Below are 56,771 nucleotides of genomic sequence, written 5' to 3'. Positions count from 1 at the left end.
GTCGCGGCCATCCGCGCCAGCCGCGCGGCCCCCAGCGCCGCGCCGAACGCCCCCGCCTCCGGCACGCGGAGCGGAACGCCCAGCGCCGTGGCCAGCACCTCCAGCCAATAGCGCGACCGCGACCCGCCCCCCAGCGCCAGCGCCCCGTCGATCTTCGTGCCGGTCGCGCCCAGCGCGTCGCGGCAATCGGCGAAGGCGAAGGCCACGCCCTCCATCACCGCGCGCGCGGCGGCGCGGGCATCGGTCGCGTGGTCCAGATGCAGGAACTGCCCCCGGATCCGTGCATCGTTATGCGGCGTCCGCTCCCCGCCCAGATAGGGCAGGAACAGCGCACGGCCCGGCGCGCGCAACGGCTCGAGGTCATGCGTCAGATGCGCCGCCGATTGCCCCGTCAGCCGCGACAGCCATTCCAGTGCATCCGTCGCCGCCAGGATCACGCCCATCTGGTGCCATGTCCCGGGTACCGCGTGACAGAACGTGTGGACCGCCGTGCCCGGATCGGGGCGATAGCGGTCGTTCGCCGCGAACAGCACCCCCGACGTGCCGAGGCTCAGGAACGCCGTGCCGTCGCGTACGACCCCCGCCCCGATCGCCGCCGCCGCATTGTCGCCCGCGCCGCCGGCGACCGGCACGCGCGGCAGCCCGAACTCCGCCGCCAGATCGGCGCGCAGGCGGCCCGAGACCTCCGACCCCTCGACGAGGCGCGGCATGTGATCGCGCGTCAGGTGACAGGCCGCCAGAAGGTCGTCCGACCAGTCCCGCGCGCCGGTGTCGAGCCAGGCCGTGCCGGCGGCATCCGACATCTCGCTCGCATACTCCCCCGTCAGCCACAGCCGCAGGTAGTCCTTGGGCAAGAGCACCTTCGCCGTCCGGTCGAAGATATCCGGCTCGTTCCGGCGGACCCACTCGACCTTGGGCGCGGTGAACCCCGGAAAGACGATGTTGCCGGTGACGTCGCGAAACCGCGCGTCGCCGTCCATCTTGGCGGCCTCGTCCGCCGCGCGCGTGTCGTTCCACAGCAGGCAGGGGCGCAGCGCGTGCCCATCGGCCCCAACCATAGTCGCGCCGTGCATGTGCCCGGCCAGGCCGATCCCCTGCAGCCCCGACAGGTCATGCCCCCCCGCCAGCGCGGCCAGCGCCTGCCGCGTGGCGGCGCACCAGCTCTCGGGCGACTGCTCCGACCAGCCATCTCGCGGCCGCTCGACCGAAAGCGGGACGGCATGTTCCGCCAGCAGCCGCTCCTCGTCGTCGACGAGTATCGCCTTGAGCGAGGACGTCCCCAGATCGAGGCCCAGATACATCGCGTCCGCTCCCTTCTGGTTCAGCCCGCCCGACCCGTGCGAACGGCTGCCGCGCGCATCATGCGGATGACAGGTCCGCAATACGCGGCGCATGCACCCGCATCACGCCGCCACGCGGGGGTTCTTGCCCAGGATGATCATCGACAGGATGTCGTCCTCGGTCACGTCCTCGACCCGCTCGGTGCCGACCATGCGTCCGTTCTTCATCACGCTCACGCGGTCGCACAGTTCCATCATCTCACGCGTGTCGTGGGAGATCAGGAAGATACCGAGCCCCTGCGCCTTCAGCTCCTGGATCAGGTCCGCGACCATCTTGGTCTCGTGCACGCCCAGCGCCGCCGTCGGCTCGTCCATGATCAGGATGCGGGCGTTGAAATAGACCGCGCGGGCGATCGCCACCGATTGCCGCTGCCCGCCCGACAGCGCGCTGACCGGTTCATTTATCTTGCGGAAGTTGGGGTTCAGCCGCGCCATGATCTTGCGCGTCTCCGCCTCCATCGCGGCGTCGTCCACGAGGCCCAGCCCGGTCGTCAATTCGCGCCCCAGGAACAGGTTCGCGGGCGCGTCCAGATTGTCGGCCAGGGCCAGCGTCTGATAGATCGTCTCGATATTGTGGCGCCGGGCATCGGCGGGGCTGCGGATGTCGACCGGCTTGCCGTCGATCCGGATCTCGCCCGAGTCGCGGCTATAGGCCCCCGAGAGGCACTTGATCAGCGTCGACTTGCCCGCGCCGTTATGGCCCAGCAGGCCCACGACCTCGCCCGCGTGAAGGTCCAGCGAGACGTCGTCGACGGCCTGCACCCCCCCGAACGCGATCGAGATGTTGCGAAGTTCGACAAGCGGCGTGCCCGTGCGATCCATGGTCAATCCCTCGCCCCCGTGCGCTTGCGATACCAGATGTCGATCAGGACCGCGGCCACCAGCACCGCGCCGACGACGATGTTCTGCAAGGGCGCGTCCACGCCCACCATCGCCATTCCCGATTGCAGCGACTGCATGATGAGCGCGCCGATGATCGCGCCGTAAATCGTGCCGACCCCGCCCTTTAGCGCGGTCCCCCCGATCACTGCGGCGGCGATCACGCGCAATTCGTCCAGGATGCCGATATCGTTGGAATGGTTCGTCAGCCGCGCCGAGGCCACCACCGCCGAGATGGCGCAGAGCACGCCCATCAGCGCGAAGACCTTGACCGTCAGCATGCGCGTGTCGATGCCCGACAGCTCGGCCGCGTCGGGGTTGCCGCCGGTGGCGAAGATGTAGCGCCCGAACCGTGTGCGCCGGGCGATGACGGTCATCACGATGGCCACCGCGATCAGCAGCACGATCGAGATCGGGATGCCGTAGCCCTGGGTGAACCCCTCGGGCATGACCTCGCCGCGGGCCGCGAATTGCCGCTCCAGCAGGCGCGTGGGCACCGAATAGGCGTTCATCAGCGCCACGAAACCCAGGATGCCGGCGACCACGATCGCGGCCACGACCGCCTCGGCCCAGACCGGCTTGACGGGAAACTCATGCGCGATCTTCGCGCGACGGGCCGCGAGAAGCCCCCAGAGTGCCGCCGCGGCGGCGAGCGCGCCGACGATCCAGCTGGTCGTCTCGCCCAGCGTCCCGTTGATGCCGCCGAAAAGCTGGAAAGTCTCGTCCAGCGGCCCGATGGTCTGACCGCTCGTCAGGTACCAGGCCACGTTTCGCCAGACCAGAAGGCCGCCCAGCGTCACGATGAAGGCGGGGATGGTCAGATAGCCGATCAGCCAGCCGTGGAATGCGCCGATGATCGCGCCGGCAACGACGCCCGCCGCGATGGCCAGCCAGGCCGTCGCCGGATGGCCCAGCCCGAGGCCCATCCAATCGGGCACGAACGCCGTCTGCGTCATCGCCATGACCGCCGAACAGGTCGCCAGGACCGAGCCCACCGACAGGTCGATGTGCCGCATGACGATGATGAAGACCATGCCGGTGGCCATGATGGCGACGCTTGCGGTCTGGATCGTCAGGTTGAACAGGTTGCGCGGCGTGATGAAGCGCCCGTCCGAGGCGAGGTGAAACGCCAGCGCGATCAGGACGAAGGCGCCGATCATGCCCAGCAGGCGGGTGTCCAGCTCCAGCGCGGCAAGTCCCTTGCGCGGGGCAGGCGCGGCCGGCGCGGTGGTCGAACTGTCGGTCATTCCAGGGGCCTCCGGTCGGCATGCGCCCTCCCGTACCGGCGACGGTGGGCGCGGATCCCCGCGCGCGGATACACGGGTGTCATGGGGCCCGCCCCCTTCAACGAGAGGGGGCGGGCCCGGGTTGCGTCAGTTGCAGGGCGCGGGGCCGTTCTCGACGCCCTGGCAGAGCGCCTCGACGGTGATCCAGCCGGCATCCGTTACGGTGGTCAGATTGTCCGCCGTCACCGGGATCGGGTCGAGGAACTTGGCCGTCAGCGTGGTGCCGCCGGGCGAGGTCCATTCCTCCGCGCCCTCGACCTCGGCCATGTCGGTGCCGCCGGCCAGCGCAACGGCGATCTCGCCGGCCTCGCGGCCCAGTTCGCGGGCGTCCTTCCAGACGGACACGGTCTGCGTGCCGCTGGCCACACGGTTCAGCGCGGCGTGATCGCCGTCTTGGCCCGAGACCGGAATGCCGTCCATGCCCTGCGCCGTCAGCGCGGCCACCGCGCCGCCGGCGGTGCCATCGTTCGATGCCACGACCGCGTCGACCTGGTTGTCCTGCGCGGTCAGGATCTGCTCCATGTTGCGCTGGGCGTTGGCGGGCAGCCAGCCATCGGTGTAGGCCTCGCCCACGATGGTGATGGCGCCGCTGTCGATCGCTTCCTGCAACACTTCCTGCTGGCCGCCGCGCAGGAAGTCGGCGTTCGGATCGGTGGGCGAGCCCTTGATCATCACGTAGTTGCCCTCGGGCGCGGCCTCGAGCACGGCGCGGGCCTGCATCCGGCCGACCTCGACATTGTCGAAGGTCAGATAGAACGCGTACGGATCCTCGATCAGGCGGTCATAGCCCACGACCGGAATGCCCTCGTTCTGGGCGGCGGTGATGGCGGGGCCGATGGCCTGGCTGTCCTGCGCCAGGATGATCAGGGCGTCGGCGCCCTGCGCGATCAGGCTTTCGACGTCCGACAACTGCTTGGACGCGGACGATTGCGCATCGGCAGAGATGTAGGACGCGCCGGCCGCCTCCAGAGCCTCCTTGATGGCGGCCTCGTCGGTCTTCCAGCGCTCCTCCTGGAAGTTGGACCACGACACCCCGACGACGGGCGCGTGGGCGTCCGCATGGGCAGCGGCACCCGCGAACGTCATGGAGGCGGCCGCGGCCGCCGTCAGAAACTTCTTCATCTTATCCTCCCATTGGATCAGGCGGCCGGACCGTTGGCCGGGGCCGATGCGGGACAAGGAAGCAAGTTTATCTTCGGTTGTCAAAATTAATTTGACCTCGCACCGGAAGAATCGTTCACTCCAACCCATGAAGGCCCGCCCGAAAGGATCGTGAGGCTAGACCCGGCGGCCATGATTGAGAGTATTAATTGCAGGTTCGAACAAATGGGGCTTGACGCCACGCAAACCGCCGCGACTCAGCTTGCCGATGGCGCCGGGCCCGGCTGCGGGCCACAGCGGGGCGCGCGGCAGTCGGGCAGCCTGCCCCTGAAACAGCTGATCTACGAATCGGTCCGGTCCGCCGGGCGCATCAGCCGCGCCGCCTTGGCGAAGGAACTGGAGGTCTCGCCCGGCTCGGTCACGCCGCTGGTGTCGGATCTGCTGACCTCGGACCTGCTGCGCGAACTGGAGGATGACAGCCAGCCGGTCGGCCGCGGACGCCCCCCGGTCACGCTGGGCGTCAACCCGTCCCGCGGGTTGGTCGCCGGCCTCAAGGTCAGCGATCATGAGTATTCGGCCCTGCTGGTCGATCTGGCCGGACAGCCCGTGGCCCAGGCCGCCCTGCCCCGGCGCGCAGAAATCCGCACCGTCGACGGCCTGCTGGAGGAGATCGACACGCTTTATGTCCGCCTGCTGGACGCCTGCGGCCCCGGCGCGCCGCCCGTGCTGGCCGCGGGGCTGGGCATGCCCGGCATGATCGACCACGCCACCGGCTGGCTGCGCTGGTCCCCCATCCTGTCGGGCCGCGACCTCGATCTGGCGGGGGCGGTATCGGACCGCCTGGGTCTGCCGGTGTCGGTCGACAACGATGCGAACCTTCTGACCATGGCCGAGCTGTGGTTCGGCCGTGGCCGGTCGCTGTCCGATTTCGCGGTCGTGACCATCGAATACGGCGTGGGCCTCGGGCTGGTCGTCGATCACGCACCCTATCGCGGCGCCCATGGCTACGGGATGGAGCTGGGCCACACCAAGGTGCAGCTCGACGGCGCGCTCTGCCGTTGCGGCCAGCGGGGCTGCCTCGAGGCCTATGTCGCCGATTTCGCCCTGGTGCGCGAGGCGGCCGTGGCGCTGGACGGAGAGCTTCCGCCCCGGGGACAGGTGCTGGAGGCCCTGTTCGCCCAGGCCAAGGACGGAAACGAAGCCGCACGCGCGATCTTCGACCGGGCCGGACGCTACCTGGCCGTGGGGCTTGCCAACGTGGCCAACCTGTTCGACCCGCGCCGGATCATCCTGTCGGGCAGCCGCATGCGCTATGACTTCCTCTACGCCGAGGAGATGCTGGCCGAAGTGCCGGGTCTGACGCTCAACACCCCGCCTCCGATCGAGGTCAACGCGTGGGACGACCTGGTCTGGGCCCGCGGCGCGGCGGCGCTCGCGCTGTCGGATGCCACGCCCCGCCTGCTGGCATGAGGTGGCTGTTGCTGCTGCTGGCCGCGCCGGCCACAGCCGACCCTGCCTTCGCCCCCGTCACCGTGCCCGCGCATGCCTATACCGGCGGGTGGGAGCATTTCGTGGGCGGCGGCCTGGCCGCGTTCGACTGCGACGGCGACGCGCTGCCCGAGTTGGTCGCGGCCGGCGGGACCGCACCGATGACGCTGCTGCGCAATCGCGGCGACCTGCGCCTGGAGGTGGGGGAGATGCCCGAAATCACCGGCGCGACCGGGGTCTATGCGCTCGACCTCGACGGCGATGGGGCGCGGGATCTCATCGTGCTGCGGGTCGGGCCGAACGCCACGCTGAAGGGCGACGGGGCCTGCGGCTTCGCGCCGCATGATTTCGGCATTCCCGATGGCGGCGACGCCTGGACGACGGGTTTTTCGGCCACATGGGATGGGGAACAGGATCGCCCGACGGTCGCCTTCGGGAACTATGTCGACCGCGACGATCCCGACGGCCCGTTCGAAGCCTGCGATGACAACTGGATCGCGCGACCGATCGGCAACGAGGAATACGAAACCATCCCGCTCACCCCCGGTTTCTGCGCGCTGTCGATCCTGTTCTCGGACGAGGATCGCGACGGCCTGCCGACCCTGCGCCTGTCGAACGACCGGCACTACTACGTGCGTGGCGGAGCCGAGCAGATGTGGTCGCTGGACGAGGGCCGCTTCCTCGGCCCCGCGGATGGGTTCGACGCGCCGTCGATCTGGGGCATGGGCATAGCCAGCCGCGACATCACCGGCGACGGACGGCCCGACCTGATGCTGACCTCGATGGGGGATCAGCTGACATTGCTGTCGACGCCCGACGGCCACGCGATGGCGCCCTTCGACATCGGCAGTTTCGCGCAGCGCCCGCATGTCGGCGACGACGGGCGGCCCAGCACGGGCTGGCACGCGGAATGGGGCGATATCGACAACGACGGCGATGCCGACCTGTTCATCGCCAAGGGCAATGTCGACCAGATGCCGGGCATGGCAATGCTGGACCCGAACAACCTGCTGCTGAACGAGGGGGGCCGCTTTCGCGAGGTTGCCGTCGGCGCGGGGGTGGCCTCGACCCACCGCGCACGCGGCGCGGCGCTGGTCGATCTGGACGCCGATGGTCGGCTGGACCTGGCCGTGGCGAACCGACGCGCGCCATTGGAGGTCTGGCGCAACATGTCCGAGGCGGGGAACGCCGTTTCGATCGAACTGGCGCAGCCGGGCGGCAACCGCGACGCCGTGGGCGCCTGGGTCGAGGTCCGGGGGAAATCCGGAGTGCAGCTGCAGGAAAGGACGCTGGGCGGCGGCCATGCGGGCGGGGCCGTCCGGCCGCTGCATTTCGGGATTGGCGCCGCATCGACGGTCGACCTCCGCGTGACCTGGCCGGACGGAACCGTCGGTGGCTGGCGCCGCATCCGCCCCGGGTCGCATCTGATCGCGCGCTAGCGGTCGATGGGCAGACCGGAGGGCACCGCGTCGGGAATGCCCAGCCGTCCCCGCAGGGCCGTCTCGTCCCGCAGGCTGCCGAGGAAGGCCATCAGCGCGTCCAGCTCCGCCGCATCCAGCACGATGTCGGGCCCGCGGATGGCGGCGGCAAGGGCGGCCACCTCGACCGGATCGTTCATCAACCGCAGGTCGTCCGCCGCCGCCTCGGGCGCGATCGGCGGAAGCGTCACGTGACGATGGGGGTCGCGCAGGGCGCGACGCGGGGCGGCGTGGTCGCGCAGGAAGGCGCGCAGGTCGTCATAGGCACCGGCATGACCCCAGGGACCGGTTTCGGTCACGTTGCGAAGGCTGGGCGTGCGAAAGGCGAAGCGGTCGGCCGGATCGCCGGTGACGCGCATCCGCCCGTCGTCGCGGGCATGCGTCTCGAACCGGGCGCGCTTGCCGGGGCCGACCTGCGGCTGGCCCATGGCGTGAAAGCCGTGATCGGTCTGGAACGGCCCGGAATGACACGCCGCGCAGCCGGCCGCGCCGTAGAACAGCTCCGCACCCTCCAACGCCGGGCGTGGCAGGTCCCCGGAACTCCGCAGCCACGCATCGAAAGGCGCGGTGTCCGAGCGCCATTCATGTTCCACGAAGGCGGCGATGGCGTCCGATATGTCGGTGAAGTCGAGCGTATCGTCCCCGGGAAAGGCCGCCCGCCACATCCGGACATAGGCGGGGATGTCGCGCACCCGGCCGGCAATCAGGTCCCAGGCGCCACCCTCGCCGGTGATCAGGCCCTGGCGGACGGCACGGCTGACCTCGTTCTCGGAATAGTGGCCCGCCATCTCGTCGGGGGACAGGACGGGAAACATCGTCTGGGCCGACAGCAGCGTGTCGAACCCCACGACCATGTCCGGCCCCATCGGTGTGCGCAGCGCGCCGCCCCTCTCCTCGATCCGGCCATCGTGGAACAGCACGGCAAATTCGCGCGCGCCGAGGTTCCAGAGGCCGGGCGCGTTGCGGGGGATGCGCGCCTCGGGCGGGTTGGACGGGTCGGGAACGCGGTCCGGGCCCAGGCCCCGACCGCCTTCGCCCAGCCCAAGTGCCAACCCGTCGCCGGTGCCGAAGCGCGGATGATGGCATGTCCCGCAGCTGATGTTGCGGTTGCCCGACAGGATCGGATCCCAGAAGAGCAGGCGCCCCATCTCCACCTGCGCGGGATCGGTCGGGCGATAGGAACCGTCATCCACGGGGTCGGGAAACTCCATGGCTGCGGCGGGCAGGGCCAGCAGGATGAAAAGCGCGCGCAACATGGCCGGGACGTAACCACAGCCATCGGGCGCGTGGAAGCCGGGCCCGCGGGTTATTCGCTGGCCTTTCGCCCGGTTTGGCGATAACGCGCCCGCAACCCCCGATTTCAGGACGATTCCAATGGACCTTCGCAATATCGCGATCATCGCGCACGTGGACCACGGCAAGACGACGCTGGTGGACGAGCTGCTCAAGCAATCCGGCAACTTCCGCGCCAACGAGGCCGTGGCCGAGCGCGCCATGGACAGCAACGACCTGGAGCGGGAGCGGGGGATCACGATCCTGGCGAAATGCACCAGCGTCGAGTGGAAGAACACGCGCATCAACATCGTCGACACGCCCGGCCACGCCGATTTCGGCGGCGAGGTGGAGCGGATCCTGTCGATGGTCGACGGCGTCGTCCTGCTGGTCGACGCGGCCGAAGGGCCGATGCCGCAGACGAAGTTCGTCACCTCCAAGGCGCTGGCCCTGGGGTTGCGGCCGATCGTCGTGCTCAACAAGGTCGACAAGCCCGATGCCGAGCCGGACCGCGCGCTCGACGAATGCTTCGACCTCTTTGCCTCTCTCGGGGCCGATGACGATCAGCTCGATTTCCCCGCCATGTATGCGAGCGGTCGAAACGGCTGGGCCGATATGGAGCTGGACGGGCCGCGCAAGGATCTCGACGCGCTGTTCGACCTCGTCGTCAGCCACGTCCCCGCACCGAAGCAGGTCGCCGACCGCGACAAACCGTTCCGCATGCTGGCCACCACGCTGGGCGCCGATCCGTTCATCGGCCGCATCCTGACCGGCCGGGTCGAGTCGGGCACCCTGAAGGCGGGCCAGACCGTGCACGCCCTGTCACGCACCGGCGACCGGATCGAACAGTTCCGCGCCACCAAGATCCTCGCCTTCCGCGGCTTGCAGCAGCAGCCCATCGACCTGGCCGAGGCGGGCGACATCGTCACCATCGCCGGCATGTCGAAGGCCACCGTGGCCGACACGATCTGCGACACCTCGATCGACGTGCCCCTGCCGGCGCAGCCCATCGACCCGCCCACCATCACCGTGACCTTCGGCATCAACGACAGCCCGCTAGCCGGCCGCGACGGCAAGAAAGTGCAGTCCCGCGTCATCCGCGAGCGCCTGATGAAGGAGGCGGAGACCAACGTCGCCATCAAGGTCAGCGACACCCCCGGTGGCGAGGCTTTCGAGGTCGCGGGCCGGGGCGAATTGCAGATGGGCGTGCTGATTGAGAACATGCGCCGCGAAGGATTCGAGCTGTCCGTCAGCCGCCCGCAGGTCCTGTTCCGCGACGTGGACGGCCAGCGGATGGAGCCGGTCGAGGAAGTCACCATCGACGTCGACGACGAATATTCCGGCGCGGTGATCGAGAAGATCACCGGCGCGCGCAAGGGCGACCTGGTCGAAATGAAGCCCGCCGGTGCCGGCAAGACGCGGATCATCGCGCATGTCCCGTCGCGCGGGCTGATCGGCTATCACGGCGAGTTCCTGACCGACACGCGCGGCACCGGCGTGATGAACCGCGTGTTCCAGGAATGGGCGCCCTACAAAGGCACGATCCCGGGCCGCCGTGCGGGCGTCCTGATCTCGATGGAATCGGGGGTGTCGGTCGCCTATGCGCTCTGGAAGCTGGAGGACCGCGGCAAGTTCTTCATCGGCGCGCAGGAGCAGGTATATCAGGGCATGATCATCGGCGAGCACAGCCGCGACAACGACTTGGAAGTGAACCCGCTGAAGGGCAAGCAGCTGACCAACGTGCGCGCGTCGGGCACCGACGAGGCGGTGCGCCTGACGACGCCCGTCACGCTGACGCTGGAACAGGCGATCGCCTATATCGACAACGACGAACTGGTCGAGGTGACGCCGAACGCCATCCGCCTGCGCAAGCGGTTCCTCGACCCGCACGAACGCAAGCGGCAGTCGCGCGCGGCGGGCTGACGGCGCCGGCAGAAACGCATCCGGGGCGGAACGGTCCGCCCCGTCGCGATCGCGTCACCGGCGCGTGGCGGGCCCAGAAGGATTCGAACCCTCGACCTGCCGATTAGAAGTCGGCTGCTCTATCCAGCTGAGCTATGGGCCCGTCCGGCGCGTCCGGCGCCCGCATCTCTTGCCCCGTCGGCGGCCGTATGGCCAGCCCGTTTCGGGCATTTTCCCTGGCGCGCCGATGGACCCGGCCCCGTCAAGAGGCCGGGCAAATCCGTCACGCGAAGACGAAGCCGTCTTCCTGCGGCGTGGTCAGGGTCAGGCCCACGATCAGCGGATCGTGGTCCGAGGCCGCGAACGGATCGTCACCGTTGTAGAAGCCCGGATCGGTGAACTCGCTGCTGTAGCCCATCAGGTCCGGTTCGTTGGCATTGATGTGCCATTCCGCGACGCCGGTGACCTGGCCGGCCAGCGAGTTGCTGGCCATCGCATGGTCGAGCGCGCCCTGCTGGCCGTTGAACACGAAGCTATACGCATTCTCGGCCCCCACGAACTGCTCCAGCAGGTTGGCATAGCCGGCCTCTTCGATGGCCTGGACCGGGTCCTCCTGCGAATAGGCGTTCAGGTCGCCGATGATCAGGTAGTCCGGATCGCCCGAGTCGAACGGATCGCCGGCCAGCCACGCCGTCAGCTGGTTCGCCGCATCGGTCCGGGTCGCGTTCCAGAAGCCCTGGCCGTCGCCCTGATCGCTGTCGGGGTTCGAGGCATCGCCCGCGTCCAGACCGCTCGGCCCCTTCGATTTGAAGTGGTTGACGGCGATGGTGACCGTCCCGCCATCCTCGTCCTCGAAGGTGGCGGCCACGGCGGGGCGGTTACGCTGCTGGCCGCCGTCGTCGAACTCCAGGAAGCCGGATCCGGTGACGCCGACGGCCTCGGTCTTGTAGATCAGGCCCGTGGCGATCGCGTCGGTCCCGATCGGGCCACCATCCTCGGTCGGGTCCACGAAGTCATAGACCTCGGCGCCCAGCCGGTCGTTCAGTGCGGCCACCAGGGTCGCGATCGCCGAGTCGTCGCCGAAGCCGTTGTTCTCGATCTCCTGCAATCCGACCACATCGCCGTCCAGCTCCACCATGGCGTTGACCAGCTTTTCGGTCTGGCGCGCCAGGTCGAAGGCCGAATCCGCGCCGCGCTCGCCCAGGGTGGTGAAGTAGTTCAGGGCGTTGAAGCTCACGACCTTCAGGTCGCCGCCCACCTCGGGCGCCTCGGCATCGCGCGCGCCGTCGTTGGTGGCCGGGTCGATCGGCAGCGTCTCGGTCGGGAACAGGCGGTAGCTGCCGAAGCCGAAACCCAGCACCCCCTCGATGGGGCCGTCCATCTCGGCGCCGATGCGCGGCGCGGGGTTGCCCAGGGCGAAGTCGTCCCCGGCGGACAAGATGCCATCGCCATCGTCGCCGGCCGTGTCGTTGGCGATATAGGCGAAGGAGGTCGGGTTCTGGCTGCTCGATCCGTCGTCGATCCGCAGGCGGTTGGCGGCGTTCTGCGCCTGCAGCGCGTCGATCTCGTCGGCCTGGGTCTGCGCGTCGAAGATCTGCGTGGGCTGGATCTGCTCGCCCGCGCTGACGACGATCTCGCCGAAACGGTCGAAGTTGAAGTTCTCAATCACCGTCAGCGGCGCGGCATCGTCGGCCGACGTCACCGAGACGCGCATCCCCTCGACCGATTCCAGATCGGCCTCCAGCGTGAACGGCAGCGTCAGGTTGGCCGCCGTCGGCAAATCGCCGTTGCCGACGCCCGTAATGGTCGAGGGGGTCAGCTGCGTCTGGCCGAATGCCTCGCCCACGATCCCCTCGGCGAAGACGATCTCGCCCGGCGTCACGGTGGGGGCGCCGCCGGTGAACACGAAGATGCCCTCGGAGGTCGCCGCATCGCCATCGGCATCCGCGTCCTCCTCCTGCAGGTAGAAGCCGTTGGACAGCGTTGCCGTGACCACCGCCGTCACGTTCACGAAGCGGTCCACCAGGGTGGAGCTTTCGCCGCTGCCCTGGATCGTGCTGATCAGGACGGCCTCGCTCTCGCCCGGATCGACCGGGCCGCCATCGTCGTTGGCGGCGTCGCGCGTGGCGTCGGCCGGGCCGGCCCAACTACCGTCGGCCTGCTTCTGCAACGACTGCCCGACCGCGGTGTCGCTGCCTTCGGCCACGCCGATATCGGTGGCGGTCATGCCCGCGGCCGGGCCGTCGGTGGCGGTGACGTCGCCCTCGTAGGCGATGAACTCGGCCACGGTCCCGTCGGGGGTGACCAGCGCGATGGCGTCCGGGCCGTTTTGCAGGCCGGTCGCGTCGACCGAGGCGAACCCGTCATCCGAGAGCGACCCCGATAGCGGGATCGTCCGATAGACCACGCCGCCGTTCCCGTTGTAGAGCGCGATGCTCCACCCCTCGAGGCCGGCGCCCGCGTCGCCCGCGACCTCGATGAATTCGCCCTCGTCCGAGCCCGCGTTGTCGTAGTGGAATTCGTTCAGCGAGAGCGTCTCGGCCACCGGAGGGTTGCCGCCGCCCCCGCCGCTGCCGTCGTTGGCGCCGTCGCGGGTCGCCTCCTGCGGGCCGGCCCAGGTGCCGTCCTCCTGCAGTTGCAGCGACTGGCCGATCGCCGTGTCCGAGCCTTCGGCCACGCCGATATCGGTCGATGTCAGCCCGTCCGCCGGGCCACCCACGGCCGTCAGCGACCCCTCGTAGGACAGGAACTCCGCCACCGTGCCGTCGGGCGCGACGAGCGCGATCCCGTCCGGCGACCCGTTCTGCAGGCCCGCCACGTCGACCGAGGCGTAACCCGTGCCGTCCTCGCCCGAGAGCGACCCGGACAGCGCGACGGTCCGATAGGGCGTTCCGTTGCTGCCGTTGTATAGCACGAGCGTCCAGCCCGAGATGTCCGTGCCGGCCGTGCCCGCGACCTCGATGAACTCGCCGACATCGGCGCCGGCGTTGTCGTAGTGGAATTCGTTGATGCGCAGCGCCGGTCCGGCGGGCGTCTCGTCCTCGTCGGTCACGGTCACCTGCACGTCGCGCGCATCGCTCAGGCCGCCGGCATCGGTCGCGACGACCGTCACGTCATAGACGTTGTCGCCATCGGCATCGCCCGGCGTCTCGAAATCCGGCGCCTCGTCGAAGCGCAGCGTGCCGTCCGGTGCGATGGAGAAGCGCGCGGCATCGGCCCCGTCCAGCGAGAAGGTCACCGCGTCGCCGTCGACATCCGTGGCCGTGGCCCGGCCGACCTCGACACCGTTCTCGGCCACGGTGAAGGAGGTGGCGACATCGATGACCGGCGCGTCGTTCGCCCCCGTCACCGTCACCGTCACGCGCGCCGTGTCCGACCCGCCGCGCCCATCGGCGACGGTGTAGAGAAACGACGTCTGCGCCGTCTCGCCTTCGGCCAGCGCGTCGAACGCACCCTGCGCGTCATAGCTGACCGTCCCGTCGGCATTCAGCGTAGCCATGCCGGTCAGCCCCGCCGTGTCCAGGCCGGTGATCGAGAGCGCATCGCCGTCGAAGTCGAAATCGTTCTCGGTCAGGCCATCCAGCACGAGGGGCGCGTCCGCCGATACGTCGGCCGTGTCGTCGCGCGCCAGGACGGCGTTGTTCCCGCCCGTCAGATCGGCGGTGTAGTCGTCGGCCGCGAAATACAACCGCTCGATCCCGCGCAGGCTGTCGACATCGCCGGCATCGTTCAGGTTCTCGACCTTGAAACGATCGCCGCGCCCTTGGATGACGGCGTAATCCGCGACGCCGCCCGCATAGATCGCGGTGTCGGTTCCCCGGCCGCCGTCCAGCCGGTCGCGGCCGGCGCCGCCCTCCAGCGTGTCGTCGCCGCGACCGCCATACAGACGATCGCGCCCCGCCCCGCCGCGCAGAATGTCGTCGCCCCAGCCGGCGAAGACGATGTCGTTCCCGCCACCCGCGGTGATCGTGTCGTCGCCCCACAGGCCGAACAGCAGATCCCGTCCCCGCGTGCCGGTCAGAAGGTCGTCGTGGAACGTGCCGAAGCGGATGTTGCGGAAAAGGGCCATGGATCACCTGTCTGGTTGGCAGAGTTCGCGAATGGAGTGGGCGAAGTCTGGCTCAGTTTGATCACAGGGGATAGCGCCGATGCGGGGCCGCGGTGTCCCAAGACGCAGCGTTCCGGCGGAATGTCGCCGCACAGACCGGTTGCCGTTGCGTCATCGATCGAACTGAAGCGCGTGCAGATCCGCGAAGAGGCCCCCGCCGGCCAGAAGGTCGGAATGACGCCCGCGTTCCACCACGCGGCCCCGGTCCATGACCAGGATCGCGTCCGCGTCGATGACCGTGGCCAGGCGGTGCGCGATGACCAGGACGGTCCGGCCCCGCGCCAACGTGTTGATCGCGTCCTGCACCTTGGCCTCGACCGCCGCATCCAGCGCCGAGGTCGCCTCGTCCAGCAGCAGGATCGGCGTGTCGCGCAGCAGGGCGCGCGCGATGGCCACCCGCTGCCGCTGGCCGCCCGACAGGTTGGAGCCGCGCGGCCCCGCGGGCGTCTGCAGGCCCTGCGGCATGTCGGCCAGAAAATCCGCGACATGCGCGGCCTCCAGCGCCGCCTGCAGCCGTTCCTCGGACACGTCCTTCTGTCCCAGCAGGATGTTCTCGCGGATCGTCTCGTCGAAGAGCAGGGCGTCCTGGCTGACGACCGAAAACAGCGCCCGCAGGCTGCCCACCTCCATCTCGGCGATGTCGCGGCCGCCGATCGTGACCCGGCCGGCCGACGGCTCGACCAGTCGGGTCAGGACGTTGAAGACGGTGCTCTTGCCACCGCCGGACGGTCCGACCAGCGCCGTGGTCTGCTTGGCTTCCGCCACGAAATCCAGACCGCGCAGCACCTCGGCGGAACCGTAGGACAGTTCCACCCCCTCGAACCGGATCGTGGTATCGGGCAGGTCCGGGATCTTCGCCGCGCGGCGCGGGGCGGGCATCGACGGGCGCATGTCGAACAGCTCATAGACACGCTCCAGGCTGGCCGCCGCCGTCTGCCAGGTTCCGGCGATGCCGCCCAGCCGGCGCAGCGGCTGGAACGCCAGTGCCATCGCGGTGAAGAAGGCCATGAAATCGCCCACCGTCTTCTCGCCGGCGATGATCTCCTGCCCGCCGTAGAGCAGCACGCAGAAGAACCCCAGCCCGACGGCGAAATCGATGAAACCGGGCACCATGGCCGACCCGCCGGCGGCCTTGACCTTGGCGGTGACGAAGGCGTCGGTCAGCGTCGCGAAGCGGCCGTTCTGATATTCCTCCAGCGCGTTCAGCTTGACCGGCGTGACGCCGTGGAAGATCTCGTCCAGCCGCGTGGTGCGGGCGGCGGTGATGTCGCGGAGCATCGCGCTCTTGCGGCGGATGTAGCGTTGCAGGACCAGCGTCGGCAGGATCAGGAGCGGCGTGCCGATCACCGCCACAAGCGCCCAGACGGGATCGACGCTGATGGCCACGACCGAAAGCGAGATCAGCGCCACGACGTCGCGCCCCGCGCCCAGGATCAGCGCCGACCAGATGCCCTGCGTCGCCTGCGCGTCCGACGACACGCGCGAGATCAGCGTGCCCGGCGACATCGTCTGGAAAAAGCTGTTGTCCAGCGTCAGGACGTGCCGCAGCAGGTCCACCTGCATCGCCGCCCCGGTCGCATTTGAGATGCGGGTCATCACCACGCGTTGCAGCACGCCGGTCACCCCGCGCATGGCGAACAGCCCGAAGATGCCCAGGCCGACCCACCAGATCGCGTCGGACTGCCCGGCCACGAAAACCAGGTCGAACATCGGCTTAAGCATCCAGGCCAGGATTCCCAGCGTGCTGCCCTCGATCACCATCAGAAGCGCGGCGACCCCGATCATGGGGGCATGCGCGCGCAGATAGTCGCGCCAGAGCCGCGCGAAGATCGCGCGGTCGCTCATGGAGCGCAAGTCGGGCTTGCCAGTCTTCGCCAAGGGGCGCCTCGTTCGCCGGATGCACCCGGCGACCTAGCGGGTTTGGCACCCCCGGTCCAGCACCCGCACCGGGATCGGGCGCCGGTCAGACGTAGCGCGCCTCGAGTGCGGCCAGGATCGCGCTGCGGTCGCGGTCGGACATGGCATCGAGGCTCTGCACGCAGAAGGAGGCGTAGGCTCCGTCCAGGAACCGCGCCAGCACCGCGTCAAGCGCCGCGCCCGCCGGCCGCCCGGGCCGCACGTAGCCGATGTCGAGCGGCGGCGTCACGCGCGCGCCGGCGGCCAATTCCAGATGGCTCGCCAGCCCCATCGGAGAGACCTGCGCGACCGAGCGGAACCGGTGCCCGGCCTGCGCACGCAGCCCCTGCGCGTCGTCGGCGAAGAACTCCGCCAAGGTCGAACGGCGCATCGGATGCGGTTGATGTTCCGCCAGCAGATAGGTGTCGCGGCGCCCGACGCGGCGCGCGGCCGCCCGCTGTGCCGCCGCATAGCCGGGACGCTCGCCGCGCACGACCCGTTTCAGCCGGGCCAGCCACGGGTTCGGAAAGCGCCGCAGATGCCCGCGCAACACGGGTCGGTCGCCATCGAAATAATCCGCCTCGGACATCGGCCGCCCGACGAAGATGTCGTCGTTGAGATAGAGGAACCGTTCGGCCAGGTCGGGGATCCGGTGGATCATCGTCTCGATGGAGCGGGAGGAGAAGACCGGCAGCAGGTCGGCATGGGCGCCGAAGGCCTCGGCATGGTCGACGACCCGGATCCGGGCCGCACGCGCCGGATCGGCCAGCACCGGATCCAGCGGCACGGGATGCTGGGAATCGGTCACCACATGGATGCGCCGGACGAACGGGCAGAACCGCAGAAGCGACAGGACGGCGAAGCGCAGCTCGCCCGAACTGGCGAAGCGCGTGGCCGCCGCGGCGTCGGGATGCGCGGCCGCGTCGCCATGCGCCGCGCGCCGGGCCCGGTGGGCGGGGTCTTCGCCATCCACCCAGGTGATCACTGCGTCGATCGTCATGCCCGGCCCTCCGCCCCGTCCGCGCGCGACGATGCAGAGCGCGGCGCCCGGACGCAACCGGGCGGCATGTTCGACGGGATCTGCGGGGAAACCGGCGTCGCTGGCCGGCGGGTCGGGGTCGCGGGGCCGGATCGAACCGGCCCCGCGAAGTTCAGGTCACTGTTCCCAAGACTGGATCAGCTCGTCATAGGCGATCGTCTGAGGCTCCTCGTCCTCGTTCTCGATCTTGGCCTTGGGCGCGCCCGGCTGTTCAAGCCAGTAGGACGGATCCTGCTCCTCGTTCAGGACGGGGCCCAGATCGCCCTGCACGCCGGCGCGTTCCAGACGCTCCAGCACCCGCTCCTGATCGGCGCAGAGGCTGTCGAGCGCCTCCTGCGGGGTCTTCGCCCCCGACATCGCGTCGCCGATGTTCTGCCACCAGAGCTGCGCCAGCTTGGGATAGTCCGGCACGTTCGTCCCCGTCGGGGACCACTGGACGCGGGCGGGCGAGCGGTAGAACTCGACCAGGCCGCCCAGCTTGTCGGCGCGTTCGGTGAAGCTCTCGTCCTGGATGGTCGACTCGCGGATGAAGGTCAGGCCCTCATGCGATTTCTTCACGTCGACCGTCTTCGACGTCACGAACTGCGCATAGAGCCAGGCGGCCTGCGCGCGGTCGAGCGGCGTCGATTCCATCAGCGTCCAGGATCCGGCATCCTGATAGCCGACCTTCATGCCCTCCTCCCAGTAGACGCCGTGCGGCGAGGGGGCCATGCGCCACTTGGGGGTGCCGTCCTCGTTCATCACCGGCAGGTCGGGCTTGACCGTGTCGGCGGTGAAGGCCGTGTACCAGAACATCTGCTGGGCCACGTTGCCCTGCGCGGGGATCGGGCCGGCCTCGCCGAAGGTCATGCCGGCGGCGGTGGGCGGGGCGTACTTGTCGAGCCATTCGATCGCCTTGGTCACCGCATAGACCGCCGCGGGCGAGTTCGTCGCCCCGCCCCGCGCCACGCAGGAGCCGACGGGCTGCGAATTCTCGTTCACGCGAATGCCCCATTCGTCGACCGGCAGGCCGTTCGGCTCGCCCACGTCGCCCATGCCGGCCATCGACATCCAGGCATCGGTGTAGCGCCAGCCGAGCGATGGGTCCTTCTTGCCGTAATCCATGTTGCCGAAGACCTCGCCCTCGACGCCCAGATGGCTGAGGTCGCGGCCGGTGAAGAACTCGGCGATGTCCTCGTAGGCGGACCAGTTCACCGGCACGCCCAGCTCGTAGCCATAGGCTTCCTGGAAATCGGCCTTGTTCTTCTCGTCGTTGAACCAGTCGTAGCGGAACCAGTAGAGGTTCGCGAATTGCTGCGTCGGCAACTGATAGAGCTTGCCGTCCGGCCCGGTGGTGAAGCTGGTGCCGATGAAGTCGTCCACGTCCAGCGTCGGGCTGGTGACCTCGGCGCCGTCGCCCGCCATCCAGTCGGTCAGGTTGCGCACCTGCTGATAGCGCCAATGCGTGCCGATCAGGTCGGAATCGTTGACATAGGCGTCGTAGATGTTCTCGCCCGACTGCATCTGGGTCTGCAGCTTCTCGACGACGTCGCCCTCGCCGATCAGGTCGTGATTGACCTTGATGCCGGTGATCGCCTCGAAGGCGGGGGCCAGGACCTGGCTTTCGTATTCATGCGTGGTGATCGTCTCGGAGACGACGTTGATCTCCATCCCCTGATACGGCTCGGCGGCGTCGACGAACCACTGCATCTCGGCCTCCTGCTCCTCGCGGGTCAGGGTCGAGAGGTCGCCGATCTCCTCGTCGAGGAAGGCCTGCGCGGCCTCCATGTCGGCGAAGGCGGGAAGGGCCGTCAGCCCGATCGCGATCGCCGTGGTGGTGGTAAGCAACTTGTTCATGTCATTCCTCCCTGGAAGTGAACGTTGTGGACGGATCTAGACCCAGCGGAACACCGCCGCGGCATAGATCGCGCAGACGACCAGCGCGCCCCATTGGGGCAGGTCGGTCAGACCGAGCCAGGCCAGGTTGATGAAGGCCGAACCCAGAAGCGTGATGAACAGACGATCCCCCCGCGTCGTCTCGATCCGCAGGATGCCGGTGCGCGGCGTCTCGGGATAGCGGATCGCGAGGAAGGTGAAGGTGAGAAGCAGCGCGGCAATGACCGCGAAGAAGGCCGCCGTGGGCCAGGTCCAGGCCATCCAGTCAAGCATCAGCTCTTGCCCTCAAGAAGATCCAGGACGCCGCTGATATGTCCCACACGGAACTTACGGCGTTCACCGCCTACGAAATAGATCACGACCTCGTTGGGGTTCGTGTCAGCAAATATGCTCGTAGCATTGTCGGTGTTGATCAGAAGATCGCTGTCAGCGCCCGGCATACGACGTTTCGGAATTCGCACTATCGGCATTGGCTCGACCTCTTCGGTTCCATCACACCCTCCCCAACGCGAAGCCCTTGGCGATGTAGTTGCGCACGAACCAGATCACCAAGGCGCCCGGAACGATGGTCAGCACGCCGGCGGCCGCCAGCACGCCCCAATCGACCCCCGAGGCGCCGACGGTCCGTGTCATGGTCGCCGCGATGGGCTTGGCGTCCACCGCCGTGAGCGTGCGCGACAGCAGAAGCTCCACCCAGGAGAACATGAAGATGAAGAACGCGGCCACGCCGATGCCGGACGCGATCAGCGGCATGAAGATGCGGATGAAGAAGCGCGGGAAGGAGTAGCCGTCGATATAGGCCGTCTCGTCGATCTCCTTCGGGACGCCGCGCATGAACCCCTCGAGGATCCACACCGCGAGCGGCACGTTGAAGAGGCAATGCGCCAGGGCAACCGCGATATGCGTGTCGAAGAGGCCGACCGAGGAGTAGAGCTGGAAGAACGGCAGGGCGAAAACCGCCGGCGGCGACATGCGGTTGGTCAGCAGCCAGAAGAACAGGTGCTTGTCGCCCATGAAGCTGTAGCGCGAAAAGGCATAGGCCGCCGGCAGCGCCACGGTCAGCGTGATCGCCATGTTCATCGCCACATAGGCCATCGAGTTCAGATAGCCGGTATACCAGGACGCATCCGTCAGGATAGTCCGGTAGTTGTCGAGCGTGGGCCGCGCGGGCCAGAGCGTGAAGGTGTTCAGGATCTCGGTGTTCGTCTTGAACGACATGTTCAGCAGCCAGTAGATCGGCAGCAGCAGGAACAGCAGATAGAGGCCCATGACGATGGCCGACCCGTTCGGCCGGAACCGGCGGCGGGTGCGCGCGTCGGGCCGCGATGCGGTGACGTCGCCGGGGATCGTTGCGGCCCCGGGGGCGGAGGCGGTCGCGTCGCTCATGCGCCGTCCCTTTTGTCGAGATTGGTCATGACCGTATAGAACACCCAGGAGATCAGCAGGATCACCAGGAAGTACATGATCGAGAACGCCGCCGCGGGGCCCAGGTCGAACTGCCCGAGCGCCATCTTCACCAGGTCGATCGACAGGAAGGTGGTGGAGTTGCCGGGCCCGCCGCCGGTGACCACGAACGGTTCGGTATAGATCATGAAGCTGTCCATGAAGCGCAGCAGGATCGCGATCATCAGCACGCCCGCCATCTTGGGCAGTTCGATATAGCGGAACACGGCCCAGCGGCTCGCCTGGTCGATCTTGGCGGCCTGGTAATAGGCGTCGGGAATGCTCTGCAGCCCGGCATAGGCCAGAAGCGCCACCAGCGACGTCCAGTGCCAGACATCCATCACGATGACCGTGGCCCAGGCGGCATAGAAACCCTGCGTATAGTTGTAATCGATGCCGATCGCGTCGAGCGTGTAGCCCAGCAGCCCGATATCGACGCGGCCGAAAATCTGCCAGATGGTGCCGACGACGTTCCATGGGATCAGCAGCGGCAGCGACATCAGGACCAGGCAGAACGAGGCCCAGAATCCCTTCTTGGGCATGTTGAGTGCGACGAAGATGCCCAGCGGGATCTCGATCGCGAGGATGATGGCCGAGAACACGATCTGCCGACCCAGCGCATCCCACATGCGGTCGGATTCCAGCATCTCCTCGAACCATTCGAGGCCGGCCCAGAAGAACTGGTTGTTCCCGAACGTGTCCTGCACCGAATAGTTGACCACCGTCATCAGCGGGATCACCGCCGAGAAGGCCACCAGCACCAGCACCGGCAGGACGAGGAACCACGCCTTCTGGTTTACGGTCTTGTTCATGCCGCACCCTCCGGCGAGACGCGCCAATCGTCGGCATAGACGTTCACGCCTGCCGCGTCGAAGGTCAGGCGGGTCATGTCGGGCGTCACCGCCGCGTCCTCCGACAGGACGACGTTGACCTGGGTGCCTTGGAAATCGGTCCGCACGATCTTGTGCCGGCCGACATCCTCGACCCGCTTCACGGTCACCGGCAGGCCCGCCTCGCCCGACACCAGCCGCGCGTATTCCGGCCGCACGCCCAGCTGCACCCGGCCCGAGGGCGTGCCGTAGCCCCGACCCAGCGACACGTCGTGGCCGCCGACAGTCGCCCGGTCGCCCCGCACCTCCGCGTCGAGCAGGTTCATGCCGGGCGAGCCGATGAAATAGCCGACGAACGTATGCTCCGGCCGCTCGAACAGTTCCTCCGGCGTGCCGATCTGGACGACGCGGCCGTCATGCATGACCACCACCTTGTCGGCGAAGGTCAGCGCCTCGGTCTGGTCGTGGGTCACATAGATCATCGTGTGCCCGAAATCCTGGTGCAGTTGCTTGAGCTGGGTCCGAAGCTCCCACTTCATGTGCGGGTCGATCACCGTCAGCGGCTCGTCGAACAGAAGCGCGTTGACGTCCTCGCGCACCATACCACGCCCGAGGCTGATCTTCTGCTTGGCATCCGCGGTCAGGCCGCGGGCCTTGCGATCCAGCATGTCCTCCATCCCGATCATCGCGGCGATCTGCTGCACCCGCTCGGCGACATAGGCCGGATCGTCGCCGCGATTGCGCAGCGGGAAGGCCAGGTTGTCGCGCACGCTCATCGTGTCGTAGACGACGGGGAACTGGAACACCTGCGCGATGTTGCGGTCCGCCGTGGGGGCCTGCGTCACATCGCGCCCGTCGAACAGGATGCGCCCCCGGCTGGGATGGACCAGCCCCGAGATGATGTTGAGCAGGGTCGACTTGCCGCATCCCGACGCCCCCAGAAGCGCGTAGGCCTCGCCATCTGCCCAGTCATGGTTCAACTCCTTCAGGGCGTAGTCCTCCTCGCCCGACGGGTTCGGCAGATAGGAATGCGCCAGGTTGTCGAGGGTGATCTTGGCCATCAGGCGGCCTCCGCATAGGGGGCGGCGGCGACCAGCGGGCCGTCTTCGGCGAAAACATAGACGTGGCGCGGGTCGAGATGGACCTGAAGCGGCGCACCGGACCGCAGGTTGCGGATCCCGTGCACCAGTCCGACCCAGCGTTCGCCGTGGTGGTCGACATGGATGAACGTCTCGGACCCCGTGATCTCGGTCACCGCCAGCGTCGCGTCGAAGCTGAGCGCATCCGGTCCCGGCGCCGACAGCTCCAGGTGGTTGGGCCGGAACCCGGCGGTGTAGGCACCGTCGGCCAGGCCGGCCAACGGGCCATGGGCGGGGGCCGATTGGCCGTCGCCGAAGGTCACGGCGTCGCCGGCCTTGGTGAAGGGCAGGAAGTTCATCGGCGGGTCCGAGAAGACCCGCGCCGTGGTCGCGTCGACCGGCCGGCGATAGACTTGCGGCGTCGGCCCGAACTGCGTCACGCGCCCCTGCCACAACGTCGCGGTGTTTCCGCCCAGCAGCAGCGCCTCCTCCGGCTCGGTGGTGGCGTAGACGAAGATCGAGCCGGCCTCCTCGAAGATCTTCGGGATCTCGGCGCGCAATTCCTCGCGCAGCTTGTAGTCGAGGTTCGCCAGCGGCTCGTCCAGCAGGACCAGCCCGGCATCCTTGACCAGCGCGCGGGCCAGCGCGCAACGCTGCTGCTGCCCGCCCGACAATTCCAGCGGCTTGCGATCCAGAAGCGGCGAAAGCTGCATCAGGTCGGCGGCGCCGCGCACGGCACGGTCGATCTCCTCCCTCGACTTGCCCAGCAGGCGCATCGGGCTGGCGATGTTGTCGTAGACGGTCATCGAGGGGTAGTTGATGAACTGCTGGTACACCATCGCCACGGCCCGGTCCTGCACCCGCATCCCGGTCACGTCCGTCCCGTTCCAGAACAGGCGCCCCGAGGTCGGCGCGTCGAGCCCCGCCATCAACCGCATCAGCGACGTCTTCCCGGCCAGCGTCGGGCCCAGGAGCACGTTCATCGTCCCCGATTCCAGCGTCAGATCCGTCGGATGGATATGCACCTGACCGCCGACCGCCTTGGACACGCCGCGCAGTTCCAGCGACATCGCGCTAGACCTTTCGACGCGTGATAGGATGATCGTCGGACACATGCGCCTCCCCAAGCCTGCCGCCCGTTGACCGAACATCCCGGCACCAGAACTGTCAACCGAGAATGTTCGTTCTTTTTCTTTTTTGCGGAATTGCCTAGGGTGGCGAACGTAAACGAGGGCCGAACCGATGGTGTCGAACTTTCGCCAGACGGAGATTCTGGACCAGGCGCGCCGCGACGGCCGGGTGACGGTGGACGGCCTGGCGCGGCAATTCGATGTGACCGTCCAGACGATCCGCCGCGATCTGGCCGAACTGGCCGAGACGGGCAAGCTGGAACGCGTGCATGGCGGCGCGGTCATCCCGTCCGGCGTCATCAACATCGTCTACGAGGAACGTCGCCGCCTGAACGCCAAGGGCAAGGCCGCGCTCGCGCGGGCCTGTGCCGAACGGGTGCCCGACGGGGCGTCGGTGTTCATGAATATCGGCACAACGACCGAGGCCGTGGCCCGCGAGCTTCTGGACCGCGACAACCTGCTGGTGGTCACCAACAACATCAACATCGCCAACATCCTGTCGGCCAATCGCGGCTGCGAGATCGTCCTGGCCGGCGGCCAGCTGCGCCACAGCGACGGTGGGCTGGTCGGCGGCTTCACGGCGGAACTGGTCCGGCACTTCAAGTTCGACATCGCGATCCTGGGCTGTTCGGCCCTCGACGGCGACGGCGACCTTCTGGATTTCGACGCGCAGGAGATCCTCGTCAGCCAGACCGCGATCGCGCGGGCGCGGCAGGTCTTCGTCGCGGCCGACCACTCCAAGCTGGACCGCAACGCGCCGGTCACGATCTGCTCCCTCGCGGATGTAACGGCGCTTTTCACCGATGTCGCGCTGCCGCCCGACCTGGCGACACGCGCGCGGGACTGGGGCACGGAGGTCGTGATCGGCACGCCACCCGACACGCGGGCCGCGACCGTCCATCGACTGCACGACCCCGGCTAGCCCGTCCCCCTGTCGCGCGCATCGGCATCCAGCCCGGCCCACCAATCGGCGTATTCCGTGTTCCAGGGCGCGCGGCGCGTCACGTCCGGCGCCTCGTCGCCCCACCAGACCGGCCCGCGTTCGCCCAGACGGACCTTGGCTGCCTGCACCCGGTCGCGCGCGGCGCGGGTCGCGTCGGCATCGGCTGCATCCCGCACCGCCCGCCGCGCCGCCATCAATTCGCGCACAGCGTCCTGCCGCTCGTCCTCGGGCAAGGACGGGTCGGTCCGGCGCCACAGCCGGGCCTTCGCCACGAAATAGCGGCCATCGGGGGTCACGGGATAATCGGACATGACGCGCGACATAGCGCGTCACATCATCCGGATCACCTTCGGGTCCAGCGCCAGCACGTAGCCCTGCCGCGTGATGTTGCGGATCAGCAGATGCGTCACGATCTGGTTGCCCAGCGCGTCGCGCAGGCGCTTGATCCGGGTCGCGCCCGCGGCCTCCTCGCAATCGGTCTCGGGCTTGCCGGTGATCACCGCCTCGATCTGCGCGCCTGTCAGCATGTCGCCGTCCAGCCGCGCCTCGGCCAGGACGGCCAGCGTCTCCATCGCCGCATCGGTCAGCTTCAGCTCGATATCGTTCAGCATCACCGCGTTTTCGGCCCGCGCCAGTACCAGCGACGTGACCTGGATGCCCGAGCGTTCGATCTCGCCCATGCGCCGGTTCAGCGTCACGATCGCCAGGAGCAGCACCATGCACGCGATCAGCAGCGCGGTCGCGAAGACCATCAGGACGAAGATGATGACGCGGTAGCTCGCCAGCACGTCCGAGAACGCCGTGCCCGATTGCGCCAGCACCTCGAGCAGGCCGATCTCGGCGGGCCGGGTCAGGTCCGATTCGACGAACAGCCGCTCCACCCGCGCGTTGAAGGCGTTCGCATCGGGCAGCGTCGCGAACAGGAAGATCGCCGCCACCCCGAGGATGACGACGATGGCGGCGATGCCCAGTCCGACGACCTTGGCCGAAGCCGCGCGCGTCTCAGTAACGGAGGAAGTATTCGCCGGCACCGGCCCTCCTCTCGTCCAGCGCCTCGGGCCCGAAGACCGACTGCACCTGCAGCAGCTGCCAGCCGTCGCCCAGCCGCGCCCGCAGCGCGGCCGTCGCGGCGGCGACGGTGCAGTCATCCTCCGGGATCTCGATGACGCCATAGTGGAGCCGCAGCGGATCGTCGCGCTTGGCCTTGTAGTCGGCGTAGCAGGCCGCCGAGGCGGGCCCGGCCAGAAGCAGGGCGGCCATCAGGGGCAGGGCTATGGTGAGCGGCTGTGTCATGCCGCCCTTGATGCGTCACCCGGGCGCGACAGGCAATGACGCATCGATGGATATGGCATGACAGGCCCGTGTCATTGAACGGCGCGCGCCCCGGGGCGCATGGATCGGCCACCCGAATCCAACCGGAGGTCCGTCATGTTCCGCGCAGCCCTCGCGCTCGTCCTCGCCGCCATGCTGGCGTTCGCGCCCGCCGCGCCGGCCCGGGCCGATTCCCGTGACGTCGCAAAGGTGATCGGCGGTCTGATCGCGCTCTATGCCCTGAAGGAGGCGCTGGACCACCGGCGCGAAAGCCGGGCCGCCCCGGTGCAGCGCCGACAGGCGGCCCCGATCCGCCCGCGCGATGTCGCACCGGCGCGTCCCCGCCAGAACCCGACGAGCCCCCGACCGCAGCAGCGCCCTTATCCGCTGCCGCGCGACGACGTCCGCCTGCTGCCCGACAGCTGCCACGTGACGCACCGGACCGCATGGGGCCGTGTCGCCGGATACGGCGCGCGCTGCATGCAGAACGCGGTCGCCCGGCCCGGCCTGCTGCCCCCGGAATGCATCCGCCGCGTCGAGACCGATCGGGGACGACGCAACATCTACGACCCCGGCTGCATGCGCACCGCGGGCTGGTCTCCCCGCACCGCCTTGCGCTGACGCCTTCGCGTTGACGCTCCGCCGGGAGGGGGGCAGGGTCCGCGCATGCCGGCCCTGCTCCCGAACCTTTCCTACGAAGACGCCGCCCGCGCCGGCGGCGCCCGCGTGATCGCGGGCATCGACGAGGTCGGCCGCGGCCCCTGGGCCGGCCCGGTCGTGGCTTGCGCCGCGCGTCTGATCGGCCCCGCCCCCGAGGGCCTGCATGACAGCAAGAAACTGACCGCCGCGCGACGGGCCGCGCTGGTGCCGCGGCTGATGGCCTGCTGCGAGGTGGGATTCGGCGCGGCCGACGTGGCCGAGATCGACCGCCTGAACATCCGCCAGGCCACGCACCTGGCCATGCGGCGCGCCGTGGCTGCGCTGCCACAGCGACCGGACTTCCTTCTGATCGACGGAAACGACCGCCCTACCTGGGTCGATTGTCCCCACCGGACGATCATCGGCGGGGACGCCGTCTCATTGTCGATCGCAGCGGCATCGGTTCTGGCGAAAACGCGGCGGGATCAAGGCATGGTGGCGCTGGCGCAACAACATCCCGGCTATGGCTGGGAGCGGAATGCGGGCTATGGCACGAAGGCACACCAGGACGGGCTGCGAAACTTCGGCGTGACACAACATCACCGGCGCAGCTTCGCACCGATCCGCAAGATCTTGTGCCGGGAGGGCTGACACATTCTTGCCGCAATCGTTCGATGGACGTCCCCCCGCCCCCCCGCCATCCTGACCTCACAACGATAAGGCGCCCCGTCGACGAGGGTGCCGCTTGAGGCGACAGACATGGCAAGACCTACCCCGGAGGCGTCCGCGCTTCCGCTCGATACCATCATGGCCGGAGACTGCGTGGCGGCGATGGATGGCCTTCCCGCGAACTCGGTCGATCTGATCTTCGCGGATCCCCCCTACAACCTGCAACTGCGCGGCGACCTGCACCGCCCGGACAATTCCCGCGTCGACGCCGTCGACGACCATTGGGACCAGTTTGAGAGCCTGCGCGCCTATGACGCCTTCTCCCGGGGCTGGATGAAATCCGCCCGCCGCGTGCTGAAGCCCGACGGCGCGATCTGGGTGATCGGCAGCTATCACAACATCTTCCGCGTCGGCACGGCACTTCAGGACCAGGGGTTCTGGCTTCTGAACGATGTCGTCTGGCGCAAGACCAACCCGATGCCGAACTTCCGCGGCAAGCGCCTGACCAACGCGCATGAGACGATGATCTGGGCGTCGAAATCCGAAGGGTCGAGATACACCTTCAACTACGAGGCGATGAAGGCCCTGAACGAGGGCGTGCAGATGCGCTCCGACTGGACCTTCCCGATCTGCACCGGACACGAGCGGCTCAAGAACGAACGCGGCGAGAAGGCGCATCCGACCCAGAAGCCCGAGGCATTGCTGCACCGGCTGCTGGTGGGCACGACCAATCCCGGCGACGTCGTGCTGGATCCGTTCTTCGGCACCGGCACCACCGGCGCGGTCGCGACCATGCTGGGCCGCCACTTCATCGGGATCGAGCGCGAGGAGGAATACCGCCAGCTCGCCGCCGAACGCATCGCCCGCGTCCGCGCCCTGCCGGCCGAGGCGTTGCAGGTCACCACTTCCAAGCGCGCCGAACCCCGCGTGCCCTTCGGCCAGCTGGTCGAGCGCGGCATGCTGCGCCCGGGCGAGGAATTGCTGTCGGGCAACGGCCGCCACCGGGCCAAGATCCGCGCCGACGGCACGTTGGCCGGCGAGGGCGTCGCCGGGTCGATCCATCAGGTCGGCGCGGCCTATGAAGGTGCGCCCAGCTGCAACGGATGGACCTACTGGCATTTCAAGCGCGAGGGGAAGGCGGTCCCGATCGACACCCTGCGCCAACAGATTCGCGACGAGATGGCCGGCTGAGGCCACCCCCGTCCGGTGTTACCGCCCGCGCCCGCTGTCCAATGTCCGGCGGGTGCAACTTGACCCCGTGTCCTTCGTGGCACGGGGTTTTTTTCAGTCGATCAACCCTTCGGACCGGAATGATATCTCGCTGTCGCGACCGATGATCATGTGGTCGTGGATCACGATGTCCAGCGCCCCGCAGGCGGCGACGATGCGGCGCGTCATCTCGATATCCTCGCGGCTGGGCGTCGGGTCGCCCGAGGGGTGGTTGTGCACCAGGATGATCGCGCTGGCCGAAAGCTCCAGCGCGCGCCGCGCCACCTCGCGCGGATAGACCGGCACGTGGTCGACCGTGCCCGAGGCCTGTTCCTCGTCGGCGATGACGGTGTTCTTGCGGTCGAGGAACAGGATGCGGAACTGTTCGGTCTTCAGATGCGCCATGGTCGTACGGCAATAGGCGATGACGTCCGACCAGGACGACAGGATGTGCCGGTTCAGCACCCGCGCCTGCCCCATCCGGTGGGCGAAGGCCTCGGCAATGCGCAGTTGCAGATAGACCTTGTCGGTCGCCCCCTCGACGCGCAGGATCTGCGGCTCGGTCGCCGCAACCACGCCGTTCAGGTCGCCAAAGGCCGCCAGCAGGCGCTTGGCCAGCGGTTTGACGTCGATCCGCGGGATCGCGTTGAACAGCAAAAGCTCCAGCAGTTCATATTCGGGCATCGCCTTGTGCCCGCCGGTCAGGAACCGGGTGCGCAGCCGTTCGCGGTGACCCCAGTAATGCGGGCGCTGGCCGCCATCGGCCCCGCGCACCATTCCCCCGCCGGCGCTGGCCTGCGGCGACAGACGGTCGGTGGGCCGGTATCGCGGCGCCCAGGCGGGTTCGGCCTGCACGCCGACCGGAACGGACCGCGCCTCAAGCTCCAGCAGACCGCGTTCGGCATCTTCGGAGAAGCCGCCGTGACGGCGTTGCGGTGGCGGGGAAAGCGGATCGAAGCCGCGATTGCCGAGCGATCCGGCGGAGCGCGCCAGGTCGCGCACATATCCCGCCAGTCCCGTTCTTCCGACACCCCACCGCTTGCCCATGCCCACCTCGCATCCTGCCTGCGGATCCGGCCTAGGACAGCAGGGTAAACGGGACGTTAACGCGGCCGGCGGGCGGGGCATACGAAAAGGGCGCCCCCGAAGGGACGCCCTTTCCACGAACGCTGGGGTTCGATCAGTCCGAAGCGGCCGCGGCGGCCAGCAGGATGATCGCCAGGATCGGAACGATGATGCCGGCCGAGGAGGACGACGTGTCCTCGACGATCACGACAGGCTCCACCGGAGCCGGAGCGGGGTTGCCCGCGAAGGCGGTGGTGGCAGCGGCCGTGAGAACGGCGGCGAGTGCGAGTTTCTTCATAGGATATCCTCCAAGATACGCCATCGGTGAGGCGACAGTTGCCACACCATATGGCACCCAAGACTGTACCTCGTGCGACTCGTTAACCAGCTACTACCGGGGTTTGCAAAGGCGAATCAGGGGCGTTTCCACAGCTTTGGAGTCCGCCTCGTCAAATTAGCAACACTTGGGTTCCGACCTTCGACATCGCGAATACCTGGGCGATATGCCGATTGTAGAGACCGATGCAGCCGGAGGAGGAGCGCCGCCCGATCTTGCGGTCGTCATGCGTCCCGTGGATCCGGTAGTAGGTCCAGGACAGGTAGAGCGCGTGGCTCCCCAGCGGATTGTCGGGCCCGGGCTCGACCACGGCGGGCCATTCGGGGTTGCGGCGGCGCATGTTGGGCGTCGGACGCCAGGTCGGGCCGACCACCTTGCGCACGACGCGCGTCCGCCCGCGGCGGGTCAGATCCTCGGATTGCGGCACCGAGGAGGGATAGATGTAATGCCGCCCGTCTTCCTGCCACATATGCAGCGCGCGGCTGCCGATATCGACGAGGATCGCGCCGTTGCGCAGGTTCGAGAAGTAGGGCCGCCAGTCCTGCGCATGGAAGCTGGCGGTGTTCCGGCGCGTGGTCGAGGACAACGACGCCTCCATCTGGACGGTGTCGGGCACGCCCTGGGCCAGGGCCGGAAGGGCCAGCCCGGTGGCGGCGGCGGTGCCGGTTGCGAGGAAGGCGCGGCGGTCGAGACGGCGCATGTGGGATCTCCTGTCAGGGCCCGGATCGCGTCCCGGGTCTTTCACGGCTTGGTCTTTCGCTAGGTCGAAATGTGTCAATCCGCAAATCAAACCCGTGAAATCGGGCAAAGTTTCGCGCGTCCTTCGGTTCCGGGCCGGTTTGCACCCGGCATCGCTCCGTTATAGTGCCGGCTGGATACGCGAAATTCCCCGAGGATTCCGATGAACCGTCGCACCGCCCTGATCCTGCTGGGATCGTCCGCCCTCGCCGCCTGTACGCCGCCGCCGCCGCAGATCGGCCCGGACGGCAACCCGCTGCCGCGGGTCACCCGCATCTCGGGCGCCGAGAAACGGCAGATCCCGTTCCGCGCGCTCGACGCCGTCAACGCGCTGCGCCAGGGCGCCGGCGCGCCCGCGCTGGAGCTGGACTCCAGGCTTTCCGCCGCCGCCGAGACCCATTCCCGCGACATGTCGCTGCAGAACCGCCCGTGGCATTTCGGCTCGGACGGCTCGTCGCCCATCGACCGGGCGCAGCGCGTGGGCTTCGACGGCCGCCTGCTGGGCGAGACCATCTCCGAGACCTACGAGACCGAGATCGAAACCGTCTCCGCCTGGATGCAGGAGGAGGGGCCCCGCCGCGTGCTCCTGGACCCCGAGGCCCGGCGCATGGGGTTCGGCCTGTATCAGGAATCGAACGGCAAGCTCTGGTATACCCTGAACGTCGGCACCTGAGGGGGCGGGACGCCCCCCAAAACGCCCGTTTCAGGCGTAGATGTCGACCGGCGTGCCGTTGCGCACCATCGCATAGACTTCGCGCATCTGGTCGTTGGTGACGGCCACGCATCCGGCGGTCCAGTCATGGCTGGCGTCGCGCTTCCTGTCGCCCCATCCGTGGATGAAGATGTCGCCGCCCGGACGCCGCCCCATGCTTGCGGCAAAGGCCCGGTCGCGCATGTTGGGATAGTCGATCCCGACCGACAGGTAGAACGCCGAGTTGGGGTTGCGCCGGTCGATGTGATACCGCCCCTCGGGCGTGCGCCCGTCGCCCTCGAACTGCTTGGGGCCGTGGGCGGTGAAACCCAGTTGCACCGGAACCACGCGGAGCGCGGTGCTCCCGTTGATCAGGAACATCCGCCGCTCGGCCTTCTGGACCACGACGCGCGTGATCTCGGGGCCGTCATAGGTGAGGATCTTGCTGCCACAGCCGGCGAGCGTCGCAGCCGCGCCGGCGCCCAGGGCGAGCGCGCCCCGTCGTGTGATGTCTGTCATGCCTGCCTGCACTCTTGTGTTGCACTGTCCGGCGCCAAAATAGCCGATTTAGCCGCGCTCGTGAACAGGCATTCGCCAGATCGCCTCAGTCGCCGCGCTCCCGTCGCAACAGGTCCGCCAGACCGACGCGGTAGTCGGGGTAGCGCAGCCGCACGCCCAGGTCGCGCTTGATGCGGTCGTTCCGCACCCGCTTCGATTCGGCATAGAAGCTGCGCGCCATGGGCGTCATCTCGGCCGTCTCGAATGCGACTTCGGGCGGCGGCGGCAGGCCCAGCAGTTTGGCCGCGTGCCCGATCACGTCCTGCGGCGGGGCCGGGTCGTCGTCGCAGACGTTGTAGACCGCCCCCGGATCGGGCCGGTCGATCGATGCCAGCAGGACCTGCGCGATGTCGTCCACGTGGATGCGGCTGAACACCTGGCCCGGCTTGACGATCCGCCGCGCGGTCCCGGCACGCACCTTTGCGAACGGCCCCCGCCCGGGCCCGTATATCCCGGCCAGCCGAAAGACGTGCAGCGGCCCGCCCAGTTCCGCCCAGGCCGCCTCGGCCGCCTCGCGCCACCGGCCCCGCCGCGTGCTGGGCGCCGGCGGCGTCGCCTCGTCCACCCAGGCCCCGCCATGGTCGCCGTAGACGCCTGTGGTCGAAAGGTAGCCGACCCAGGCCATCCGCCCAAGATGCGGCCGCAACGCATCCCCGTAGGCGCGCAAAACCGGGTCGCCATCGGCATCCGGCCCGGCCGAGGAGAGCACATGCGTCACGCGATCGAACGGCAGCGCGTCGCCGAAGATCACCGGCTCGACCCCCTCGCCGCGCAACGCCGCCGCCTTCTGGGCCGAGCGCGTGGTGCCGATCACCGTCCAGCCGCGTGCCAGCAGGAGCGGCGTCAGCGCGCGCGCCGAATAGCCATGCCCGAAGCTCAGCAGGACGCTCACAGCCGCGCCACCGCCCAACGGGCCGCGTCGGCCACCGCCGCGTCCGCGTCATCGCAGAGTGCCTGCACCGCCGGTTCGAGACGTTTCGCGCCCGAATTCCCGATCGCATAGCACACGTTCCGCACCATCCGGTCCCGCCCGATCCGCTTGATGGGCGACCCGCTGAACCGCGCGCGGAACCCCGCATCGTCCAGCGCCGCCAGCTCCGCCAAGGGCGGCGCCCGGTGGGGCCCGTGATAGCGCAGGTCGGAGGCCGCCACGGCGAACTTGTTCCAAGGGCAGACCGCCAGACAATCGTCGCAGCCATAGATCCGGTTGCCCAGACCGGGGCGCAGATCCGCCTCCACCGGCCCCCGATGCTCGATCGTGAGATATGAGATGCAGCGCCGCGCATCGAGCTGGAACGGCGCCGGGAACGCGTCCGTCGGACACACGTCCAGGCATTTCCGGCACGATCCGCAACGCTCCGCCTCGGGCGCATCGGGGGTCAGGTTCAGCGTCGTGAAGATCGCGCCCAGGAACACCCAGTTGCCGAACCCCCGGCCCAGCAGGTTCGTGTGCTTGCCCTGCCAGCCGAGTCCCGCGGCCTGCGCCAGCGGCTTTTCCATGACTGGCGCGGTGTCGACGAACACCTTCACGTCGCATCGCTCCTCGGCCACCAGCCAGCGCGCCACCCGCTTCAGCGCCTTCTTGACCACGTGGTGATAGTCGCGCCCCTGCGCATAGACGCTGATCGCCCCGCGTTCGGGCCTGTCCAGATCGCCCAGCGGATCGTGCGGCGGCGAATAGGAATGCGCCAGCATCACCACCGACCGCGCCTCGGGCCAGAGCGCCGAAGGGTCGCCGCGCCAGGCCACCCGCTCGCCCATCCAGGACATCTGCCCGTGATTGCCGTCGTCGAGATACTGCCGCAGCCGCACCCCCGCATCGGGGATCGCGTCAGGCCGGCAGACCCCCGTGGCCACGAAGCCCGCCGCCCGCGCCTCGGCGTCCAGCCGGGCGCGAAAGGTCAAAAGTCCAGGTCCGCGTAGTGCTTGGCCGGCCGGAACCCCGGCACGACGTCGGCCAGCACCGACCGGAAGGCCGGGCGCGACTTGATCTTGGCGTACCAGTCGCGCACCGCCGCGTTGCGGTTCCAGTCCACGTCCGACGAATAGTCCAGGCAGGACAGATGCGCGGCCGCCGCGAAATCCGCCATGGTCAGGTTCGGCCCCGCCAGCCAGCGCGACCGGTCCAGCAGCCAGCCCATGTAATCCAGGTGGAACTTGATCGCCTTGACCCCGTTCTTGACGTTCGCCCCGTCCGGGTAGCCCGCCCGCGTCAGCTTCTTGTTGATCCGCTCATAGACCAGCTTCGACGTCACCTCCTGGTGGAACTTGTCGTCGAACCAGGCCACCAGGCGGCGCACCTCGGCCCGCGCGGCGGGGCTGTCGGGCATCAGCGCGGGCGCGGGATGCGTCTCCTCCAGATACTCGCAAATCGCATTGGAATCGGCCAGCGTATGCCCGTCGATCCGCAACACCGGGACCTTTCCGGCGGCATTGCGGCGCAGGAACTCCGACGATGCTTCCCAATAGCGCTCGTCGATCAGCTCGACCTCCAGCTTCTTCTCGGCCAGCACCAGGCGGACCTTCCGGCAAAACGGCGACAGGGCGAAATGATGAAGCTGGATCATGCCGGCCGGGATGCCTTGTTCTCCGGGCTTTTTCAATCCTCGAAGCAGGCTGCGCGGCCGTCGGCGCGGATGGTCGCCGCCCCGTCGGCGATGGATCGGGCCCGCCGGTCCAGAAACGCCGTCGGCCGGCCGGCGTCGCGCCCCTTGGGGTCCGGCAGGACGGCCGCCATCAGGGCCGCCTGCCGCCCCGTCAGATCCGCCGCGCCCCGGTCGAAATACCGGCGCGCCGCCGCATCCACGCCGAACGCGCCCTCATCCATCTCGGCCACGTTCAGGTAGACTTCGACGATCCGCCGCTTGGGCCAAAGCGCCTCCATCAGCGGGGTCAGCACCGTCTCCAGCGCCTTGCGCGGCCAGGACCGGCCCTGCCAGAGAAACGCGTTCTTGACGACCTGCTGGCTGATGGTGGAGGCGCCGCGATTGCCGCCATCCTCGATCGCCTCGCGGATGGCATCGACGTCGAAGCCCCAGTGCCGGCAGAAATTGGCGTCCTCGGCGGCGACGAAGGACCGCGCGATCACCGGGTCCAGATCGTCCAGATCGACCCACGCCTTCTCGATCGTGCCCAACCGGCGATATTCCGACAGCATGTAGGGCGTCGTCGGCGGGTCGATCCAGCGATAGGCCAGCACCCAAAGGACCAGCGCCCCCGCCGCGACCAGCGCCCCGCGCCAGAGCCAGCGAAGCCCGCGCCGGCCGGCCCCGCGCAACCGCGCGCGCAGGCCGGGCCGCTTGGCCGCATTCTTCCGGGATGTCCGCTTCTTCGCCACGCGCCCACCAAACGGTCCGCTCCGCCGGGGTCAAGCCGATCCCCGCCCGCGCCGCCGCGGACGGGGCCGGACCGTCACCGATCCGCGACTATTCCGCCGGGATCGCGCCGGCCTCCCGCGACAGGGGGGCGGGGAGGTGGATCAGCATCTCCTTCGGACAGACCTGCAGGAAATGCCCGCGCTCCGCCTCCCAGTCCGAGAGGATCCGCCGGGCCTTCTTCGACCCGGTCTCCTCGGCATGGCGCTCAACCAGCATCCGCAGCTGCGCCTCCCAATGGTCGACGGTCACCGGGCAGGTCACCAGCGTCTCCTGGTTCATCAGGGCGGGCGCGGCGCCATCGGGGTCGTAGAGATACGCCATCCCCCCGGTCATGCCGGCCCCGAAATTCGCACCGATCGCGCCCAGGATCACCGCGACCCCGCCGGTCATGTATTCGCACCCGTTGGATCCGCAGCCCTCGATCACGACGGACGCGCCCGAATTGCGCACCGCGAACCGCTCGCCCGCGCGGCCGGCGGCGAACAGGAACCCGTCGGTCGCGCCATAGAGGACCGTGTTGCCGATGATCGTGTTCTCCGACGCCACCAGCGACGACGCCATCGGCGGGCGCACGACGATGGTGCCGCCCGACAGGCCCTTGCCGACATAATCATTGGCGTCGCCCGACACCTGAAGCTTCAGCCCCGGCGCGGCAAAGGCGCCCAGCGATTGCCCCGCCGAACCCTGCAACTTGACCGTCAGGTGGTCTGGTTGCAGCGAGTTGCGCATCCCGAACCTCGACACAATATGGCTGGAGATCCGCGTGCCGACCGTCCGGTGCGTGTTCTGCACCGCATAGGACAGCTGCATCTTCTCGCCGTCGTTCAGGAACCGCGCGGCGTCCTTCACGATCTGCGCGTCCAGCGTGTCGGCCACCGCGTTGCGCGGCTTTTCGCGGTCATAGACGATCCGGTCCGCGCCATCGACGGTGATCAGCAGCGGGTTCAGGTCGAGGTCGTCCAGATGGGCCGATCCGCGCGACACCTGCGTCAGCAGGTCCGCCCGCCCGACCACCTCGTCGAGGCTGCGCGCGCCGATCTCGGCCAGCACCTCGCGCACCTCCTGGGCGTAGAAGGTGATCAGGTTGACGACCTTGTCCGCCGTCCCGGTGAACTTCTGGCGCAGGCGCGGGTCCTGCGTGCAGACGCCGACGGGACAGGTGTTCGACTGGCACTGCCGCACCATGATGCACCCCATCGCGATCAGCGCGGCGGTGCCGATGCCGTATTCCTCGGCCCCCATCATCGCGGCCATGACGATGTCGCGGCCCGTGCGCAGGCCGCCATCGGTGCGCAGCGTCACCCGGTCGCGCAGGTTGTTCATCGCCAGGACCTGATGCGCCTCGGTCAGGCCCATCTCCCAAGGCAGGCCCGCGTATTTGATCGACGTCGCGGGCGACGCCCCGGTGCCGCCATTGTGGCCGGAAATCAGGATGACGTCCGCCTTGGCCTTGGCCACGCCCGCGGCGATGGTGCCGACGCCGGACGACGCCACCAGCTTCACCGTCACCTTGCAGCGCGGGTTGATCTGCTTGAGGTCGTAGATCAGCTGCGCCAGATCCTCGATCGAGTAGATGTCGTGATGCGGCGGCGGGCTGATCAGCGTCACGCCCTTGGTCGAATGCCGCAGCCGCGCGATCAGGTCGGTGACCTTCATCCCCGGCAGCTGCCCGCCCTCGCCGGGCTTGGCGCCCTGCGCGACCTTGATCTCCAGCTCCTCGCAATGGTTCAGGTATTCGGCCGTGACGCCGAAGCGCCCCGACGCCACCTGCTTGATCTTGGCCGACGGGTTGTCGCCGTTCGGCTCGGGCACGAAATGCGCCGGATCCTCGCCGCCCTCGCCGGAATCCGACTTGGCGCCGATCCGGTTCATTGCCACGTTCAGGAGCTTGTGCGCCTCCGGCGACAGCGCGCCCAGCGACATGCCCGGCGTCACGAATCGCTTTCGGATCGCGGTGATCGACTCGACCTCCTCGATCGGGATCGGCGCGCCCTTGGGCTTGATCGCCAGCAGATCGCGCAGGTGGATCGGCGGGTTCGCCTGCATCGCGGCCGAGAACTGCTTCCACAGCTCATAGCTGCCCCGGTCGCAGGCCGCCTGCAGCATGTGCATCGTCTGCGCCTCCCAGGCGTGCTTCTCGCCCGAGCGCCGGGCCTTGTAGAAGCCGCCGATGGGCAGCACGTTCGACACGCCGGCCCAGCCCGCCGCATGCACCGCCTCCAGCTTGCGCTGGATGCCGTTCGTCCCGATCCCCGAGATCCGCGAGAGCATGCCGGGGAAGAACTCCGCCACCATTGCCCGGCTCAGGCCCACCGCCTCGAAGTTGAGGCCGCCGCGATAGGACGACACGACCGAGATGCCCATCTTGGCCATGATCTTCAGAAGGCCCGCATCCACCGCCGCGCGGTAGCGCGCCACCGCCTCGTCCAGGCTGCAATCGAGCAGACCCTTCCCGATCCGGTCGGCCAGGCTGTCCTGCGCCAGGTACGGGTTCACCGTCGTCGCGCCGCAGCCGATCAGGACGGCGAAGTAATGCGGGTCGATGCATTCCGCCGACCGCACGTTGATCGAACAGAACGTCCGAAGGCCCTTGCGCGTCAGCCAGGAATGCACCGCGCTGGTGGCCAGGATCATCGGCATCGGCACCCGGTCCGGGCCCTGCATCCGGTCGGTCAGCACGATATGCCCCGCGCCCGAACGCACGGCGTCCTCGGCCTCCGCCCGGATCCGGTCGAGACCGGCGCGCAGGCTGCCCAGCTCGCCGCCCGCGGGGAAGGTGCAGTCGATGGTGACGGCGTTGTCCTCGAAATGCTCGAACATCGCCTGGAACTGGGCGTTGCCCACGAACGGGCTCTCCAGCATCAGGATCTCGGTCTGGCTGCCATCCTCGTCCAGCACGTTCTTGAGGTTGCCGAACCGCGTCTTCAGGCTCATCACCCGAAACTCGCGCAGGCTGTCGATGGGCGGGTTCGTGACCTGGCTGAACGACTGCCGGAAGAAATGGCTCAATGGGCGGTACTTCTCCGACAGGACGGCGCTGGGCGTGTCGTCCCCCATCGAGGCCAGCGCCTCCTTTCCGTCCTCGGCCATCGGCGCCAGGATCTGCTCCAGCTCCTCCACCGAATAGCCGGCCGCGACCTGCCGCGACCGCAGCTCGGCGCCCGAATGGACGGCATGCTCGGTCACGCCGGCGGTCACCGCCTCCAGGTCGGTGATCCGCTCCACCCAGTCGCCGAAGGGGCGCTCGGCGGCGAGCCGGTCCTTCATCTCGCGGTCGTGGAACAGCCCGCCCGTCTCCATGTCGACGGCGATCATCTGCCCAGGGCCGAGCGCACCCTTCTCGACCACCGATGCCTCGTCCACCGGCACCATGCCGGCCTCGGACCCCGCGATCAGCATCCCGTCGCCCGACACGACATAGCGCATCGGACGCAGCCCGTTCCGGTCCAGGCCCGCGCAGACCCAGCGCCCGTCGGTCATGGCCAGCGCGGCCGGCCCGTCCCAGGGCTCGATCACCGCGTTGCAATAGGAATACATGTCCCGCCACGCCTCGGGCAGCTCCACCGCCTGGCGCGACCAGCTCTCGGGGACCAGCATCGTCTTGGCCATCGGCGCGCTGCGCCCGGCACGGACCATCACCTCGAACACCGAATCCAGCGCCGCCGAATCCGATGCGCCCTTGGGCACGATCGGCTTGATGTCCTCGGCCCAGTCCCCGAAGGTCGACGACGCCATGCGGATCTCGTGGCTCCGCATCCAGTTGACGTTGCCCTTCAGCGTGTTGATCTCGCCGTTATGGGCCAGCATGCGGAACGGCTGGGCCAGCCACCATTGCGGGAAGGTGTTGGTCGAATAGCGCTGGTGATAGATCGCGAAGGCGCTCTCGAACCGGGCGTCCTGCAGGTCGGGATAGAACTCCGCCACGTCCTGCGCCAGCATCATTCCCTTGTAGATCACGCCCCGACAGGACAGCGACGCCAGATACAGCCCCGGGATCTGCGCCGCGATCGCCGCCTTCTCGATCCGCCGCCGGATGACGTAGAGTTCCCGCTCGAACGTGTCTTCGTCCACGCCCTTCACGTTGGAGATCAGGATCTGCTCGATCTCGGGCCGGGTCGCGTTCGCCTTCTCGCCCAGCACCTCGATGTTCACCGGCACGTGGCGCCAGCCATAGATGTAGTAGCCCATCCGCAGGACCTCGGTCTCCACGATGGTGCGGCACATCTCCTGCGCGCCGAAATCGTTGCGCGGCAGAAAGACCTGGCCCACGGCGATGCGCAGACCCTCGTGCGGCTCATGCCCGGTGCGGCGGATCTGGTCGCGGAAGAACTCGACCGGGATCTGCACATGGATGCCCGCGCCGTCGCCGGTCTTGCCATCGGCATCGACCGCGCCCCGATGCCACACCGCCTTCAGCGCCTCGATCCCGGCCTCGACCACGCGGCGCGACCGGGTGCCGTCGATGTTGACCACGAGGCCCACCCCGCAGGAGGCGTGCTCCGCTTCGCCACGGTACAGGCTCGTCTCGCCCATCGCGGCCCGGCGCTCGACCTCGGCCCGTTCGAATTCGCTGAAATAATGGGTCATGGTCATCCTCCGTTCGGGGCAAGCGCGCCGATGGTCAGCCAATAGGCCTCGGCGGGGGGAATCTGGAAAAAGCCGGCATCGTCCGTCCGCACCGCCTCGCGGTAGGCGTCCAGCCCGTCGGCGAAGGCCGCGCGGTCGAAGGCCACGCCGTCCGCGCGCGTGCAACCGGCAAGCGCGACCTCGTCGAAGGGCGCATGGGGCACCAGGCGCGGGTCGGGCCCGTCGGCCAGCAATTGCAGGTGCAGGATCGTACGTTCCGGCGTCACCTCGGCGCCCGCAAGCTCGCTCAGCAGGTCGGTGCGGCCGACGGTCGCCATCACGTCGGGCAGACCCTCCGGCCCGGGGCAGCGGAAGCTCTCGCCGATATTCTGCGCCGCCACCGGCGCGGCCGTCAGGGCCAGGATCAGGGTCGCGACATGTCTCACGGGTCGTCTCCTTCCACGAAGGGTTTCCGGGCCTCGTACTCCGCGCGCGTGGCGGTACGGTGTTCGCCTGCCAGCCGCGCCCAGACCGGCGCCCGGTCGATATAGATCTCCGAGATCAGCGGGAACTCCCGCGCCCCAGCGAAGGCGCCCGGCGCGAACTCGTAGGGCACGGCGTCGCCGTCGTCGCGGAACCACAGGTGGCTGCCGCAGGCCGGGCAGAAGGCCCGCTCCGCGAAGCCCGAAGATCGGTAACGCGACACGTCGCCCGTCACCGTCACCGCATCGGCATCCGCATCGAACCCGGCGAAGACCGTCCCGGCCCAGCGCCGGCACATCGCGCAGTGGCATGCGCCGACCGCAGCCGTGTAGCCGCCGTCGATCTGCAGCCGCACGGCACCGCAAAGGCACCGCCCCTCCAGCTTCCCGGTCTCGCGATACTGCGACGTATCCATCACGCCAACCTCCTGCCATAGCGCGCATAGAGCGCGTCCACCCGTGTCCGCCGTCCCCGCAGGATCGCGTCGATCACCCGCGCCAGCAGCCCCGCCTCCTTCAACGCGCCGGCCACATTGTGCCGCCCCCGCGGCAGCACCCAGCGATGCACCCGCTTCCCCTCGGGCACCAGTGCCAGATGGGCCACGTCCTCGGCGCAGCCCGCACCCGCCGTCAGGTAATACTGCGTCCGCGTGCCGGCAAAGGTGTCGGCGACGCAGCGTTCGGGCATCTCGTCCGCGATCTCGGGCCAGCGCGCATCGTCCAGCAGGCCGCGGTCCAGCGTGACCTGCGGGCTGAACGCGATGGCCCGCGCCACGCGTAGGTCGCGCGGCAACAGAAGCGCGCCATAGCCGCCCATCGAATTGCCCAGCGTCATGACCTCCAGCGCACCGACGCTCGCACGGACCTCGCGCACCATTCGCACGATCTTGCGCCAGAGGCCCGGCGCCGCGTACCAGGAGGCCTGCCGGTCGGTCACGAACAGGACGCTGTTCTCGCCCCCGTGCGAGGCGGAGCCGGCGAACTCGTCCGGCGGCTGCCCGCCGAAACCCGCCTTGCGCCCGGTGAAGACCACGACCAGCCGATGTGCCGTCCCGGGCAGCAGGCGCAGCGTCAGTTCCGCATCCTCGTAGACCGTCTCGACCGGTCGCGGCGCGGCGTTCACGTCAAGACACCAGCGAACGCGTCAGCAGGGCTGACCGATTGCGCCGCGCGCATACCGTGCTCCGGTGCATGGGGGGTGCACGCGGGGTGCACGCCCGGCACCGCCCCGGCGCGGGGCGCCGCGGCCCGCCGCCGCATGCCGGATGCATGGCTCGAATAATTCGCTTGGCCCGCGCGCCGTTCCATGCCGGGTCACTCCGCCGCGATCACGCGGTTCAGCGCGCCGAACCGCTCCAGGATCGCCTCGGCCGCCTCGCGCCCGTCGCGGATGGCCCAGACCACCAGCGACGCGCCGCGCACGATGTCGCCCACCGCATAGACCCCGTCCAGCGGCGTCTCGTGAGTGCGGAAATCGGCCTTGATCGTGCCCCAGCGGGTCACTTCCAGCTCGGGTCTGGACCACAGCGTCGGCAGCTCCTCGGGCTCGAAGCCCAGCGCCTTGATGACCAGGTCCGCCCCTTCGACGTAGTCGGCCCCCTCGATCAGTTCCGGCGCCTGCCGCCCCGTCGCATCCGGCTCGCCCAGACGCATCCGCTGGACGGTCACGCCGCTGACGACACGATGCGCTGTGGCGATGCCCTCGCCCTCCTCGGCCACGGCGCCGGGTCCCAGCGCCACGCCGCCCTTCATCGCCGCCGCCGAGCCGGCTTCGAACCCGGCGGGCGCGGTCAGCCAGACGAACTCGACGCCCTCCTCCTCGGCATTTGCCACCTCGCGTTGCGATCCCGGCATGTTGGCCTTGTCGCGGCGGTAAAGGCATTTCACGCTGGTCGCGCCCTGCCGGATGGCGGTGCGGACGCAATCCATCGCCGTGTCGCCGCCGCCGATCACGACGACGCGCTTGCCCTCGGCGTTCAATTCCCCGCTGTCGAACTCGGGCACGTCGTCGCCGAAACTCTTGCGGTTGCTGGCCGTCAGATAGTCGATGGCCCGGACGATGCCGCCCGCGTCGTGGTTGTCGCCATCCAGTTCGCGCGACTTGTAGACGCCCGTGGCCACGATGACGGCGTCATGCGTGTCGCGGATCTCGTCGAAGGTGATGTCGCGCCCGACCTCGGTGTTCAGCCGGAACTCCACCCCGCCCTCGGCCAGCTGGTCGTTGCGGCGCATCACCACGTCCTTCTCCAGCTTGAAGCCGGGGATGCCGTAGGTCATCAGCCCGCCCGCACGGTCGTAGCGGTCATAGACCGTGACCTGCACGCCGGCCCGGCGCAGCAGGTCCGCCGCGGCCAGACCGCCCGGCCCCGCGCCGATGATGCCCACGCTCTCCTCGCGTTCGGCATGCGGCGCGATCCTGGGGACCCAGCCCTCCTCGAAGGCGGTGTCGGTGATGTATTTCTCGACCGCACCGATGGTCACGGTGCCATGCCCCGACTGCTCGATCACGCAGTTGCCTTCACAAAGCCGGTCCTGCGGGCAGATCCGGCCGCAGATCTCGGGGAAAGTGTTGGTGGCTTGGCTGACCTCGTAAGCTTCCTGCAGGCGTCCTTCGGCCACCAGGCGCAGCCAGTCCGGGATGTCGTTGTGCAGCGGGCAATGGCTCTGGCAATAGGGCACGCCGCACTGGCTGCAGCGCCCGGCTTGCTCGGCGGCGCGCTCGGCCGCAAACTCGCGATAGATCTCGCCGAAATCCTCCTTGCGGGCCACGGCATCGCGCTTCTCGGGCGTCTGCCGCTCGACGGTCACGAACCGGAGCATCTTGCTGGTCGCCATCCATACCTCCATCCAGTCGGGCCCGCATAACCGAGGGGATGGGGGATATAAAGACAGCAACGCTGACCCAATTCCACTTTCCGATGCGGCGCATCGGCCCATTGTGCGGAATCTTGCAGCATAAAAGATCCGATGCGGACCTATCAGCCGTCTTTCGTCCGTCACGTCCCTGCACCATTGTGCGCCAAAAAGGACGAATCGGGCATGGCTCTCTGGCATCTCATCATACTCGCCCTGATCCAGGGCGTGACCGAGTTCCTGCCGGTCTCTTCCTCGGGGCACCTGATCCTGCTGCCGGCCCTGACCGGAATGGACGATCAAGGACTTTTTTTGGACGTCGCGCTCCATATCGGAACGCTCGGCGCGGTCATCCTCTATTTCCGCACCGACGTCGCCCGCGCCCTGGCCGGTATCGCGGGCCTTCTGCGTCGGAGATGGGGACCGGACGAACGCCTGGCCCTTGGCCTTGCCATCGCCACCGTGCCCGTCGCCGTCGCGGGACTGGCGATCAAGCTGACGATCGGCACCGACGCCCTCCGCTCGGTCGCGGTGATCGGCTGGGCCATGCTGGGATTCGGCCTGCTCCTGTGGTGGTTCGACCGCCACGGGCCGCAGACGAAGACCGCCGCCGACTGGACGCCGGGCCAGGCGTTCAGGCTTGGCCTCTGGCAGGCGGTCGCGCTCATCCCCGGGACGTCCCGCTCAGGCATCTGCATCACCGGGGCCCGGGCCATGGGGTACGAGCGCCATGACGCCGCCCGCCTGGCCATGCTGATGTCGATCCCGACGATCCTGGCGTCAGGCACCCTGCTGATGATCGACGCCGCGGGGGCGACCGATGCGGCGGTGCTGCGCGACGCGGGCCTCGCCGCGCTTCTCTCCTTCGGCGCGGCCCTTGCGGCGCTGGCCCTGATGATGCGGTTGCTGCGCTCGGTCAGCTTCACGCCCTACGTGATCTACCGCGTCGCACTCGGCATCCTGCTGCTGGGCTGGGCCTATCTCTAGGCCGGGATTACCCGGGCAGGTGCGGCGACGGGAAAGGCCTCGGTCTCCGACAGGCCGGTTGCGCGCGCCGACACCAGCACCGCCCAGGCGCCGAACAGGTTCGCCGCGATCGCCGCCGCCAGGACCCCGGCATAGCCGAACAGCAAGACGCCGATCCAGGCCAGCGGCACGAAGACCACGAGCACCCGCGTCAGCGACAATATCATCGCATGCCGCGCCTTGGAGATCGCGTTCAGCGCCGCATTGCCCGTCACGAGGAACCCGAACCCGAAGATCGACCAGCCGACCACGCGCAGGTAGGACGCCGCCGCCGCGGTGCTGTCCTCGCCCGCCCCGAAGGCGCGCGCGATCGGGTCAGCGAAGAGCGTCAGCGCCATCGCAACCAGCAACCCGTAGCCCAGCGAGAACCACAGGCAGAGCCGCAGCGCCTCGCGCGCCCGGTCGTGCCGACCCGCGCCCCAGTTCTGGCCCACCACCGGCCCGATCCCCGAGGACAGCGCCAGCAGCGGGACCGACACGACCGCCTGCACCCGTATCGCGGCACCGAAGCCGCCGACATAGGCCGCGCCCACGACCGCCACCGCCGCGGTGACCAGCGCCGTGCCGGCCGGGTTGATCGCGTTCGACATGGCCGCGGGTCCGGCCACCGCAGCGATGTTGCGGGCGTTGCGCCAGATGTCCTTCACTGGCCTGGAACAGGGCTGCAGGATGCCGGACCGCAGGGCGATCGCGGTGGCCAGCCCGCTGCCGGCGACCATGGCGACCAGGGTCCCGAGCGCGGCGCCCGCGATGCCCAGTTCCGGCGACGGGCCGAGGCCCAGGATGAAGACCGGCGTCGCCGCGACGTTCACCACGGCCGAGACCACCATGACCGTGGCCGAACTGACCCCACTGCCATGGGCGCGGAAGATCGCGTTGATCAGCATCATCAGGACCAGGAACGGGAACGACACGCACCAGAGCGGGGTGTAGCGCAGCGCGGCATCCAGCACGTCGTCCCGCGCCCCGAGGGCCGACAGCAGCGGCCCGTCCAGAAGCCAGAACAGCAGCGCCGCCAGGCTGGCCAGGACCAGCCCCAGGCCAAGCGCATGCAGGCCGCGCCGGGTCACGTCGTCATCGCCGTCGCGGCGGCCGAGCGCTTGGCTGATGATCGCGCTCGCCCCCGCGGACAGGCCGATGGAGAGCGATGTGATCGCCATCGTGACCGGGTAGACGAAACCGACCGCCGCCAGTGCCTCGGACGAGACCTTGGCCAGGAAATAGGCGTCGATCAGACCCGTCGAAAGCACGGCGAAGATGCCCAGCACCATCGGCGCGGTCAGACTGGCGAGGGCCTTCCAGACCGGCCCCTCGGTCAGATCGCGGCGGATCGCGGCCATCGAATGTCCCCCTGATACGGCGCAGGACCTAGCGCGGCAGGGTCCGATGTCAGGTCTTCAGGTTCCGCGCGCTTTCCTTGATCTCGGCATATTGGCCCGAGGGGCGGAACCGCCACAGGTAGTCGGGCAGCACCGCCTCCATCGCCATGGGCTGTATCCCAAGCTCGGCGAAGCCGGGATGTTCGCCCGTGACGATGTTGTCGCGCGCCAGGTTGCGGACCTGATCGCGCGTCAGGATGCCGTTGTGGAACAGCCCGCCGGTGACTGTCTGCCCCAGGTCGAGTAACCAGGCCATGATCCGCGCCACGAAGAACGGCACCGGCAGCAGGAGCGCGCGGCGGCGGATCGTCCGCAGCATCACCTGCATGAGTTCGCGGAACGTATCCACGTCCGGCCCGCCCAACTCGTAGATGCCGGGCCGGGCCGATCCTTCCACGGCCATCTCGGCGGCGGCGGCGACGTCGTCGACGAAGACGGGCTGGAACCGCGTGCGCCCGCCCACCAGCGGCAGTATCGGCGCCATCCGGGCCATGCCGGCGAACCGATTGAAGAACGCGTCCTCGGGCCCGAAGATGATCGACGGCCGCAAGATCACGGCGTCGGGCTGATGCTCCAGCACGCCGCGCTCGCCGGCGGCCTTGGTCCGGGCGTATTCGCTGTCGCTGTCGACGCCGGCGCCGATCGCGCTGATCTGGACCATGCGTCCGATCCCCTCGGCAGCGGCGAGGCGCGCAATCCGCGCCGCGCCCTCGGCCTGGACGGCCTCGAACCCGTTCTTGCCCGACGGCGCCAGCACGCCCACGCAGTTGACCACCGCATCCGCCCCCGAGAGCGCGGCGGCGACGCTGGCATCGTCGCGGATGTTGGCGAAGACCGGCTCCACCTGTCCGACGCTACCGTACATGCGCACGAAATGCGCCTCGTTCGGGCGGCGCACGGCGACGCGGATCCGCCAGCCCCGCTTGGCGAGACGGCGCGCGACGTAGCGGCCGACGAAGCCGGAGCCGCCGAAGATGGTGACGAGCTTCTGCATGGAACGCCCTCCTGATAGCCCGGCCCGGATACCGGGCGCAGCGGGGCCGGGCAAGTGCGCCAATTTTCGCACCCGACCGATTGACAGTCCCCCGAGCCGGATATACGCACCCCGCACCGTGGATGCCCAGGTGGCGGAATTGGTAGACGCGCTGGCTTCAGGTGCCAGTTCTCGCAAGGGAGTGGAAGTTCGAGTCTTCTCCTGGGCACCACGGTCTACCCCCCAGAATATTCCGATCCGACGGCGCGGGGCACCGTTCTGGATTTCGCCTTTTCGGGTCCTACACTCCTGTAATCGTTGACCGGCATGTGCGTCGCGTCGACGCAAGCCCATCGGAGTAGCCTGACCATGACCCGTCTCACCGCCGCCCTTCTGACAACGTGCCTCGGCCTGCCCGCCCTGCCGCTTGCCGCGCAGGAAGCCCCGCTGACCGTCGCCATGCACTACACCCAGGAACAGGCGGCCCCGCTGATCGCCTGCCTCGACGCCTACGACGTGCCGGCGGAGTACCAGCAGATCAGCTATGGCGACTATCTGCAGACGGTGCTGACCGGGCGCCTGGCCGGACAGTCGCCCGACATCTACAACGTCTACTCGATCTGGGCCGCGCAGATGGTCGACAACGACGTGCTGGCCACCCCGCCCGAGGCGGTCCAGTCCTTCGTGCGGGACGGCTATTCCGGCGGGACGGTCGACGCGGCCACCATCGACGGCACGCTCTGGGGCGTGCCGACCGAAGTGTCGGTCTACATGCTCGTCTCGAACATGGCGCTGCTGCGCGCGGCCGGCTTCGACGCCCCGCCCACCACCTGGGAGACGCTGCGCGAGATCGCCGAGGCCGTGACCACGACCAACGAGCAGGGCCGGACCGAGACGGCGGGCTTCGCCTTCGCCGAGTCGTCATCCGGCGCCGGGATGGTGCATCCGTTCTATGCGCTGTTCTTCTCGGAAGGCGGCGACGTCTATTCCGACGACCGGACCGAGGCCAACCTGGACGGAGAGGCCGGGCGCACGGCGCTGGACAACATGGCCGGGCTGGTTCGCGACGGGATCGCGGACCTGTCGGTCGATGCCTACGACTTCCCCGCGGGCGGCATCGGCATGATGATCATGGCCAACTGGTACGAAAGCGCGATCCGCGAAGGGCTGGGCGACGGGTTCCAGGACGTCGTCGTCAGCCAGATCCCGATGGGCGAGGACTGGAAGACGCTGCAATACGCGTTCTTCATGGGGGTCGACTCGGCCTCGGACCGCCAGGAGGCGGCGTGGGAGTTGGTGCGGCATCTGAATGCGCCGCAGGGCGACGCGCCGTCCTGCGTGGCACAGATGCTGGACGGGCTGGGTGCGCTGACGGCCTCGACCGCCGACACGGCCGCCCTGCCCGCGGCCGACGCCTTCACCCAGCCCTATGTCGACGCGCTGGCCGGGGACCGTGCCGTCAGCCAGCCCAACGTCATGCAGGCCGCTGAGATCGAGCGGATGATGGCGCAGACCTTCGAGGAGGTCCTGGCCGGCGAGCGCGAGACCGATCCGGCGCTTGAGGCGCTGGACGCCGAGATCGAGGACATCCTCTTCGAGTTCTATTGACCCGATGCGCCGGGGCTTCGACCCCGGCGGCGGCGGCGCGGCGCCCTGGATCTTCCTGGCGCCGCTGCTGGCCTTCGCCGTCATCTTCCTGCTCATCCCGCTGGGCTTCTCGGTCTGGCTGGGATTTACCCGCTGGAACCCCCTGGGCACGCCCGACTGGGTCGGGCTGCGGCAGTTCGAATACCTGCTGACGCGGGACGAGGATTTCCTGCGGTCGCTGGTCAACACCTTCGTCTTCGCCGGCGGTTTCGTCGCCATCGGCGTGCCGCTGGCGCTGGGCCTCGCGTTCCTGTTCAGCCGGGCGCGGGGGCGGGCGGTCTGGCGGTCGATCTACTATCTGCCGCAGCTGACCAACATCGTGGCCATCGCCTATCTGTGGCAGTTCGTGCTGGACGACCGCTATGGCGTGATCAACCGGATGCTGGGCGCGGTCGGCCTACGTGGTCCGGACTGGTTGACCGATCCGACGATGGCGCTGATCTCGGTCATCCTGGTGATGATCTGGTACGACGCGGGCAAGAACATGCTGATCTTCTCGGCCGCGATGGAGGGGATCGACCGTGAGATCTACGACGCGGCCACCCTCGACGGGGCCAAGGGATGGCGGACGCTCCGTTCAATCACGTTGCCGATGATCCGGCCCGCGCTGGTGTTCGTGACCATCACCTCCTTCATCACCGGCATGGGCTTCTTCGCCCTGGTGCTGGCGATGACCGGCGGCGGGCCGCGCGGCGCGACCGAGGTGACGGCGCTCTATGCCTACGAGATGGCCTTTGCCGACTTGCGCATGGGGCGCGCCTCGGCGGCGGCGCTGATCCTTTTCGCGATCATCGCGGCGCTGTCGGCGCTGCAGTTCCGCGCCCTTCGGGACCGGACGTGATCGCCGTGCTGAAATACACGGGCCTGACCTTCGGGGCAGCGCTGATGATCCTGCCTTTCGCGGACATGTTCATCGGCGCGTTGCGCGGGCCCCGGGACGTGTTCGCCACACCGCCGCGTTACTGGCCGTCGGATCCGCAATGGGGGATCTACGCGCGGGTGTTCCGCGAATTGCCGATGGGGGCGTGGCTGTTCAACTCGGTCGTCGTGACCGTCACCATCACCGCCCTGCAGGTGGTGACGTCAACCATGGCGGGCTACGCGCTCGCCCGGTTTCGCTTCGCCGGGAACGGCACGATCTTCCGGCTGGTCGTGGGTGCGCAGATGTTTCCCTTCTTCCTGTTCATCATTCCGATCTTCTTCATCCTGCGCTTCGCGCCGCTGATGGGGGGCAACGACATCATGGGCCAAGGCGGCTCGGGCCTGCTGGGCACATACGCCGCGCTGATCCTGCCCTTCGCGGTCACTTGGTACGGCGTCTTCCTGATGCGCCAGTTCTTCCTGACGATCCCGCCCGACCTGGCCGAGGCGGCGCGGCTCGACGGCGCGGGCGAGTTCCGCATCTTCCGCTCGATCATGCTGCCGCTGGTCAAGCCGGCCTTGGCGACGCTGACGATGTTCGCCTTCGTCTATCACTGGAACGAGTTCATCTGGACAATGACCGTGACGCGCACCGCGCCCGAGTTGCAGACCTTGCCGGTCGGCATCTACCTGTTGCAGGGCGCGTTCGAGGATCTCGACCAGAAGGCGCTGCAGCAGGCGGCGCTGGCGATCTCGATCCTGCCGGTGATCGTGCTGTTCGGGCTGCTGCAGCGCCTGTTCGTCTCCGCCGACATCGCGAGCGGCGTGAAATAGCGCCGCCTTGCGCCACCACCCGCGCCCGGTCTAAGCCCCGGCAACGTCTCCACGAGGTGCCCAATGACGATCCCCCTTTCCGCCATCACGCTGCACAGGGGCGACCTGCCGGACGGGCTCGACCTGGGCGGATCGGTCGCCATCGACTGCGAGACGATGGGCCTGTCGCCGCATCGGGACCGGCTGTGCCTGGTGCAGCTGTCATCGGGCGACGGGACCGTGCATCTGGTGCAGATCGAACGGGGCCAGGACAGCGCCCCCAACCTGGAGCGGCTGCTGACCGATGCGGCGGTGCTGAAGCTGTTTCATTTCGGGCGCTTCGACATCGCGGCGATGTACCATGCCTTCGGCGCGCTCGCGGCGCCGGTCTGGTGCTCCAAGATCGCGTCGCGTCTCGTGCGGACCTACACCGATCGCCATGGCCTCAAGGCGCTCCTGTCGGAGTTGCTGGGCGAGGATATCTCCAAGCTGCAGCAGACCTCGGACTGGGGCGCGCCGGAGTTGAGCGAGGCGCAGATGGCCTATGCCGCCTCCGATGTCCTCTACCTGCACCGGCTGAAGGCGGAACTGGACGCCCGCCTCGCCCGGGAGGACCGGGTCGCGATCGCGCAGGCCTGCTTCGACTTCCTTCCCACGCGGGCGAAGCTGGACCTGATCGGCTACCCCGAAACCGATATCTTCGCCCATTCCTGAAGGGGGACGCGATGGCCGCCCGCGCCGACAGATCGCCCCGGACGCACACGCGGCTGGTCCGTCTGGCCAAGCTGCTGCTTCCGGTCGCCGCCCTGGCCCTGCTGTCGACGATCTTCCTGCTGGCGCGCAAGGTGAACCCCGACGACGCGATCCCCTTCGCCGAGGTCGACGTGTCCGAGCGCGCGCGGGAACAGCAACTGACCATGCCCCGCTTCACCGGCGTCTCGACCGACGGGACGACCTACGATCTGTCGGCGCGCACCGCCCGACCGGATGCCGACGATCCGCGGCGCATGACCGTCGACGCGATGCGGCTGATCCTGGACGACGGGCTGGGCGGCACGGCGACCGTGATGTCGGACAGCGGACAGGTGGACACCGCCGCGCGGACCGTGATGCTGGACGGGGATGTCCGCATCGAAACCTCGTCCGGATACCGTCTGGAGACCGGGCGCCTTCAGGGTTCGCTCGGGCGGCTGGAGGTGGTCGCCCCGGGCGAGGTGACGGGCGACGGCCCGCTGGGCCGGCTGCGCGCCGGCGCGATGACGCTGGACGAGGGTCCGGAAGGCGCCGGTCGCCTCCTGTTCACCGGCGGCGTCGACCTGCTATACGTGCCGCCAAGCTGATTTGGATGATCCGATGTCGTTTCGCGCCCTGGCCCTTCTTCCCCTGCTCGCCCTGCCGGCCTCCGCGCAGGATGCCGTCGGCTTCGGCCAGGGCGATTTCGACCGTAGCGCCCCGGTCGAGGTGGCGGCCGACAACCTGCAGGTCGACCAGGCCACGGGCCGCGCAACGCTGACCGGCAACGTCGTGATCGCCCAGGGCGACCTGCGGCTGTCGGCGGACACGGTGACGGTCGACTATGGCGAAACCGGCGGAAGCCGGCGGATCGAGCGGCTGAACGCCGTGGGCGACGTTCTGATCGTCGCGGGCGAGGATGCCGCCGAGGGGCAGGAGGCCGTCTACACGCTGGGCACCTCGGACATCCTGATGACCGGCGACGTCGTGGTGACGCAGGCCGGTGGAACCCTGGCCGGCGACAGGCTGGCCATCAATCTGGAATCGGGGTCGGGAACGGTCACGGGACGCGTGCGGACCACGCTGCAGCCATGACCCTGTCGGTGACCGAAGGCGCGGGCGGCCTGACCATCCGCAACCTGCGCAAGTCGTATCGCAAGCGTCCCGTCATCCGCGACGTGTCGATGGACCTGGCGCGCGGCGAGGTCGTCGCGCTTCTGGGGCCGAACGGATCGGGCAAGACGACGACCTTCTATTGCATCGCTGGTCTGGTCACGCCCGATGGCGGCCGCGTCACGCTGGACGGCCAGGACGTGACCTGGCTGCCGATGTATCGGCGCGCCAAGGCCGGCATCGGCTATCTGCCGCAGGAGATGTCGATCTTCCGCGGGCTGACGGTCGAGCAGAACATCATGGCGATCCTCGAGGTCTCGCTTCCCAAGCGCCACCGGCGGCGCGAGCGGCTGGAGGAGCTGCTGGGCGAATTCCACATCGAACATCTGCGCCGGGCTTCGGCCCTGGCGCTCTCGGGCGGCGAGCGGCGCCGGGTCGAGATCGCGCGCTGCCTGGCCGCGAACCCGCGCTATCTGTTGCTGGACGAGCCATTCGCCGGGGTCGATCCGATCGCCGTGGGCGATATCCGCACGCTCGTCGTCGATCTGAAGTCGCGCGGCATCGGCGTGCTGATCACCGATCACAACGTCCGCGAGACGCTCGAAATCGTCGACCGCGCCTACATCCTGCACGATGGCGGCGTCCTGATGTCGGGCAGCCCCGACGAGGTGGTGGCCAACGACAATGTCCGCCGCGTCTATCTCGGCGAGAACTTCGCCCGCTAGCCCGGAGCCGATTCGGGCATTGACTTGGACGCGCATTCCAAGGCCCACTCGGGGGATGGAGCCCCGCTTTCCGACCCCGGAACGGATGCCGCCACCGCTGCGTTGGCTGACGTCGCGGCAAGGCCATCATGGTCCGAACGGGGCCCGGGCCGGCGGAAACCCACCCAATCCAGGAGGCATCATGCGCTACCAGATCACCGGCAAGCAGATCGACATCGGCGAGGCGTTGCAGACCCATGTGAAGTCCGAACTGGGAAGCGTGATCGAGAAATACGCGCAACGTCCGACGGATGCGCAGGTGGTGTTCTCGAAATCGGCGCATGAACATGTCTGCGAATCCACGGTCCACCTCTCGACGGGGCTGACCACCACGGCCAAGGCCAAGGCGACCGAGATCTATGCCGCCTTCGACGCCTGCGCCGAGAAGATGGACAAGCAGTTGCGCCGCTACAAGCGACGTCTCAAGAACCATCACCAGGAACGGTCGCGGCCGGTTGAACTCTCCGGAGCCTCCACCTATATCCTCGCCGCCGAAGCAGGGGAGGAGGACGAACCCGACTCTCTGGCGCCGGTGATCGTGGCTGAGATGCAGACGAACATTCCGTCTCTGTCTGTCGGCGAGGCGGTCATGCAGATGGAATTGGCCGGCGCGCCCGTGCTGGTGTTCAAGAACGAAAAGGGCGGGGGCGTGAACGTGGTCTACCGACGCGACGATGGAAACGTCGGTTGGATCGATCCGGCCGCCAGCGGCTAAGACCCCAAAACGGGGCTCGAGCGAGGGACAGAGCGGATGCAGCTGACCGAGATCCTGGCCCCCGGGGCTGTGAGGATATTGCCGAAAGCGTCGAGCAAGAAGCGTCTCTTCTGCAGCCTGGCGGAAGTGGCGCGCGATCTTCACGATCTGGACTATTCCGACGCCTTTTCCGCCCTGCAGGAGCGCGAGGCCCTGGGCACCACCGGCGTGGGCGACGGCGTCGCGCTGCCGCATGCGCGGATCGCAGGGCTGGAGCAGGTCCACGGTGTGTTCGTCCGGCTGGAAACGCCGCTCGATTTCGACGCGACCGACCGCAAGCCGGTCGATCTCGTCTTTGCGCTGTTCGCGCCGGTGGGCGCCGGCGTGGCGCATCTCAAGGCGCTCGCGCTGGTCTCGCGGACGCTGCGCGATGCCGCGCTCTGCGCAAAGCTGCGCGCCAATGACGACCCCTCGCTTCTCTATACCGTTCTGACCGACGACAACGCGTCGGCCGCCGCTTAGGCCCCGCCCCGGCGGGCGAAGCCGAAGGCCAGGTAGTCGCGGCGATAGGCTTCGGCGCAGATCGCCTCGGCCGCGTCGAGGTCCAGCCCTGCCGGCAGGTCTGGTGCTTCTGGGGACCACGGAACGGGCGTCCTGCCGGCCCCGCGCGCGAGCCGGTCCAGTTCCTCGCCGGCCATGTCCTCGCGGATCAGGCGCTGCGGCAGGACGGCCTGCGCCATGCCGGCCAGAAGGGCGGACTGGGTCGCCCATTCCGGCGCGACGGGCAGATCCGACTGCCCCCCCAGATTGGCCTTGAGGAATCGAAGGAAGCCGACGAAGGCCGCGCCCCGGTCGCCGTCGAGGTCGACACCGTGCTGGTTCGCCAGCTTGCGCCGAACGGTGTTCGCCCGCGGGCCCCGCTCGGCCAGGACCCGGACGAAGGCGTCATGCGCGCGGTCCAGCGGATGGCGCAGAATCGCGAAGCTGACGAAGCCGGGCCGGTCGCGCATCCAGGGGCGCAACGCCCTCTGCGTCATCCCCTCGGTCGGGGCCGCGCCATCCATCCGCGTCAGCCATTCGCGGACCGGCCGCGTGGGCCCGCCCGGTACCGGCAGCGCGATCAGCGGGCTTTCGGCGGCGGCCATCAGCGTGGGCACGGCCGGGCCGCGCACGGGTTCGGAATGAACGGCGCGTTCGAGCAGGAACGGATCGAGCGTGGCCAGATGGGCGCGCATCTCCTCGGGGTTCTCGACCTTGTCCTCCACCGGGCCGGGGTTCTGCCGCTTCAGGCGGCCCGGTACGGCGTCCAGCCGCGCGGCAACGCCAAGATAGGCGGCCAGCCCGTTCAAGACCTCGACATCGCCGATCTGGTCGTAGTCGATCCAGAACGCGCCCTGCCCCGTGACCTGCAACGCTCGCTGCAGCCGGTCGCGGAAGGCCCGCTGCCGCGATACGAGGGCGTCGAACTCCGCCGTGTCGAACCGGGCGCGGGCGGTGCGCGCCATCTTGGGGTTGGTCAGCCGCCACTGGCCCGTCTCGGCGGCGATGGCGAGCGAGACGTAGCTGTCCAGCGGATTGCGCGTCAGCACGATCTTGGCGATCCCGCGATCCTGCAGGATCGCGTCCAGCACGCGCGGGTCGTGATCGTGGAAGAAGCGGAAACCGGTCATGCCGGGGCGGTCGAGCACGGCTTGCAGCAGCGGAAACGGATCGGCGCTGCGGGCCGCTATGTCGAAGCCGAGAACCTCGGTCTTGCGCGGTCCGCCGACGAACACCGGATTGAAGATCTCTCCGAACCCCTCGACCCCGTCGAGGGCACCGAGCGAATCCTCGAGGTGGTTCGAGCCCGTCCGCATCTCGGCGAAGAGGACGAAGGCGCGGAACCTAGCGGACAAGGCGCGACCGCTCCTCCGGCTGGGGATCCTCGCCGGCCGGCAGCGCGGCGAAATCGCCCATGACTTGTGGCTTGGTCCCCTCGTTGCGCAGCCGGATCAGGAAGGCGCGCAGCCCGGATAAGTCCTGCATCCGCGGCATCTCGGTCAGGCGACGCGGGCCGGGGCCGGTGATCTCCTCCAGCACGGTGTGCAGCTTTTCCGCCGGCCGCAGGATGAAATCCGTCAGTGACCAGTGATGCACCCGCGCGGCCACGCCGGGCATCCGCAGACCGCGAAGAAAGTCCATCTCGATCCGCTGCAGGCGCGCGGCCTCGGATTTCAGCTCGGCGAAAGGCCGGTCCGACAGGTGCAGCGGCACGGCCCAGGCGCCCGAGATGATGGCCATCGTGGCATTGGGGTCGCGCAGCAGGAACCAACCGATCGCCTGCCGGTCGTTCGGCCCGAAGAAGAAGCTCTGCCGCTCGCCCCGCGTGGACCACAGCAGGTTGGTCAGGAACTGCTCCGACCGATAATCCCGCAGGGACGCCGAGTTCGAGAGGCAACCGTTCATCACCGTCTCGCCGCCCGCGAACTCGGCCATCTCGGGCGCGTAGAGGTGCCGATGCACCCGTCCGCCGATGCGCCGGGCAAGCCAGGCGTCGAAATCCCGGAACAGGTCGTCGAAGCCAGAAAAGACGTTGTATCGCGTGCAGGTCTGCCCCCCGCCGTAACCCGGCGCCGGAAACCGCGCCTGCGAGTAGAGCCCGACGCGCCCGCTGGCGCGCCGCTCGTTCGCCTTGGAGAACACCCTGTCGATCTTGCCGGGGTTCGGCTCCGCCCGGCGAATGGCGGGGCGATCATCGTCGAGGAAGTTGCGATAGAGCCCCTCCGCCCGCGGCCAGACCTTGCGCACGACGAAACAGTCCGAACGCTCCAGCAGTGGCTGGTGGTCGTCGTAGAAGACATGCGGCTTCCCCTCGATGTCGAATTTCGACAATGTCAGGGGGCGGCTTTCGATCCGGGTCGCATAGCGCCGCGCGAGAGACTGGAAATAGCTCTCGTCCGGGATCCAGACCTTGGAGAAATAGGCGTCGATTTCGGCTCGGTCCGGCGCCTCGAGGATCGATTCCAGCGTGCGCCGCGTCAGGCACCACCACTGGCTTCCCAGATGCGGCGAAACGCCGTCCGGAATGCGCCGCCTGAGGCCCAGCCAGCGTTGCAGGCCGACATAGGCATCGAACAGGCGCCGGCGCTTGCGCCAGGAGAACGGGAAGCGCAGCGTGAACCGCTCCTCCTCCAGTCCGTCGACCG

52 protein-coding genes and 2 tRNA genes (2 of these 54 cut by a window edge) are annotated in these 56,771 nt (G+C 68.6%); 19 read left to right on the top strand and 35 right to left on the bottom strand.

The window, feature by feature from the left end:
- The 4 genes from xylB to xylF all read right to left on the bottom strand — a co-directional run.
- A protein-coding gene (gene xylB / locus MWU52_RS13550) for a xylulokinase (RefSeq protein ID WP_246954589.1) crosses the window boundary here: on the bottom strand, positions 1–1,301 show its 5' portion. The gene continues 136 nt to the left of window position 1, outside the view; the window shows 1,301 of its 1,437 coding nt (coding positions 1–1,301); the start codon lies at positions 1,299–1,301; the stop codon falls past the left edge of the window.
- Between the two features lie 102 nt (positions 1,302–1,403).
- A complete protein-coding gene (locus MWU52_RS13545; RefSeq protein ID WP_246954587.1) occupies positions 1,404–2,162 on the bottom strand; it encodes an ATP-binding cassette domain-containing protein in 759 nt (252 codons plus the stop codon).
- 2 nt (positions 2,163–2,164) lie between these two features.
- On the bottom strand, positions 2,165–3,466 hold the full coding sequence (locus MWU52_RS13540) for a sugar ABC transporter permease (RefSeq protein ID WP_246953119.1): 1,302 nt from the start codon (positions 3,464–3,466) through the stop codon (positions 2,165–2,167).
- A gap of 126 nt (positions 3,467–3,592) precedes the next feature.
- Entirely contained in the window at positions 3,593–4,627 is a 1,035-nt protein-coding gene (gene xylF / locus MWU52_RS13535; protein WP_246953117.1) for a D-xylose ABC transporter substrate-binding protein, read from the bottom strand.
- 204 nt (positions 4,628–4,831) lie between these two features.
- On the opposite strand from xylF, the gene MWU52_RS13530 reads away from it, so the two are divergent.
- Complete coding sequence (locus MWU52_RS13530; protein ID WP_246953115.1) at positions 4,832–6,076, top strand: ROK family protein; 1,245 nt, start codon at positions 4,832–4,834, stop codon at positions 6,074–6,076.
- Positions 6,073–7,533 carry a CRTAC1 family protein gene (locus MWU52_RS13525; protein ID WP_246953114.1) on the top strand — a complete coding sequence of 487 codons (1,461 nt, stop codon included), beginning with the start codon at positions 6,073–6,075 and terminating at the stop codon, positions 7,531–7,533. The genes MWU52_RS13530 and MWU52_RS13525 overlap by 4 nt, the downstream gene beginning before the upstream one ends.
- Here the strand turns inward: MWU52_RS13525 and MWU52_RS13520 are convergent.
- Positions 7,530–8,828 (bottom strand): cytochrome c peroxidase, encoded by a 1,299-nt coding sequence (locus tag MWU52_RS13520; protein ID WP_246953112.1) that lies wholly within the window; start codon positions 8,826–8,828, stop codon positions 7,530–7,532. The genes MWU52_RS13525 and MWU52_RS13520 overlap by 4 nt on opposite strands.
- Before the next feature lie 118 nt (positions 8,829–8,946).
- On the opposite strand from MWU52_RS13520, the gene typA reads away from it, so the two are divergent.
- A complete protein-coding gene (typA, locus tag MWU52_RS13515; protein ID WP_246953110.1) occupies positions 8,947–10,767 on the top strand; it encodes a translational GTPase TypA in 1,821 nt (606 codons plus the stop codon).
- 65 nt (positions 10,768–10,832) lie between these two features.
- Here the strand turns inward: typA and MWU52_RS13510 are convergent.
- The 10 genes from MWU52_RS13510 to MWU52_RS13465 form a co-directional block, all read right to left on the bottom strand.
- Positions 10,833–10,909, bottom strand: a tRNA-Arg gene (locus MWU52_RS13510).
- A gap of 120 nt (positions 10,910–11,029) precedes the next feature.
- Positions 11,030–14,815 (bottom strand): ExeM/NucH family extracellular endonuclease, encoded by a 3,786-nt coding sequence (locus MWU52_RS13505; RefSeq protein ID WP_246953108.1) that lies wholly within the window; start codon positions 14,813–14,815, stop codon positions 11,030–11,032.
- Positions 14,816–14,965: 150 nt separating this feature from the next.
- Complete coding sequence (locus MWU52_RS13500; protein ID WP_246953106.1) at positions 14,966–16,699, bottom strand: ABC transporter ATP-binding protein; 1,734 nt, start codon at positions 16,697–16,699, stop codon at positions 14,966–14,968.
- Positions 16,700–16,817: 118 nt separating this feature from the next.
- Positions 16,818–17,750 (bottom strand): Stealth CR1 domain-containing protein, encoded by a 933-nt coding sequence (locus MWU52_RS13495; protein WP_246953104.1) that lies wholly within the window; start codon positions 17,748–17,750, stop codon positions 16,818–16,820.
- A 156-nt stretch (positions 17,751–17,906) separates the two neighbouring features.
- On the bottom strand, positions 17,907–19,625 hold the full coding sequence (locus MWU52_RS13490; RefSeq protein WP_246953102.1) for an ABC transporter substrate-binding protein: 1,719 nt from the start codon (positions 19,623–19,625) through the stop codon (positions 17,907–17,909).
- Between the two features lie 36 nt (positions 19,626–19,661).
- Positions 19,662–19,937 carry a DUF2160 domain-containing protein gene (locus MWU52_RS13485; protein WP_246953101.1) on the bottom strand — a complete coding sequence of 92 codons (276 nt, stop codon included), beginning with the start codon at positions 19,935–19,937 and terminating at the stop codon, positions 19,662–19,664.
- Between the two features lie 219 nt (positions 19,938–20,156).
- Positions 20,157–20,933: a carbohydrate ABC transporter permease gene (locus MWU52_RS13480; RefSeq protein WP_246954585.1), complete on the bottom strand. Its 777-nt coding sequence runs from the start codon at positions 20,931–20,933 to the stop codon at positions 20,157–20,159.
- Between the two features lie 113 nt (positions 20,934–21,046).
- On the bottom strand, positions 21,047–21,919 hold the full coding sequence (locus tag MWU52_RS13475; protein WP_246953099.1) for a sugar ABC transporter permease: 873 nt from the start codon (positions 21,917–21,919) through the stop codon (positions 21,047–21,049).
- Complete coding sequence (locus MWU52_RS13470; protein ID WP_246953097.1) at positions 21,916–22,998, bottom strand: ABC transporter ATP-binding protein; 1,083 nt, start codon at positions 22,996–22,998, stop codon at positions 21,916–21,918. Before MWU52_RS13470 ends, MWU52_RS13475 begins: the two co-directional genes overlap by 4 nt.
- Positions 22,998–24,086 carry an ABC transporter ATP-binding protein gene (locus MWU52_RS13465; protein ID WP_246953095.1) on the bottom strand — a complete coding sequence of 363 codons (1,089 nt, stop codon included), beginning with the start codon at positions 24,084–24,086 and terminating at the stop codon, positions 22,998–23,000. The genes MWU52_RS13470 and MWU52_RS13465 overlap by 1 nt, the downstream gene beginning before the upstream one ends.
- 172 nt (positions 24,087–24,258) lie before the next feature.
- On the opposite strand from MWU52_RS13465, the gene MWU52_RS13460 reads away from it, so the two are divergent.
- Positions 24,259–25,068, top strand: a complete 810-nt coding sequence (locus MWU52_RS13460; RefSeq protein WP_246953093.1) for a DeoR/GlpR family DNA-binding transcription regulator — start codon at positions 24,259–24,261, stop codon at positions 25,066–25,068.
- On the opposite strand, the gene MWU52_RS13455 is transcribed toward MWU52_RS13460, so the two are convergent.
- The 3 genes from MWU52_RS13455 to MWU52_RS13445 are packed head-to-tail and all read right to left on the bottom strand — an operon-like array spanning position 25,065 to position 26,382.
- A complete protein-coding gene (locus MWU52_RS13455) occupies positions 25,065–25,400 on the bottom strand; it encodes a hypothetical protein (RefSeq protein ID WP_246953091.1) in 336 nt (111 codons plus the stop codon). The two genes, MWU52_RS13460 and MWU52_RS13455, sit on opposite strands and share 4 nt — an antisense overlap.
- Positions 25,401–25,418: 18 nt before the next feature.
- Entirely contained in the window at positions 25,419–26,120 is a 702-nt protein-coding gene (locus MWU52_RS13450) for a helix-turn-helix domain-containing protein (RefSeq protein WP_246953090.1), read from the bottom strand.
- Positions 26,092–26,382: a hypothetical protein gene (locus MWU52_RS13445; protein WP_246953088.1), complete on the bottom strand. Its 291-nt coding sequence runs from the start codon at positions 26,380–26,382 to the stop codon at positions 26,092–26,094. Before MWU52_RS13445 ends, MWU52_RS13450 begins: the two co-directional genes overlap by 29 nt.
- Positions 26,383–26,517: 135 nt before the next feature.
- Here MWU52_RS13445 and MWU52_RS13440 point away from each other — a divergent pair, with 135 nt between their 5' ends.
- From MWU52_RS13440 to MWU52_RS13430, 3 genes are all read left to right on the top strand, one after another.
- On the top strand, positions 26,518–27,021 hold the full coding sequence (locus MWU52_RS13440) for a hypothetical protein (RefSeq protein WP_246953086.1): 504 nt from the start codon (positions 26,518–26,520) through the stop codon (positions 27,019–27,021).
- Positions 27,022–27,066: 45 nt separating this feature from the next.
- Positions 27,067–27,690, top strand: a complete 624-nt coding sequence (locus MWU52_RS13435) for a ribonuclease HII (protein WP_246953084.1) — start codon at positions 27,067–27,069, stop codon at positions 27,688–27,690.
- Positions 27,691–27,798: 108 nt separating this feature from the next.
- Positions 27,799–28,899, top strand: coding sequence for a site-specific DNA-methyltransferase (locus tag MWU52_RS13430; protein ID WP_246953083.1), 1,101 nt, complete (start codon positions 27,799–27,801; stop codon positions 28,897–28,899).
- Positions 28,900–28,992: 93 nt separating this feature from the next.
- On the opposite strand, the gene radC is transcribed toward MWU52_RS13430, so the two are convergent.
- From radC to MWU52_RS13415, 3 genes are all read right to left on the bottom strand, one after another.
- Entirely contained in the window at positions 28,993–29,694 is a 702-nt protein-coding gene (radC, locus tag MWU52_RS13425) for a DNA repair protein RadC (RefSeq protein ID WP_246954583.1), read from the bottom strand.
- Between the two features lie 403 nt (positions 29,695–30,097).
- A complete protein-coding gene (locus MWU52_RS13420) occupies positions 30,098–30,280 on the bottom strand; it encodes a hypothetical protein (protein WP_246953081.1) in 183 nt (60 codons plus the stop codon).
- Between the two features lie 151 nt (positions 30,281–30,431).
- Positions 30,432–31,019: a L,D-transpeptidase gene (locus MWU52_RS13415; RefSeq protein WP_246953080.1), complete on the bottom strand. Its 588-nt coding sequence runs from the start codon at positions 31,017–31,019 to the stop codon at positions 30,432–30,434.
- A gap of 201 nt (positions 31,020–31,220) precedes the next feature.
- Here MWU52_RS13415 and MWU52_RS13410 point away from each other — a divergent pair, with 201 nt between their 5' ends.
- Positions 31,221–31,730 (top strand): CAP domain-containing protein, encoded by a 510-nt coding sequence (locus MWU52_RS13410; RefSeq protein WP_246953078.1) that lies wholly within the window; start codon positions 31,221–31,223, stop codon positions 31,728–31,730.
- A 30-nt stretch (positions 31,731–31,760) separates the two neighbouring features.
- Here MWU52_RS13410 and MWU52_RS13405 read toward each other — a convergent pair whose 3' ends face one another.
- The 10 genes from MWU52_RS13405 to MWU52_RS13360 all read right to left on the bottom strand — a co-directional run bounded on the left by MWU52_RS13405 (position 31,761) and on the right by MWU52_RS13360 (position 43,566).
- Entirely contained in the window at positions 31,761–32,267 is a 507-nt protein-coding gene (locus tag MWU52_RS13405; protein WP_246953076.1) for a L,D-transpeptidase family protein, read from the bottom strand.
- Positions 32,268–32,352: 85 nt separating this feature from the next.
- A complete protein-coding gene (locus tag MWU52_RS13400; protein WP_246953074.1) occupies positions 32,353–33,198 on the bottom strand; it encodes an SDR family oxidoreductase in 846 nt (281 codons plus the stop codon).
- Positions 33,195–34,211 (bottom strand): tRNA epoxyqueuosine(34) reductase QueG, encoded by a 1,017-nt coding sequence (gene queG, locus MWU52_RS13395; protein ID WP_246953072.1) that lies wholly within the window; start codon positions 34,209–34,211, stop codon positions 33,195–33,197. Before queG ends, MWU52_RS13400 begins: the two co-directional genes overlap by 4 nt.
- Positions 34,208–34,873 (bottom strand): glutathione S-transferase family protein, encoded by a 666-nt coding sequence (locus MWU52_RS13390; protein WP_246953070.1) that lies wholly within the window; start codon positions 34,871–34,873, stop codon positions 34,208–34,210. The genes queG and MWU52_RS13390 overlap by 4 nt, the downstream gene beginning before the upstream one ends.
- Before the next feature lie 32 nt (positions 34,874–34,905).
- Positions 34,906–35,643 (bottom strand): monofunctional biosynthetic peptidoglycan transglycosylase, encoded by a 738-nt coding sequence (gene mtgA, locus MWU52_RS13385; protein WP_246953067.1) that lies wholly within the window; start codon positions 35,641–35,643, stop codon positions 34,906–34,908.
- Positions 35,644–35,731: 88 nt separating this feature from the next.
- Positions 35,732–40,270: a glutamate synthase large subunit gene (gene gltB, locus MWU52_RS13380; RefSeq protein ID WP_246953066.1), complete on the bottom strand. Its 4,539-nt coding sequence runs from the start codon at positions 40,268–40,270 to the stop codon at positions 35,732–35,734.
- Between the two features lie 2 nt (positions 40,271–40,272).
- A complete protein-coding gene (locus MWU52_RS13375; RefSeq protein ID WP_246953064.1) occupies positions 40,273–40,695 on the bottom strand; it encodes a hypothetical protein in 423 nt (140 codons plus the stop codon).
- The gene (locus MWU52_RS13370; protein WP_246954581.1) at positions 40,692–41,147 is read right to left on the bottom strand and encodes a GFA family protein; all 456 of its coding nucleotides are present in this window, start codon (positions 41,145–41,147) and stop codon (positions 40,692–40,694) included. Before MWU52_RS13370 ends, MWU52_RS13375 begins: the two co-directional genes overlap by 4 nt.
- Positions 41,147–41,854: a hypothetical protein gene (locus MWU52_RS13365; RefSeq protein ID WP_246953062.1), complete on the bottom strand. Its 708-nt coding sequence runs from the start codon at positions 41,852–41,854 to the stop codon at positions 41,147–41,149. Before MWU52_RS13365 ends, MWU52_RS13370 begins: the two co-directional genes overlap by 1 nt.
- Before the next feature lie 191 nt (positions 41,855–42,045).
- A complete protein-coding gene (locus MWU52_RS13360) occupies positions 42,046–43,566 on the bottom strand; it encodes an NAD(P)-dependent oxidoreductase (RefSeq protein ID WP_246953060.1) in 1,521 nt (506 codons plus the stop codon).
- Between the two features lie 204 nt (positions 43,567–43,770).
- On the opposite strand from MWU52_RS13360, the gene MWU52_RS13355 reads away from it, so the two are divergent.
- A complete protein-coding gene (locus tag MWU52_RS13355; RefSeq protein WP_246953058.1) occupies positions 43,771–44,571 on the top strand; it encodes an undecaprenyl-diphosphate phosphatase in 801 nt (266 codons plus the stop codon).
- Here the strand turns inward: MWU52_RS13355 and MWU52_RS13350 are convergent.
- Both MWU52_RS13350 and MWU52_RS13345 read right to left on the bottom strand, forming a co-directional pair.
- Positions 44,568–45,950: an MATE family efflux transporter gene (locus tag MWU52_RS13350; RefSeq protein WP_246953056.1), complete on the bottom strand. Its 1,383-nt coding sequence runs from the start codon at positions 45,948–45,950 to the stop codon at positions 44,568–44,570. The genes MWU52_RS13355 and MWU52_RS13350 overlap by 4 nt on opposite strands.
- Positions 45,951–45,999: 49 nt before the next feature.
- The gene (locus tag MWU52_RS13345) at positions 46,000–46,983 is read right to left on the bottom strand and encodes a complex I NDUFA9 subunit family protein (protein WP_246953054.1); all 984 of its coding nucleotides are present in this window, start codon (positions 46,981–46,983) and stop codon (positions 46,000–46,002) included.
- A gap of 124 nt (positions 46,984–47,107) precedes the next feature.
- Between MWU52_RS13345 and MWU52_RS13340 the strand changes: the two genes are divergently transcribed.
- The 10 genes from MWU52_RS13340 to MWU52_RS13295 all read left to right on the top strand — a co-directional run bounded on the left by MWU52_RS13340 (position 47,108) and on the right by MWU52_RS13295 (position 54,108).
- Positions 47,108–47,194 (top strand) — tRNA-Leu (locus tag MWU52_RS13340).
- Positions 47,195–47,331: 137 nt separating this feature from the next.
- Positions 47,332–48,570, top strand: coding sequence for an extracellular solute-binding protein (locus tag MWU52_RS13335; protein ID WP_246953052.1), 1,239 nt, complete (start codon positions 47,332–47,334; stop codon positions 48,568–48,570).
- A gap of 4 nt (positions 48,571–48,574) precedes the next feature.
- Positions 48,575–49,450 (top strand): sugar ABC transporter permease, encoded by an 876-nt coding sequence (locus MWU52_RS13330; protein WP_246953050.1) that lies wholly within the window; start codon positions 48,575–48,577, stop codon positions 49,448–49,450.
- A 5-nt stretch (positions 49,451–49,455) separates the two neighbouring features.
- Entirely contained in the window at positions 49,456–50,304 is an 849-nt protein-coding gene (locus MWU52_RS13325; protein ID WP_246953048.1) for a carbohydrate ABC transporter permease, read from the top strand.
- A 63-nt stretch (positions 50,305–50,367) separates the two neighbouring features.
- The gene (locus tag MWU52_RS13320; RefSeq protein ID WP_246953046.1) at positions 50,368–50,997 is read left to right on the top strand and encodes a ribonuclease D; all 630 of its coding nucleotides are present in this window, start codon (positions 50,368–50,370) and stop codon (positions 50,995–50,997) included.
- A gap of 11 nt (positions 50,998–51,008) precedes the next feature.
- Positions 51,009–51,623 (top strand): LPS export ABC transporter periplasmic protein LptC, encoded by a 615-nt coding sequence (lptC, locus tag MWU52_RS13315; RefSeq protein ID WP_246953044.1) that lies wholly within the window; start codon positions 51,009–51,011, stop codon positions 51,621–51,623.
- A 13-nt stretch (positions 51,624–51,636) separates the two neighbouring features.
- A complete protein-coding gene (gene lptA, locus MWU52_RS13310; protein WP_246953041.1) occupies positions 51,637–52,110 on the top strand; it encodes a lipopolysaccharide transport periplasmic protein LptA in 474 nt (157 codons plus the stop codon).
- Positions 52,107–52,853 (top strand): LPS export ABC transporter ATP-binding protein, encoded by a 747-nt coding sequence (gene lptB, locus MWU52_RS13305; protein ID WP_246953039.1) that lies wholly within the window; start codon positions 52,107–52,109, stop codon positions 52,851–52,853. Before lptA ends, lptB begins: the two co-directional genes overlap by 4 nt.
- 181 nt (positions 52,854–53,034) lie before the next feature.
- Positions 53,035–53,607: a ribosome-associated translation inhibitor RaiA gene (gene raiA / locus MWU52_RS13300; RefSeq protein WP_246953038.1), complete on the top strand. Its 573-nt coding sequence runs from the start codon at positions 53,035–53,037 to the stop codon at positions 53,605–53,607.
- Positions 53,608–53,643: 36 nt separating this feature from the next.
- Positions 53,644–54,108 (top strand): PTS sugar transporter subunit IIA, encoded by a 465-nt coding sequence (locus MWU52_RS13295; protein ID WP_246953036.1) that lies wholly within the window; start codon positions 53,644–53,646, stop codon positions 54,106–54,108.
- Here MWU52_RS13295 and MWU52_RS13290 read toward each other — a convergent pair.
- Both MWU52_RS13290 and MWU52_RS13285 read right to left on the bottom strand, forming a co-directional pair.
- Complete coding sequence (locus MWU52_RS13290) at positions 54,105–55,481, bottom strand: nodulation protein NodH (RefSeq protein ID WP_246953034.1); 1,377 nt, start codon at positions 55,479–55,481, stop codon at positions 54,105–54,107. The two genes, MWU52_RS13295 and MWU52_RS13290, sit on opposite strands and share 4 nt — an antisense overlap.
- A protein-coding gene (locus MWU52_RS13285; RefSeq protein ID WP_348645521.1) for a beta-1,6-N-acetylglucosaminyltransferase crosses the window boundary here: on the bottom strand, positions 55,471–56,771 show its 3' portion. 394 nt of this gene lie beyond the right edge of the window; only the last 1,301 of its 1,695 coding nucleotides appear in the window; the start codon falls outside the window, past its right edge; it ends in the stop codon at positions 55,471–55,473. Before MWU52_RS13285 ends, MWU52_RS13290 begins: the two co-directional genes overlap by 11 nt.

It is taken from the genome of Jannaschia sp. S6380 (genome assembly GCF_023015695.1).
In the GTDB taxonomy this organism is placed as follows: Bacteria; Pseudomonadota; Alphaproteobacteria; order Rhodobacterales; family Rhodobacteraceae; genus Jannaschia.
This window is presented reverse-complemented; position numbering and strand designations above follow the sequence as displayed.

What these genes read in the sequence shown, in the direction of transcription:
- MWU52_RS13485 (WP_246953101.1), bottom strand. Translation starts at nt 19,937, where the DNA reads ATGCTTGACTGGATGGCCTGGACCTGGCCCACGGCGGCCTTCTTCGCG.
- MWU52_RS13445 (WP_246953088.1), bottom strand. Translation starts at nt 26,382, where the DNA reads ATGACACAGCCGCTCACCATAGCCCTGCCCCTGATGGCCGCCCTGCTT.
- MWU52_RS13495 (WP_246953104.1), bottom strand. Translation starts at nt 17,750, where the DNA reads ATGACGATCGACGCAGTGATCACCTGGGTGGATGGCGAAGACCCCGCC.
- MWU52_RS13435 (WP_246953084.1), top strand. Translation starts at nt 27,067, where the DNA reads ATGCCGGCCCTGCTCCCGAACCTTTCCTACGAAGACGCCGCCCGCGCC.
- MWU52_RS13465 (WP_246953095.1), bottom strand. Translation starts at nt 24,086, where the DNA reads ATGTCGCTGGAACTGCGCGGCGTGTCCAAGGCGGTCGGCGGTCAGGTG.
- MWU52_RS13455 (WP_246953091.1), bottom strand. Translation starts at nt 25,400, where the DNA reads ATGTCCGATTATCCCGTGACCCCCGATGGCCGCTATTTCGTGGCGAAG.
- MWU52_RS13490 (WP_246953102.1), bottom strand. Translation starts at nt 19,625, where the DNA reads ATGAACAAGTTGCTTACCACCACCACGGCGATCGCGATCGGGCTGACG.
- MWU52_RS13295 (WP_246953036.1), top strand. Translation starts at nt 53,644, where the DNA reads ATGCAGCTGACCGAGATCCTGGCCCCCGGGGCTGTGAGGATATTGCCG.
- MWU52_RS13405 (WP_246953076.1), bottom strand. Translation starts at nt 32,267, where the DNA reads ATGACAGACATCACACGACGGGGCGCGCTCGCCCTGGGCGCCGGCGCG.
- MWU52_RS13475 (WP_246953099.1), bottom strand. Translation starts at nt 21,919, where the DNA reads ATGAACAAGACCGTAAACCAGAAGGCGTGGTTCCTCGTCCTGCCGGTG.
- MWU52_RS13540 (WP_246953119.1), bottom strand. Translation starts at nt 3,466, where the DNA reads ATGACCGACAGTTCGACCACCGCGCCGGCCGCGCCTGCCCCGCGCAAG.
- MWU52_RS13545 (WP_246954587.1), bottom strand. Translation starts at nt 2,162, where the DNA reads ATGGATCGCACGGGCACGCCGCTTGTCGAACTTCGCAACATCTCGATC.
- MWU52_RS13320 (WP_246953046.1), top strand. Translation starts at nt 50,368, where the DNA reads ATGACGATCCCCCTTTCCGCCATCACGCTGCACAGGGGCGACCTGCCG.
- radC (WP_246954583.1), bottom strand. Translation starts at nt 29,694, where the DNA reads ATGGTGCGCGGGGCCGATGGCGGCCAGCGCCCGCATTACTGGGGTCAC.
- MWU52_RS13500 (WP_246953106.1), bottom strand. Translation starts at nt 16,699, where the DNA reads ATGAGCGACCGCGCGATCTTCGCGCGGCTCTGGCGCGACTATCTGCGC.
- MWU52_RS13415 (WP_246953080.1), bottom strand. Translation starts at nt 31,019, where the DNA reads ATGCGCCGTCTCGACCGCCGCGCCTTCCTCGCAACCGGCACCGCCGCC.
- MWU52_RS13370 (WP_246954581.1), bottom strand. Translation starts at nt 41,147, where the DNA reads ATGGATACGTCGCAGTATCGCGAGACCGGGAAGCTGGAGGGGCGGTGC.
- MWU52_RS13525 (WP_246953114.1), top strand. Translation starts at nt 6,073, where the DNA reads ATGAGGTGGCTGTTGCTGCTGCTGGCCGCGCCGGCCACAGCCGACCCT.
- lptA (WP_246953041.1), top strand. Translation starts at nt 51,637, where the DNA reads ATGTCGTTTCGCGCCCTGGCCCTTCTTCCCCTGCTCGCCCTGCCGGCC.
- typA (WP_246953110.1), top strand. Translation starts at nt 8,947, where the DNA reads ATGGACCTTCGCAATATCGCGATCATCGCGCACGTGGACCACGGCAAG.
- MWU52_RS13390 (WP_246953070.1), bottom strand. Translation starts at nt 34,873, where the DNA reads ATGATCCAGCTTCATCATTTCGCCCTGTCGCCGTTTTGCCGGAAGGTC.
- MWU52_RS13530 (WP_246953115.1), top strand. Translation starts at nt 4,832, where the DNA reads ATGGGGCTTGACGCCACGCAAACCGCCGCGACTCAGCTTGCCGATGGC.
- xylF (WP_246953117.1), bottom strand. Translation starts at nt 4,627, where the DNA reads ATGAAGAAGTTTCTGACGGCGGCCGCGGCCGCCTCCATGACGTTCGCG.
- gltB (WP_246953066.1), bottom strand. Translation starts at nt 40,270, where the DNA reads ATGACCCATTATTTCAGCGAATTCGAACGGGCCGAGGTCGAGCGCCGG.
- raiA (WP_246953038.1), top strand. Translation starts at nt 53,035, where the DNA reads ATGCGCTACCAGATCACCGGCAAGCAGATCGACATCGGCGAGGCGTTG.
- MWU52_RS13335 (WP_246953052.1), top strand. Translation starts at nt 47,332, where the DNA reads ATGACCCGTCTCACCGCCGCCCTTCTGACAACGTGCCTCGGCCTGCCC.
- MWU52_RS13330 (WP_246953050.1), top strand. Translation starts at nt 48,575, where the DNA reads ATGCGCCGGGGCTTCGACCCCGGCGGCGGCGGCGCGGCGCCCTGGATC.
- MWU52_RS13430 (WP_246953083.1), top strand. Translation starts at nt 27,799, where the DNA reads ATGGCAAGACCTACCCCGGAGGCGTCCGCGCTTCCGCTCGATACCATC.
- MWU52_RS13410 (WP_246953078.1), top strand. Translation starts at nt 31,221, where the DNA reads ATGAACCGTCGCACCGCCCTGATCCTGCTGGGATCGTCCGCCCTCGCC.
- MWU52_RS13460 (WP_246953093.1), top strand. Translation starts at nt 24,259, where the DNA reads ATGGTGTCGAACTTTCGCCAGACGGAGATTCTGGACCAGGCGCGCCGC.
- MWU52_RS13350 (WP_246953056.1), bottom strand. Translation starts at nt 45,950, where the DNA reads ATGGCCGCGATCCGCCGCGATCTGACCGAGGGGCCGGTCTGGAAGGCC.
- lptC (WP_246953044.1), top strand. Translation starts at nt 51,009, where the DNA reads ATGGCCGCCCGCGCCGACAGATCGCCCCGGACGCACACGCGGCTGGTC.
- MWU52_RS13505 (WP_246953108.1), bottom strand. Translation starts at nt 14,815, where the DNA reads ATGGCCCTTTTCCGCAACATCCGCTTCGGCACGTTCCACGACGACCTT.
- MWU52_RS13440 (WP_246953086.1), top strand. Translation starts at nt 26,518, where the DNA reads ATGTTCCGCGCAGCCCTCGCGCTCGTCCTCGCCGCCATGCTGGCGTTC.
- MWU52_RS13420 (WP_246953081.1), bottom strand. Translation starts at nt 30,280, where the DNA reads ATGAAGAAACTCGCACTCGCCGCCGTTCTCACGGCCGCTGCCACCACC.
- MWU52_RS13520 (WP_246953112.1), bottom strand. Translation starts at nt 8,828, where the DNA reads ATGTTGCGCGCGCTTTTCATCCTGCTGGCCCTGCCCGCCGCAGCCATG.
- MWU52_RS13470 (WP_246953097.1), bottom strand. Translation starts at nt 22,998, where the DNA reads ATGGCCAAGATCACCCTCGACAACCTGGCGCATTCCTATCTGCCGAAC.
- MWU52_RS13345 (WP_246953054.1), bottom strand. Translation starts at nt 46,983, where the DNA reads ATGCAGAAGCTCGTCACCATCTTCGGCGGCTCCGGCTTCGTCGGCCGC.
- MWU52_RS13360 (WP_246953060.1), bottom strand. Translation starts at nt 43,566, where the DNA reads ATGGCGACCAGCAAGATGCTCCGGTTCGTGACCGTCGAGCGGCAGACG.
- MWU52_RS13480 (WP_246954585.1), bottom strand. Translation starts at nt 20,933, where the DNA reads ATGGGCCTCTATCTGCTGTTCCTGCTGCTGCCGATCTACTGGCTGCTG.
- MWU52_RS13355 (WP_246953058.1), top strand. Translation starts at nt 43,771, where the DNA reads ATGGCTCTCTGGCATCTCATCATACTCGCCCTGATCCAGGGCGTGACC.
- lptB (WP_246953039.1), top strand. Translation starts at nt 52,107, where the DNA reads ATGACCCTGTCGGTGACCGAAGGCGCGGGCGGCCTGACCATCCGCAAC.